This window comes from Pedobacter glucosidilyticus DSM 23534 (genome assembly GCF_000425145.1).
GTDB classification, from domain to species: Bacteria; Bacteroidota; Bacteroidia; order Sphingobacteriales; family Sphingobacteriaceae; genus Pseudopedobacter; species Pseudopedobacter glucosidilyticus.
In genome coordinates this window covers 15,405-73,075 of sequence record NZ_KE384316.1, presented here as the reverse complement: position 1 = coordinate 73,075, position 57,671 = coordinate 15,405, and the positions used below count along the sequence as shown (strand labels likewise).

Below are 57,671 nucleotides of genomic sequence, written 5' to 3'. Positions count from 1 at the left end.
TTCATTTTTTGAACCTTTTCTTCAACAATATCAACACATGTTACATTGTTTCCTGTCTCTGCAAGACAAGTTCCGGTTACTAAACCTACATACCCGGTACCTATTACGGCTATCTTCATATTATATAATGGTATTATCAATCTGTTATACTAATTAATTCTTTCGCTAACTTAGGCGCTATAACTCTTCGATCAAAAATTTTCGAACTGTTAAATGTCGCTTTTGATATCTCATTTTGCTTATTATTATCGCTTAATATATAATTCAACTTCGCTATAATTTCTTTGATATTTCTTGGAGTAACAGTTAACCCTGTTATATTGTCTATAACAAAATCTGTAGGCCCAGGAATTTTGGATGATATAGGTATACAACCGCAGACAGCTGCTTCTAAATAAATATATCCTAAGCCTTCGTGATAGGATGGTACACATAATAAATCAGAAGCTAAATAATAATCATTTACATTGGTTTGATATCCAACACATCTTATATTGGAATAATTTTCAATATTCACACTAAGATCTTGACCACTAGGCCCTACAAGTAATAAAAGATAATCATCACCTAAATCCATTTCTATCCAAGCCTCAATTAAGTCATATATACCTTTTCGCTTTACTGGCCTCCCCACATATAGTACAATTTTTTTATAGTTTGTTAACTTTAGTTTATTCTTGGCACTTATCCTCTTAACGATTAAATCATCATAACTATTAGCAACTAAATCTACCCCGCAAGCTGACCCTGGTAAAATGCATACAGAAATGACCTTTTTATTTATTTCAGATAGCGCTGCTTGCATTGATGGGCTAATAGTAAATGCTTTATCTGAAAGATTTAAGTTAATTTTTTCAATACAATTTAAAATATATTTTACAACACCTGAGTAACCTAGGGATGATACCCCATGATTAAAATAAACCCTTTTGCTTTTAGTGAAAACTCTAGCTAACAACATTGGAATTAAAGAGTCAACAGCAGTATGAAATATAATAAAATCATAGTAGTCACTTTTTAGTAGCCGATAATAAGTTCTATATGATGAATAAAGGCTCCATTCAAACTTTCTAAATCTTAGATTGAGAACTAAGAGCTTTATTATAAACCCACTTTTTTCATTCCACAATTTTTCTATATGTTGTGCACCTTTATCATTATAAAATGCAGAAGTGCTAATAACATCAACTTTATATCCTAATTTTTTTTGTTCTATGCAAATTGGCTTAACAAAATTTATCGCAAAATTTAAATCTGGTGTTATATGTAAAATATTCATTGGAAAAATTTAGCGATGATTAGACGTCTTAAGAACTTCATAAATGAAAATCCTAAAAAAAAGAAATATTTATAAAAGGGAATTTTAGAACTTGAATAAAGTTGTCTTAAAGCTCTAAGTTCTCTTAATTCATGTTTCCATAACTGACCGCTGTAGCCTCCTTTACTAAATTCCGGACGTAAAGAATATGCTAATATCAAATCCACCTTAACTGCCTTATAACCATCTGCTATAATTTGCAGCCAAAGAAGATAATCTTCTGTTACATCCTTTCCTCCGAATTTAAAATCTAAATCTTTTCTTAACATAACTGATCTAGTTGGAAATCGATTCGATATTAACATCTTATTGATATTAATTGAAGAAACAGAAAAATTTATCTCTTTAGGTATTGTTTGAAATTCTGAATAAACATCACTATTGTGACCGCAAAGATAAACGTCAGGGTGTAAACCTAAAACATTCGTTTGAATCTCAAGCTTTTGAGAATGCCATAAATCATCTGCGTCAAGAAATGCAAGCCAAGGATATTTAGCCCTTTTCCAACCTCTATTCCTAGCAATACCTGGTCCAGAATTTTCAGAAAGAGATAATATTATTAAAGGTATCTCTTCGTGTTTTTTAGCTAGATGGTTTAAAATTTCTAAGGTATTATCAGTACTCTTATCGTCAACTAAAATTACTTCTCTAGGTAACCTAGTTTGATTAAGTATCGAATTTATAGACCTTTCGATTGTACTTGAACAGTTGTAACATGGTATTATTACGCTAACATCACAATAGATTTTTTCTTTATTCTTTTCTAAAACATCCATTTTCATTTCAATAACATTCCATCACGTAAAAACAATGGATTAACATATAAATAATTAAGATTTATCATAAAGGAAACAAAAAGAATAGCAATCTTTTGATATAGAGTTATTTTTCGAAGACAAATAGAAAAATAAATAATCATAAAAGGCAATAATATATCTGCAAATCTCCCTGCTAATACTGGGAACCAATAAAAAGCAAATATGCTTAGTTGAGACATTAAAGCAGTTAAAAATAATCTCTTATAAAACACCCCTTCCAAACTATTCGAATAATCTAACCAGAATATTAATAATAATGAGGATAAAGTAGATAGCCTAAATAAGTTAATTTCTTCTTGCAACCCATTATTTAAAGCTATAAGATAAAGATCTAGTGGGGCATATCCTGTACTTTGAAAATCTCCAAAAGGAAACAACTTTAAAGCTCCAAACACAAATAATGACACAAATAAAATGTATCTATACTTGTAAAATATCGAGTTTAAAAAAATTAGAAAGGGGAGTAAAATCACGCCTTGGATATGTGAAAGACAGGAAAGAATATAATGTAAAAAGGTCTTAAAATACTTTTTTTGACTAGAAAAGTATATGACTAAAAACAAAAATGATGTGGAAAGACTTGTTCTAAGAGCTGTTAAATCTGTTAATTGGACACAAAATGCCACATAAGTTAACAACGCTGTTAACGAATATTTAGACATTTTACCGATAACCCAACACTTTATTGTAACAGTAAATAATGAAATGGATATAATAGCACCTTTGTCTCCAAACATCACACTAAATATGTGTGCTAAATAAAAATAAAGATAATCTCTTCCTGTGTTTTCTTCAGCAAGTTGATCCGATCGGAAAAAAAGTAAAAGATCTAAATAATTACGGTCATCAGGATAGGCTCCTACTGGCTTAAGAGCTATTAATAATAATAAAATTAGAGAGCATCCTGCATATATATATTTACTATTATCTCTGGTTGTCAACGCTAGAAAGGTAACAATAAAAAAATAGAGTGTATATAAATGTGGATATATATCTATCACAATTAATAATATCTTTTTATTTCAGTTAAAAATAAATTTTCCACAACTTCTTTACTATAATCTTCTCTTAATTTTGGAGATTTTGAAGGTTGTTCTATAGCATATAAAATTTTATTTGCTATATCCTCAATATTATATGGATTAAAGTAAATTGCATAATCTTCTGAAACTTCATTTAAAACAGGCAAATTAGAACATACTAGTTTAGCCCCTACAGACATTGCTTCTAAGCAAACTCTTCCGAAGCCTTCACATAAAGTTGGATATACGACTAAATCGCAATTAGCATATTCGTGGATAACCTCTTCCGATTCAATGTACCCCAGAAACTCTACAGCGTTAATCAATCTTTGTTCCACCCCTTTCAACTCTCTTTCCCAAGCTCCAAGATAGTTACCCGTAACTTTTAATTGAACATTAACACCCTTATCTTTAATGATTCCTAAAGCTAAAACTAATCGTTTAACATTCTTTCTAAAATCTGCGCCACCTGGATAAAAAATTGATACGCTATTTTTAGTTATATTAGATTTTGTTTTTATTGCAGAATGTACCGTAAATGAATTAGGAACTACATGAATTTTTTCAGGACTTAAATTATAACGCAAAGAAATAGCCTTCTTACTAGAGTTAGAAACTGTAAATACCGCAAGGCATCTTCTTAGGTTTCTTCTCAACATCAATTCATAATAATACCTAATGCTTTTAGGATATATTGTCTTTAAATCACCAATACAACTATCATGAATCATCATTACAGATGGTGTTCCTTTAGGAAGTAGCACATCATGATAAGGGGTAAAAATAAAATCAGGACTTTCAATCGTTTTAATAGCTTTTGGAAATAAAATATTGTCATAAAAGGGATGTCTTAAAGTTCTAGGCAAATACATTGGCCACCGAATTTCAACCAGTTCCACGTTTTTACATTCATGTAACCAAGATAAATCTATCTTTGGCCCTAATAACACAAAATGGATTTCTGTATTAGTTTTAATCCATTTGAGCATCAATGGTTTAAAATAAGCACTAATCCCTCCTGTAAATAATGCCAAATTTTTTATATCAACTACTATTTTCATTATTTAGGTTATAATCTTCTTTTACCTTTAGCAAAAGATATGAAGGAATTATTACTAACATTAATGCCATAGCATTAATTAGTAATTTAATAATTGAGCTTTTTAAATCCTGGGTCACTTGTTTCGTCCAAAATAGAATAATTAAACCTAATAAGGTAATAAATATAATTTTTAATATTTTTTTTAAAATTAGTTTATCTAGAATAAAAAGATTAATCTTTTTCTTAGTCAAAATAAAAGCTATTAATGCTCCAGTTGAATTACCTATTAACCAGTGACTTGATATTAATGAAATACTATTAAAAAACATTGATAAGGTAATTACTAAAATACCAGTAATTGCAATTGATATAGCTGCGAAAGCAACCGATTTTGAATACCCCTTTGTTATTAGTAACCTAGTTAATAGAGTATATATCGCAATGGGGATACAAGTGAAAATTGTTGCCTTTAGCATTTTAGATGTTGACATAATTGATTGTGCATCAAATTTCCCTCTTCCATATATTACATCTACAAGCTCATAAGCGTTGAAAAAAACAAAATTTGTTCCTAATAATAAAACAAATAATAAAATTAAGATTGTATCCTCCGTTAAACTTTTAATCGAGTCATTATCATTTTTTCCTTCAAACTCTAAAAATTTGGGCCACGCAAGATTCATCATTGGTTGTACTATAATACTTATACCTATATTAACCAATGCAGTACTATATAGAAATGAAGACACTAAACCTGACGAGAAAGAAAGCATAGAAAAACGTTCAATAACAACATATAGCTGTGCAAAGAAATAACTAATTAAAAGTGAGGTGAAAATTTTTTGGAACCCATTTATTCTAAAAATATAAAAAGGATTTGTAAGTTTTATATTGATTTTTTCTCTACGTAAACCAAATACAGATAAAACTATTATAACTATCTGATTAAACTGAACACTTATTAACATAGCGTAAATACCAATTTTGTTTGCTAAAAGAAATATGATAATTAACGTAAAAGCTGAAGATGCCAAGCGAGCTATAGATTGCAAATAAAGCTTGTTAAAGCTTATTAATAGCCCGTTTATAATTTCTGCAAAACCAAATAAAAAGAGATATGGTAAAAATATAAATATTGTATGTTCATTAATCTTTTCAGTAAAATTAACCCCTACAAACTCTCTTATATCTTCAAAAATAAATAAAACACTAGATATACCTGCTAAAAGAAATTGTAGTGTTAATGCAGATGATAAAACTTTAGAAGCTTGATTATAACCTATCTTATATTCTGTAAATATAACCTTTATTAGCGTATCTCTTATTGGATTTATATAAAAGATAAAAAAACCTGCTGCTGCAATTATAGAATAATATGCGTCTAGTTCTGGGCTTGTTCCAAAATAAAAGGAAGTCGCAATTTGGGTGAAAAAACTAAAAACATATGCAAGTAATGATAAAAAAAACAATAAACTAAAACTTTTAATACTACTACTTGCCATGAATCATAAAATTACAGTTTTTTAAATAAAAAAAGAGTGTGTTGCCATAATCGTAAATTCAGCTTAAGAAAAATTATTAAAATATATTTTAATATAGAGTTTAATCTTCTAGTTTTTAATTGCCCTAGGATAAGAATTATAGCCTCAATCCCCTCAACCAACATATCTAAACGCAAGAAAATCTCAACATAACTAAAAGGAGAAACTTTTCTATTAGTTGAACAATTAGTAACAATATCCTTTACTTTTAGTGCCCTATGAATATAAGTGTGTTCCTTTAAAATTAACTCTCTAGCATTTCCTCCAACTTCTTTTACTAAATCTTGACTCTTACTTAGATTATCAATTAATGTTATAAGATGATCGTCATTATCGTATATAAAATAATGCTTCCCCTCTTGAAACAACTCTTCTGCACCATTATTAACCGCTCTGTCGGTTAGTAATACAGCCCCTTCACCCATAGCCTCAAAATAGCGCATGTTAATATCATTATTAACACTTTTATTAAATACTAACTTAGAGCTTGCATAAATATCTCTCATCTCATCAGGCATAGCCTTTCCAAAAAAAATCTCAGAATAACGCTTTTTAATTAATTCAATCATACGATGCCTATCTGGATGCAAATGAGAGTTGTTTGATCCCACATATGATATCAAAAATTTTTTGTCTTTAGAATCGTTTCGAATAGCAGATTCATAGGCTAGTGGCAACCAAAATATATTAGATAAACCATCCTTCCTTAAGCTTTCTATGTATTGCTTTTGGGCTACCATTGTGATATCGAAAACCTTTCCTATAGCTAAATGCTTGTTGTAATCCATATGGGTATCAATACCATACCATACCGTTTTACAATTAGTATTTTCTATATTTTTCGGAAAGAGCCTCATAGACCCACCTTCGATAAACAGAATAAAATCCGGTTCTAAACCTTTTTCCTTTAAAAGTTTTGGAATATCAGGAGCACCTTTAACTAAACAATCTGCTAAAGGGTTTTTAATATCCGAAATGACAAATGTTTCATCTCCACAATTTTTAAAAGCTCTTATTAGATAGTTGGCTGTTGTATCCGGTGTGAGCGAAGCTAAAATTACAATCTTCATTCTTAGGGTAATTTATTTCCCCATTTTTTTTTGAAATATTCTTTATTCCTCAAGTGTAGTGCATCCGTACGTATGGTAGACCCTAGATAATGAATATCTACTGTTTGAGCGCTAACTCCATGATGATGATAATGCTTTATATCAACTTTAGGGTTTATAAAGCACTTTAAACCTCCATACCTTAGTTTGTAAGATAAATCTATTTCTTCATACCCTGCTGGGGTATAAGCGACATCAAATCCTCCATACTCATGAAAAGTTGATGCTCTAAGTAAAAAGCAAAATCCAGAAACTACATCAACTTCTATAAATTCTGAATTAATCTCTGCAAAACTTTTGTGTTGACAATCTCTCCAAAATGAACCAGCAGGCCCAATTTCACCAATTTCATTAGAAGATAAAAGTTGCTTTGTTAATGTTTCTAATGCATTTCGGCCAATTGAAACATCATCGTTTAAATAGCATAACACCTCTCCTTCAGCCAGTTGCGCCCCTATATTCCAAGCTCTTGCTACCCCAACATTAACACTATTTAAACAATAACGGTCAATTCTTTTATCAGTCCTAATGTAATCTTGTAATTCCTTATCAAGGCCATTACAAACTACAATAATTTCATGATCTATCAAGACATTTTTCTTAATATCACTTAATGTTTCTTCAATAGTTTGCTTTGGCATAAAAAACCTTTTAACATTCTTTGGCCTCGAAAGATGTAATACTGGTATAATTATGCTCAATTTTCCTTTTATCATATTTTTAAATTTTCTATTTCTTCCCAAAAATCTGCTTCAACATTTAAATAGTTATTTGCATCAGATAAGTTCATTGGAAAAGAAAGAGCTCCAACATTTTCATTTCCTATTATTTCACAACCGCATAATGCTGCTTCCACTACAACCCTTCCCTGAGGTTCTGGCCATCTGGGAAAAAAAACAAACCTTTTTGCTCTATTCATGAATTTCGGAATTTCGGTATAGTCAACATGACCATGATATGTTCCAAAGTCTAAATCAATACCAGGAGCTATTTTTCCAATAAAATGTATGTTCTTTTCTTTATATTTTTCTCTTATCTCGTTTAAACCCTTTGCCTCACCTATTATTCCTACAAATAAATATTCTATATCCCTATCTAAATGCATATTATAAAACTTATCTTTATCTATAATTGGCTTTAAAACAAAGCACTTATTAACGGGAAGCCCCAGAAGTGATTCAGAAACCTTTTGATGAAGTGGCGACAAATAAATATTTAAAATTGATTTTTGATATAAATCTCTCACAATTTGTCTAGTTGTGAAACATTTATTCGTATTATCCTTCATCAAGATCCTCCTTGGAAAAGATAACATTTTCTTATACTCACAAATCTCACTATTAGATCCATTGCATGGAAGATAAGGTAAATTACATAAATCAACATAAGCATTAGTCATATGAATAAATGGAGTGCTTTTAATTTGAGATTTAATAAAGGAAATATCAAAAGCCCTCCATGCTCCTAATGATTTATAACTATGTGCATTATTAAAAATATCACAAAAAAAAACTAAATCTGGTTTCTCATGAACATAAATTTTACTAGGCCTTACTGAAGAAATACGTATATCATGACCTCGCTTTTTTCCTTCAACTAATAACGCCCTGCTTATCATCTCTCCTCCTCCAAAATATATAGTAGGATCTAAGAACGAAATAAAGTTTATTTTCATATTTAACTAAATAAATTCTTGAATACTCTTTCACATACAAAATATATCAAGCACATTAATCCACATATAAAACCTCCTAAAATAATTCCTTTAGCTTTTCCTAACTTGTCTATCTTCAAAGGTAAAACAGGTTCATCAATCACTTGAATCAAAGGCTTTTCTTTCCTTAATGTTATTTTAGATAATTCTAAATTCTTAACCAATTCTTGATAAACTGCCCCAGCCGCTTGTACATCCACTTGTCTTTTTTGTGAACCCACTCTTAATTTCTGGAAAGCAGGATTTGAATTTGGGTTAGCATCTATTTCAGAAGCAACACCACCAATACTTTTATTCAGTACTCTCCTTACACTATCTGTTTGGTATTGTAAAATAGCAACATTTTCCATAGACTTTTTAGTCTTCGTTTCTACATAAAACTGGTTTACCTTGGCTACAATATTATCAGCAAAAGATTTAGCAAATAGCTCATCTTTAGATTTTACATCAACTTTAATGATAGAAAGTTTTTTATCAGGCTTGCTTACGCTTAAAACACTCTTATTGATGGTTTCCACAATTTTACCCATCACAGAATCTCTTAGTCGATTATAACCTTTTACATCAGTAGAAAATTTCAGATTCACTAATTCGGGCTTTTCCTGCCAATCCTCTCTTAACTTATTAAATTCAATATACCTATCAATTAATAATTGTTGTTTTCTCTCAAAAGTATCTTGGCTTAATAAAGTCTCTTGTATCATTTTCCGAGACTTATACAATTCAATAATATTGTCTCCTTTAAAAATACCACCACCACCACCACTTAAGTCTATACCAACCATAGAAGCTATACCTGCATAAGCACCCAAGCCGCCACCGCTTTCTCCTTCTTCTAATACAAAAGTTGTGGTAGCCGTATATACAGGCTTTTTAATAAAAGCATAAGCTAAACCTAAAGCTCCGCCTAAAATACCTGCTATTAAAATGGTTTTCCATTTTGATAATAAGTATAAGTACCATTCTTTTAATTTAAGAATAAGTTCTTTGAGGGAGATTTCGTCTTCTGCTGTATTGATTTTTTCTTCTGCCATAAGGCCGGGCGTATTTTTATGATTTTAATGCTGGTGTTTTTCTTGTTAAATGAATCTATTTTTTTGATAGCTGTTTTGTGATGGGCAAAGGTAATTATATTTTAAGTTGAAAGAAATAGTTTGGTTAATTATTAGCAAACTTATTGTTTATAGCTGCAAAATACTCGGCTAAAACCCAATCTGCTTCGGTATCTATATCAATGCTTCGCTCTGTAGGCATGAGTATTTTTTTTATCTGCATAAAAGCGCTTATCTCTTTTTCTTCTAATGCTTTTACCCTCATCAAGTACATAGCGCCATTATAAGCATATACTTTAGGACAATCTTGTCGGCGTTTAAAATGACCTTCTTTACTTTTGGTTAAGAAGCCTTCGGTATTTTCCTCAAACAAGGTAAAATATGGGTTTTCTTTAGCTTCTTTTACGCTAACGACCATATCGCAATGCTCATCAAACTGTGCTATTAATTTATTAAAATCTGCTATCTGCCTAAAAGGCGAGGTGGGTTGTAGCAATAAAACAGCATCAAAAATTTTGTTTTGCGTTTTATAATAAGCCAAAGCATGCATAATGACCTCATAGCTACTTGCGGTATCTGTAGCTAAGTGTTCAGGTCTTTTAAACGGTGGTTGAATTCCTAATTTTTCTGCTATAGGTATCACCTCATCATCATTGGTAGAAATACATATTTCATCATGGGTATTGGCTGTTGCTAAAGCAAATTCAATTGTATATTGTACCAAAGGCTTGCCTTGTAATAGTTTGGTATTTTTACCGAGTAAGCCTTTAGAGCCTGCTCTGGCTGGTATCAAATATAAAATCCTCATATTAGTTTAAATTTAAATATTTGATATCTTCTTGTGCTTTCTTAAAATCTTCGTGTTTACCAATATCTAACCAATAACCTAAAATCGGGAAACTGATTACTTTTTTATTTAACATCAATAAACGCTCTATTAAATCGGTAATGTTATAAAATTCGCCATCAGGAATTAAATTGATCAACTCCTTTTTTATTAAATAGATGCCTGCATTGGAATAGTAGGTATATCGAGGTTTTTCTTTAAGCGAGTTTACCTCAGCTTCTGCATTTACTTCTATAACGCCGTAAGGTACATCTACGTGGTAAGAGGTTGAAGCTATAGCCATATCTGCCCCTTGCTTTAAAAAGGCTTGATAAAACTCGGTAAAATTGATATTGGTCAACAAATCGGAGTTCATGATCAACAGCGTATCACTTTGATAATCTTGGGTTAATTTTACCGATGCAATGGTGCCTAAAAACTCTTTCTCTACTAAGTATTTAATATCAAGTCCTCTTTCTTTTCCATCTTTAAAATAGGCTTGTATTTGCTCGCCTAGGTAATTGATACTGATGTGGATATGTGTAACGCCGCTTTTGGCTAAACGGTCTATGTTATATTCTATAATAGGCTTATCGCCGATGCGCAATAAAGGTTTTGGAGTTGTTTTGGTTAGGGGTAATAAACGCTGTCCTTTGCCACCCGCCATGATAATAGCATGTACAGGTAGTTTGGGTTGATATTTATTAACCTCGATAATTTCTATAATTTGATGCTGTTGATTTACTATCGGAACAAAAGTGATGTTGATGTTGCGAAGTTCTTCTATATCTTTTACATCAAAATTCTGATAAAGATATTTACAGTTCTGACGCATGACCGCTGTAATCAATGTAGCTAAGGTTTCACCTCTGAGCAATGCTCTCCGAATATCTCCTTCTGTTACAGAGCCTAATAACTTACGTTCCTGACTCACTACAAATAAAACATTGGCTATAAGCCCCTGTTTATCAATAATTAACAAGGCATCCCTAATGGTGATGGTATCATTTACGGTATGTTTTTCTAGGTTATACATAGTGGAGGTTGTAAAAAGGTTTTGGCAAAAGATGCGCTAAAGAAGTTTCTGCTATAATTTTCACGATTTTCTCTGCTGTATGTCCATCCCCGTAAGGGTTTATGTTGTTGAAATTTTCTTTTGATAGTTTGATGTTGTTTATTGCAACGACTATTTCTGATGAGGAAGCATTTACATTAATTACACTGCTGGCTTGTACTCTACCTTTTTGCCTATCCCCAATATTGATACTGGGTTTATGAAAGGATGGTGCCTCTATGATACCGCTTGAGCTATTACCTATAACTGCGGTACAATATTTCATAGTTGATAAATACCTTAACTGCCCCATAGAAGTAAAAGCAATGGCTTTTTGTGGATTTTTAAATACGTAATCATCAATCATTTGGTTGATGGTACGACCATGGGTATCTGCATTAGCTTTTGTAAATATAAACAAACTATCTGCTTGTGTATCCAATGCCTTTAAAAGTTCTTGAAATTGTGCCTCTACCCCTATTTTAGCATGAGTTTCTGGATGGAAGGTGATGAGGTAATTGTACTTTAAAAATTTTACTTGAAGTTGCTCTTGTAGCGCTGTCAAGCTTAGTAAATTTAAGTTTTTGATATTATCTAAACCTATAGCTCCTACATGATGTACATGTTGAGGATTTTCTCCTAACTGTATCACCCTTTGCCTGTAAGCTTCTGTTGACGTAAAATGTAGGCTGCTCATTTTGGTGATGGCGTGTCTGATAGCATCATCATAAGCACCTTCTGTAAGCTCGCCGCCATGTAAATGTGCTATTGGAATTTTAAAGATTAATGCTGCTGATGCCACAGCCAACATCTCGTACCTATCTCCTAAAATTACCAATACATCTGGTTTTAAACGCTCCAATACATCGGCAAAACCTATTAGCGCTAAACCCATAGATTTGGTAATGCCTACTGCACTATCAGAAGACAATAGCATTTCTACTTTTTCTATCTGTTGGTAACCGTCCTGGATAATTTGTTGGTAGGTTAAACCAAATTCTGGAGAAAGATGTGCGCCTGTTACACATAGCTGTAATTGAAAGCGTTCATCCTGAGCAAAGCTATCTATGAGTGGTTTTAACAAGCCATATTCGGCCCGGGTACCTGTTACTACGCAAACTTTCATACTATTAAATCATCTTCGTTAAAATCCTGAGTAGCCATTGTCCCCATGATGCTATCCCAAAGCATAGGAGACAAGCCAGTACCAGGCCTCTTGGTGGTTATATTATCTTCTGTAAACGGAGTTCCTGCTTTTATGTGCTTTTTAGCCGTAATGCTTTTTCTGGCAATAGCTATATTTTTTAATTCTGATGCTGTTGGTTCTTTGATACCGTTTCCAGACAAAGCAAGCTCTATATTTCTAATGGCTTTTACCATAGCACCTAATTCTTCGGGGTTTAAGGATGCTTTATGGTCTGGGCCTTCCATATTTTTATCCAAGGTGAAATGTTTTTCTATAACACAAGCACCAAGTGCTACAGCTGCTATGGGGATTTCTATTCCTATGGTATGATCTGAGTAGCCTACCTGAACATCAAATTCTTGTGCTATGGTTTGCATAGCTTTAAGGTTAACTTCTTGCATAGGTGTAGGATACTCGGTAGTGCAATGTAATACGGTGATGTTTTTTAAAGAAATTCCTTCCTTTAAAAATACTGCTATCGCAGCTTTAATTTCTGCTAAAGTTGCCATCCCGGTTGATAGGATGACTTTTTTAAATAGATGGGCAGCTTTTCTTAAGTAGGGTAAATTGGTAAGCTCGCCAGAAGGAATTTTAACCAAATCTAAACCAATATCTGCTAGATACTGTAGCGACTCTAGATCAAAAGCGGTGGAGAAAAAATGAATACCTTTTTGCTTACAATATTGAATTAGGGTTTGATGATCCTGCTCAGACAGCTCTAGTTTTTTGAGCATTTCTAACTGCGTTTCATGCTCATTTTGAGTGTTTACTATTTGATAATCAGCTTTTTTAGCTTGTTTCGCTACTAAAGCCTCGGCTTTAAAAGTTTGAAATTTCACATAATCTACTCCGGCTGCTACTGCAACATCTACCAAGCTTTTGGCTAAAGTAATATTTCCATTGTGGTTTACACCAGCCTCTGCAATAATGATGGTTTTAGCCATGCGTGATTCGTTTTGATGGGTTTCCTACAAAAATACCCGGTTCATCAATGTTTTGCAATAGCACTGCACCAGCCCCAATAATGGTAGAGGAAGCTATGTGTATCCCATTGCGGATGATGGCTCCGCTACCTATAAACACTTCATCTGCTATAGTTACATCTCCATTGATAACAGCTTGGGTAGAGATATGACAATGATGACCAATGTGAACATCATGCTCTACATTACAAGCCGTATTTAAGATACAATTTTCACCTATTTGTACACCTGCATTTACTTTTACATGATGCATGAGGATGGTGCCTTGGGCGATGCTGGCATGCTTAGAAACAATAGCGTAAGGCGAAATGATGGTAGCTATGGGAGCATTTAAACTTTTTAATTTCTGATAAAGGCTTTTTCTTGCTACAACACTTTTAATTTGCCCTAGGGTGATCAAGAAATGATAACCCTGCTTGGTTAAATTTGGCAAATCATTATCTGTACCGATGATAGGATAGCCCAAAAGGGTTTCGCCAACTTTATGTTGAAGATCTAAAATACCTTTAATTTGATATTGATCTTGGGCTTCTATGACCTCTATACAAGATTTGCAATGACCGCCAGCGCCTATGAGTATAAGATTATTTTTATTCATGGTTTACCTCCCAATAACCACCCTTTGCAGAACCTTTCCTGTTCAGTTGGCGAGCCTCTTTTAACTTATTTAAATCTCTAGTAACTGTTGACCTATTAACTCCTAATTTCTCCGCAAGTTGATTTATACTTATAAATTTATTTTTCTTAATTTCTAAAATTAAACTTTTTAAGCGTTCATTTTCATGCTCATTTTCATACTCATTTTCATGCTCATTTTCATGCTCATTTATAAAAGACTTAGCAAAAATAGTAACAGAGAACTGATACTCATTTTGTTCAAACAAAACCTCTGGCAGTCCCATCTTGCTGCAAATTTCTGAAATTTTCAAGGTCCCATTCCCCCAACTTTCTATAAAGCCTGCTTTATAAAAGACATCTGCCAATAAAATATGTCTGGGATAAGACAAGTGCGGCTTTTTCAAATCAGAAATACTCATTCCCTCGGGAAGTCTACCGTCATTTACAATCTGGATATAATGATTATAAATTCTAACTTGTGTTGCCGCCGTTGAATGATAATTTCTATGAATTAAAGCATTTATCAGGGCTTCTCTCAAAGCTTCAAGGGGATAAGCAGGAATTTCTCTACGGTGAATTCCATCATAAGAAATTTGATGGATAAGATATTTCTTTTGAAGTACCTCAAAAACATCTTCTAATTGTTGAAATAAGTTACCAGTGATAATATCGCTTGAAATCATTTCCGTTGGAGAAACAAAACGTCCTATTTTGATATGAGCTTGAGGAAAATACTTTTGCAATTGTCCACTAAACAATAATATTGCTGCTCTTGATAAGTTTTTCTTATTTAATAGATTTAGTTTTTGTAGCAATATTTCTAAGTTTTCCTCCAAATAAATTGATGGTAACCTATCTGATGCATACGATTTAAACTTATCTATTGTGGTTAAGTTTAAATCATCCATTGAAACATGATCTTCATCAAGCATATCCCATGTATAGCCCGTATGCTTTAACAAAAAATCACTCAATTGGCGTCCTTGCAATTCTAATACTACACTCCCACTTCTTTTGTAGTACTTCCCATTGAAAGAAATAGGAACTGTAGATTTTTTGATCTCAATAATCAGAATTTCCAGACCATCTTTATTATCAAAACTAATATCTGTTATAATTCCTAATCTACTATTGATTTTATTAGGTAAATTTTCTAAAAGATCTTTAGCATTACTAATTCCTACAGACTTACCATCATCATTTTTACCTACGTACAAAATTCCCCCAGAAGTATTTGCAAAAGCACAAATTACTTTCAGATAATCATCCTTCCAATCAGATTTATATTCTATATAGTTAGTTTCAAGCATTTATATTCTTACACTACTAGGGATATTTACTAAACGGTCTGCAATATACTCACTATTGCTAAGGTGGGCTTTTTGAGCTGTACTAAACATAGGTAAACGGTGCATCAGTTCCCAAACAGGTCTCGACATTACCCCATTATCATTCGCATATTTTAAAAAAGCCTCTCTTTCTTCTATATCTTTCCATAAGATGGCATTTAACCAGTAATTTGATTGGGCCTCTGGTAGTTCTTGTACAAAAGGTATAGCTAAATCTTGGAAAAAGTTTTTGTATGATGATGCTAATACTCTTTTATTTTCAACAAAAGTATTCAATTGCTCTAATTGGGCACAAGCTAATGCTGCATTTAAATTAGGCATACGATAATTGTAGCCAATCTCATCATGTAAAAAAGCCCAAGGATGTGCCTGTTTAGCTTGCGTACTGAGGTGTTTAGCCCTTTTCGCTAAAGTAGCATCATTGGTAATTAATGCGCCACCACCTCCGCAGGTTACTGTTTTATTACCATTAAAACTAAAGGTACCTATTTTACCAAAAGTTCCGGTGTGTCGATTTTTATAATAACTACCAAGAGATTCGGCAGCATCCTCTATTAGACTGATATTCCACTGGTTACATATTTCTGCTATTTCATCTATGCGGCAAGGTAAACCAAAAGTGTGCATAGGTACACAAGCCTTTATACGTTTTTGGCTTTGCTTGTTGTAGGTGAAACCATCAGCTCTTTTTTCTCCGTATTGATGAAGAAAGAGTTTTAGTGAACTTGGCGACATGCCTAAGGTATCTAAATCAACATCTATAAATACAGGCTTAGCTTTAATATAGCTTATAGCATTACAAGTGGCAATAAAAGTTAAACTTTGGGATAATACTTCATCATCTTCTTGCACATCAGCCAATAACAAGGCTAAATGCAAAGCATTGGTTCCATTTACGATGGCTATAGCATGCTTGGCTCCTGTAATCTCACACATCATCTCCTCAAACTTATTTACATAGGCCCCAACAGAAGATACAAAGGTAGAGGATATGGCATCCAAAACATAAGCTTTTTCATTCCCGATAAATTTAGGCTCGTGAAGGGGAATAAAATCCTGATTAGGAAATTGTTGTTTGATAAAGTTTACAACTGTTTGAAAGGTATTTGGCATCAACTATTACATTTTAGCATCTAAATATTTACCTGTTTCTTTATGTCCAAAGTCTGGAATCATCTCATGAAAGAGTTTTACCAGATCTTCCTTAGACCAATAAGCTTGCGCTCTGAGCTTAGCTATTTCTTGAGAGAAATAGTTGAGTTGAGCATCATCAAAAGCCAAATGGTTCTTGATAATTCCGAAATTATGGAATCTTTCCATATCTAGTATTTCTTTCTCTGTATAAAACTCTTCAAAGTCTTTTTCTCCTGTAGTATCACTGCCAGAGAATAAACAAGGCCATTTCTTTTTTTCTATTAAAGCATCTATACGCATTCTTGCTTCTTCTTCTGTTTCACAAATATGAGGCTGGTAACCTAAATTTTTCAGGTATCTCATAGCAATATCAGAAAAAGTAATTAAGTGTAAATGCTCGCTTAATTTAGGAAAAAATATATCTCTATTTTGGCCCATCAAACAAGACATGAGACATAATTCTCCAGACTCTTTTGGGATAACGAAATAGCGTTTGATATCATTTGGAGCTGCTATAGGTTGTTTTTTTTGAATACGCTGGTTAAAACCATGAAGCAAAGAACCATCTGAAAAAGCTACATTAGCAAAGCGAGCTGTAGATATATTAATTTCGGAACTTCTTCGCATCAGAAACATCTCCATAATTCTTTTGGATGCTCCCATCATGTTTACAGGATTAGCTGCTTTATCTGTAGACACACAAAAATACTTTTTGACGCCTTTTTTAATACACTGCTGCACCGTTTTTTCGGTATTGAAAATATTTACCTGTATCATGCGCATTAAGGTGTATGGATCTTTCTCGCTCCTCACATGCTTTAATGCTGATAAATTCAGGACATAATCATAGTCACCATCGGCTTCAAAAAAAGCATCATATTCTAAAGAACCAATATCAAGTGCAAAAGTCTGAAAATCGCCAGAGATATAACCATAAGAACTTCTGATATCTCTTACCAATTCTACCATGTTGTTTTCACTGATATCAACCACATGCAGTTTTAGCGGGTTTCTTTTAAATATTTCTTTGGTAACGGCTTGTCCAATAGAACCCGCACCGCCAATCACCAAAAATTTGGATTGGCTAACCAATTGCATTAATTCTTGCTGATACTGGCTTATATCCTGATGAAATAATTCTTCTTTACGACCAATTAATCCTAAAATGTCCATAATTTACGAGGTGCTTATGCTGATAAAATCCTCTAACAACTTTAATAATTAAAATAACGTTTAAAGCTACTCTTTTTATTTTTTACTTTGGTGGTTTATTAGGTGGTTGGGTGGTTAGTTGGTTAGTTGGTTAGTCCCAATAGCTATAGGGAGTTAGGTGGTTAGGTATTCTAAAAAAATTAAATCTAGCGAGGTAAAAGAATTTTGGGCTGCTCTGTGCATACTGCGCCATCCTTATGGTTTATAAAAACATGTTTTATTCATAAGACGATGTAATCGCCCTACCATATTAAGAACTCGTTGCAAACGAGCTCAAGTAGGTAATCCTTTATGAAACACTATTTCTTGCGTTAATAAAAACTCTGCTTTTAATAGAAGGCGATGTAATCGCCCTAACACATTAAAAACTCGTTACAAAACGAGCTCAAGAAATCAAGTTTATTAGATAATACTAATGGATTAATCAATACCTTATTTCAACAAATTCATTACCTCTAATATAATGGCGCCGAAAGATGCTAAACCTGAGATAATACCTACCGTTTCTGCAGGGGTTAACTTACGTTTCTCTTCTGCTTTAGGTACAAAAATTTCTGCCCCTGTTTTCACTAATGGATAGTTATTAAACAACAAGAATCTTTTGGTGCTCCTCACAGAGCCATTTGCATAAATGATATAAGAACCTTTCCTTAAAGCGTTTTGAGAAAAGCCACCTGCATTATTAACATATTGTTTAAATCCTCTTGATTTGGTATAAACTACTGTATTTGGTGATAAGACCTCGCCACTTACTTTTACCGTTTGCAGTTCTTTAGGAATAGAAATGATATCACCTTCTTCTAGAAATAAATCATCTCTTCTTCCAGGTTTATCCAATATGTTTTCTAGGTTTATGCCTACAAAATTATTTCTAGCTACTTTATTTTCTAATTCTATAGCTGTACTATCTTTAGCTTCTTTTTGTACTTTTTTAAATTGCAATAGCTTTTGGTCTTCCTTCTCTTTATCTAATTGGGTATCCATTTTACCTGCTCTTTTTAAAGAGGCACCTTCTGCATAAGCTAATTCTGTTAAGCCGCCTGCTCTGGTAATCAAATCAGAAATACGTTCGTCCTTACGGGTGATACTATAAATACCAGGATACAAAACTTCGCCTTCTATTCTTACTTGCTTTTGAATCTCATAGCCAGGTAAGGAACGTACGGTAACAATATCAAAAGGTTTTAAAATAAACTTAGCCGCAACTAAACTTAGGTTTCTATTTACCTCTAATTGAAATACTTCTGCAGTTCTGGCAGATGCTGATGCTGCTGTTTCGCCACTATTGACTACTCTTCTGGAAATTTCTATCCTTTGCGGACTAGCAGATTCTTTAAAACCACCGGCTTGCATGATGAGGTCTTCTAAACTCATGTTTTCTATAAAGGTAAAAGAACCAGGTCTTCTGATTTCTCCATCAATACTTACTGCATACTCTTCTCTAAGCTCGAAAATAGATGAAATGGTAATGATGTCTTCTCTTTTAAGCGTAATATCATTGGCTTTACCACTCATTACTTTACCCAAATCAAAAGATAATAATTCGGTTTGGTTATTAGGTAATAATCTAGTAATATAAGCTCTGTTGATAAAAGCATCTTCTTTTAAACCTTCTGCTTTTTCTACCAATTGTTTCAGAGTTAAACCCGAGGTTAATTCATACTCGCCCGGTCTAAAAACTGCTCCTACAATAGAAACTCTGTTTTCAAAACGGTCTAAAATTTCATTCACAAAATATTTATCTCCGCTTTCAGGTTGGTAGGTATCAAAAGCATCAGCTACAATATCAGCTATTTTACGCTCTGTAGCTGTATTTTTTAAGACTTTTATTCTGGCTTGATAAGCTCTTTCTGTAAAGCCTCCAGCAAAGTTTAATAAGTCTTTTAAATCTTCGCCGTTCTTCATTTCGAAAATAGCTGGGCGTTTTACTTCACCCACAATTTCTACTCTTTTTTGATAAGTAGGTACTCGGATAATATCCTGATCTTGCAAACGGATATTATTTTTTAAATCTCCTCTTAACAAAAAATCATAAACATCTAATGTGCCTACTTTTCTTCCGTTTCTGATAATTTCAATATTTCTAAAAGAACCATTGTCTGTAGGTCCGCCAGATGAGTATAAAGCGTTAAAAACTGTTGCTAAAGAAGGTAAGGTGTAAGTACCAGGCTTAGTAACTTCGCCTGTTAAGATAACTTTAATACTCCTGATATTACCAATTGCAACGCTTAGTTTGGTATTGCCCGTTTGCAAACCGCTATAAATAGGAGAAAGTTTATTTCGTATTCTTGATGTAGCAGCTTCTACCGTTAAACCACCAACTTGTACTATACCAGCATAAGGGATATTAATTGTACCTTCTGGACTTACTGTTAGTTGATAGCTAACTTCAGAATAACCATAAATATCAATCAACAATTGATCGGCTGTACCAATCACATAATTTAAAGGCGTAGCCAATCTTAAGTTAGGCTCAAAAGTGGTAGCTGCATTTGAAAATAACTCTTTACCAAATATTTTAGACTTTAAAGCTTGTAAAGCAGCATCGGCCTCTGTTTCTGTCTTTTTATCGTCTGAATTAGCAATATCTTGAACTTCTCCTTCAAAACTTCTGCTTCTACTGCCATCTTTACCTTTTACAGTAGCATCAGTGGCGCCTGTTGCTGAACTTTTGCTATTTACAGCATTTACTCTTGCTCTTAGTTTTTGAATTTCTGATGGTTGCATACCACGAGCAGCAGCCATTTGTTCTAATTGCGCTTCTGATAATCCTGATGATTCTACTTGCTTGATAATTTGCTTGATTTGATCATCTGTTAACTCATCTACACGAACGTTGGAAAAATTTTGTTGTGTTATATTTTGAGCGAAAGATGGTACGACCTTAAACCATAATAAAAGAATGATGAGGTAGACGGATATATTCTTAATATTCATGTATTTATTTTCTTTAAAGCCCTGCAAAATTATCAATTTCTTTATGTTATTATTTTATTTTTTATAATTATCCTTAACTTGATTTTGTTATGCGGAGTCGAAGCATTTATTACTCTTATACACCGCTACCATTGAATTTATTTAAAATCAGGCATTCACCCTCTGGTCTTTCCGGCCTCTTGACCGGCCTTGTCAAGTTACTTTTTTCCGCAAAAAGTAACCAAAAACTCTCCGCTACGCCGCTTGCTTCTAAAGGTTCTGCTAGGGCTAGGGCTGTAGATGCCGCAACCGCCAAGGCGGAATTAGGCGTAAACGGTTGTTTGTGCTTAGGCTCGACTATCGAACTACTTAAATACGTTATTTCATATTGAATTATATGAAATATATTTGAACACAGGGGTGATATGTTATTCAACTACTCAAAGTAATTCATGGTTTGGTAACCTCCATCTTTCAAATATTGATCTTTTTTGGTTTGATGTAAATCAGATTCCATCATATCCTTAACTAAAGCAGGCAAATCATATTTTAATTTCCACCCTAATTTTTCTTTAGATTTTGTAGGGTCTCCTAATAATAATTCTACTTCGGTAGGTCTGAAATATTTTGGATCTACTTTAACCACAGTTTGACCTAATTTTAAAGCTTCTAAGTTTAAGCCTAAAGCTATAGCTTTTTCCTGGTCTACATCTATAATTACCCCTTTTTCATGTTCATCTTTACCACTAAATTCAAGCTCAATACCTAACTCCGCAAAACTCATTCTCACAAAATCTCTTACGGTAGTAGTTACACCAGTAGCAATAACGAAATCTTCTGGCTTTTCTTGTTGTAGGATTAGCCACATGGCTTCTATATAATCTTTGGCATGCCCCCAATCTCTTTGTGCAGACAGATTACCTAAATATAAACAGTTTTGCAGTCCCATCGCAATTTTAGCCGTGGCTCGGGTAATTTTTCTGGTTACAAAAGTTTCTCCTCTGATAGGACTTTCGTGGTTAAAAAGTATACCATTACAAGCATACATATCATAAGCTTCACGGTAGTTTACCGTTATCCAATAAGCATACATCTTAGCTACTGCATAAGGTGAACGAGGATAAAAAGGTGTTGTTTCTGACTGAGGAACAGCCTGTACCAATCCATAAAGTTCTGATGTTGAAGCTTGATATATACGGGTTTTCTTGGTTAAACCTAATAATCTTACGGCTTCTAAAATTCTAAGGGTACCAATTCCGTCAGCATTAGCCGTATATTCTGGTGTATCAAAGCTCACTTTTACGTGGCTCATGGCTGCCAAATTGTAGATTTCATCTGGCTGTATCTCTTGAATTAACCTGATTAAATTGGTAGAATCAGTTAAATCTCCATAGTGTAACTTTAGTTTTATCCCATCTTCATGAGGATCCTGGTATAAATGGTCTATTCTATCGGTATTAAAAAGAGAAGACCTTCTTTTTAGACCATGTACGATATAACCTTTTTTTAAGAGGAATTCGGCTAAATATGCTCCGTCTTGCCCAGTAATACCCGTAATTAAAGCTACTTTCATTTGTTTGTTATTGATGTATTTAAATGGGATATTGGAATGTTCTTTTATGGAAAATTGGAATACCAAATTTATCCTTTATAAAAAAATCATCCCAAGTTCCGTCTTTCATTTTCTTTTTTACTTTATGTTATTAGTATCCTTCGACTCCCACTTCGACTCCGCTCAGTGTGACATAGCTACCATTAACGCTATTTATAAATGTTTAAAAATCAAGCATTCGCCCACTAGCTTTCCGGCCTCTTGACCGGCCATGTCAAGGTACTTTTATTCAAAGTATTGATTTTATATTTTAGCCTTCATGAATGCTTCGCATGTTTCCGCAAAAAGTACCCAAAAACTCTCCGCTGCGCCGCTTGCTTCTAAAGGTTCTACTAAGGCTAATCCAGTAGAAGCCGCAACCGCCAAGGCGGAATTGGGCGTAAACGGTCGTTAATGCTTGGGCAGGACTATCGAACTACCTAAACACGTCATTTCATATTGATTTATATGAAATATATTAACCCTCAGGATGACATTCTTTAAATTTCAACTTTCTTCCTACCTGATAGGCAGGCGCTCAATGTGACATATATTGTGTCATGCTGAGCGGAGTCGAAGCATAGGATGACAATTCCTTAGATATAGTCCTAATTCGCTCTACAAAATCTTACCCTCAACAATATCCATTAAATAGGTACCATAACCACTTTTTACCAATGGTTTTGCCAATTGCTCCAATTGATTTTTATTGATAAAATTCATGCGGTAAGCAATTTCTTCGATACAGCCTATTTTTAATCCCTGTCTATCTTCTATCACCTGTACAAATTGCCCGGCTTGCATTAAAGACTCAAAAGTTCCTGTATCTAACCAAGCAGTCCCTCTACTAAGTACACCTACTTTTAATTTACCTTGTTCCAAATAAACTTTGTTAACATCGGTTATTTCAAGCTCTCCTCTTGGTGAAGGTTTTATGTTTTTAGCTATTTCTACTACAGAATTGTTATAAAAATACAATCCTGGTACTGCGTAATTTGATTTTGGCTGAAGTGGCTTTTCTTCTATAGATTTAGCGTTGCGATGCTCATCAAATTCTACAACGCCATAACGTTCTGGATCGTGAACAGGATAAGCGAAGACTACACCCCCATCAGGATGGGTGTTGGCTTGCATTAATTTTGCCATACCATCGCCGAAGAAAATATTATCTCCCAATACCAAGGCAACGGAATCTGTTCCAATAAATTCTTCTCCAATGATAAATGCCTGTGCCAAACCATCCGGAGAAGGCTGTACTGCATAAGAAAATTTACAACCTAAATTTGAACCGTCTCCTAATAACTTTTCAAACCCGGGTAAATCATGTGGGGTAGATATGATCAAGATTTCATTAATACCTGCTAACATTAAGGTAGAAAGCGGATAATAAATCATAGGTTTATCATAAACCGGCATCATTTGTTTACTTACCGCCAAGGTAAGAGGATGTAAACGTGTTCCAGAGCCTCCAGCTAAAATAATTCCTTTCAAGTGTGTTACTTATTTAAATAATTTCGCAAATCTATCAATTTAAGTTTGATAAGGTAGTAAAACCTGTGTTATTTTTAATATTTTATAGTTAAACTTAAAGATGTTTAAACAAACATTCTACACACCTTCTACTTTTTCCTTTAAATCTAAATACCATGCTTCGCCATATTTTCTTATCAATGGTTCTTTTAAAAACTCATATACCTTTACGTTTAAAGCATCTCCAAAATTACAAGCATCAGCGCAGATACTCCATCTGTCATAATGTAAAACATCGAAGTCTGGATAGGCAGTTATTCTTATAGGATACAAATGACAAGAGATTGGTTTTTTCCAATTCACTTTTCCTTCTTCATAAGCTTTTTCTATAGCGCATTTGGTAATTCCGTTTTCCCAAATAACATAAGCACACTCTTTATTGGTATCTACACAAGGTGTGGTATAATCGCCTTCAAAATCTTTTACTGATGTTCCAACCTGCTCTACCGTTTCTATACCTTTAGCTGTCATGTAGGGTTTAACCTGAGGATAAATCTCATCTAAAATAGCCAATTCATGCTCTTCTAAAGGTGCCCCAGCATCCCCCTCGATACAACAAGCTCCTTTACATTTATCTAAATGACACACAAAGTTTTGTTTTAAAACATCTTCATGCACTAAGGTATTTTGAACTTCTAACATATCTCCTTTATTATATCAACCCACAAAATTACTTTTTTTATTGCGATAAGCTTCTGCTCATAGCTTGTTTCCTTCGTGGTTTACCCTACCATGTTTTATTGCAGGATTACCATACCAAAGTTCAAAATCCTGAACAGCCTTGGTTAATACAGAGCCAGCACCAATAAAAGCATAAGCACCAATATTATGACCACAAATGATGGTGCTATTAGCCCCTAAAGTAGCCCCTTTCTTCACGATAGTTGGCTTAAATTCGGCTTTACGCTCTATAAAAGCTCTTGGATTAATCACATTGGTAAATACCACAGAAGGTCCTATAAATACATCATCTTCTATTTCAACACCTTCATAAACTGAAACATTGTTTTGAATTTTAACACCATTCCCAATCCTCACATTTTTGCCAATAAATACATTTTGCCCTATCACACAATTTTTACCAATTTTTACGCTTTCGCTGATATGGGAAAAGTGCCATATTTTAGTCCCTTCGCCAATTTCAACAGCAGCATCAATAATGGCTGTATGATGAACAAAAGATGCTTTTTTATCCATAAAATTCTTTGATAAGTTTAGTAACTTGCTGAGTATCTTCTTCTTTCAACTGATCATGTATAGGTAGCGATAAAACTTCTTTGGTTAATTGCTGAGCAACCGGAAAGTCTTTTTCTAGACTAGCATAAGCAGGTTGTTGCGATAATACTTTAGAATAGTAAATCATACTTTGAACACCATGCTGCGCTAAAAATTTCTTTAACTCATCTCTGTTTTGATGAACTCTAATCGTAAATTGGTTCCAGCTGTGCTGACTATGAGGTGCAACCCGAGGTAAACTTATTTCCTTAACACCTAAAAGTTGCTGTTGGTATAACCCAGCTAAACCAGCTTTAACGGCTAAAGAAGGCTTTAAATGGCGTAATTTAACTTGTAAAATGGCAGCCTGTAAAGTATCTAACCTAGAGTTTCTACCTACCATTTCGTGATGGTACTTAGCACTTTGACCATGATTAGCCATCATCATAATTTTTTGGGCCAAAGCATCGTCTTGTGTAAAAATGGCTCCTCCATCTCCATAACAAGCTAAATTTTTTGTCGGAAAAAAGGAGGTACAGCTGATATGACCAAAAGTTCCTAAATACAGGTTTTGATACATCCCACCAAAAGATTGAGCATTATCTTCAATAACATATAATTGATGAGCTTTGGCTATCTCTAATAATTCATCCATATAAGCTGCTTGCCCAAATAAATGTACAGCAATAATAGCTTTAGTTCTTGGGTTGATAAGCGACTTTATTTTTGTAACATCTATTTGAAAATAGTGTTCATCAACATCTACCAAAACTGGCTTGGCACCTACTAAGCTTACCACCTCTAAAGCAGCTACGTAACTAAATGCGGGTACTATAACTTCATCCCCCTCGCCAATATTTAAAGCTCTTAATGCAATTTCTAAGGCATCGGTACCATTAGCACAAGAAATACTATGTTTGATATTTAGAAACTGCGAAAGCTGATGTTCCAGTTCAGTTACAGCTTTGCCTTTTATAAAATCTCCTACCTGTAAAACAGCTTGTATAGCCTCATCATACTCCATTTTACGAGTAGCATATTCTAGAGGTAAATCTATCATACTTACAGGTTTCATCTTATAATCTTGCATCTACAAAAACTCGTGGAATAATAGACTTAGTATCAAAAATTACCGTTCCGTTCTTTTTAAAACCAGCATAATCCAATGCTAAAAACTGATGATGTGCTACTGCGATAATCACAGCATCATAATGCTCGTTTGCCAAAGCTGGGATTAAAGAAAATTGATATTCTGTTGCTACTTCCTGCGGATTTGCCCAAGGGTCATAAACATCCACTTCTAAACCAAACTGCTTCAATTCTTTATAGATATCAATTACTCGGGTATTTCTAATATCAGGACAATTTTCTTTAAAAGTGAAACCCAAAATAAGTGCTTTAGCTCCTTTAATGGTATTTCCTTTACTAATTAACAGTTTAATTAATTTATTGGCCACAAACATCCCCATATTGTCATTCACCCTTCTTCCAGAAAGAATAACCTGTGGATGATAACCTAAAGCCTCTGCCTTATGTGCCAAATAATAGGGGTCTACACCAATACAATGCCCACCAACCAAACCAGGTTTAAACTTCAGAAAATTCCATTTGGTGGCAGCGGCATCCAATACATCATTGGTATCAATACCTATTCTATCAAAAATAAGGGCTAGTTCGTTTACAAATGAGATATTAACATCTCTTTGTGCGTTTTCTATAGCTTTTGCAGCCTCTGCAACTTTAATTGATGGAGCCAAATGAGTACCAGCCGTAATGATGGATTGATACAATTGGTTGATAAACGTAGCTATAGTAGGGTTGGAGCCCGATGTTACCTTGATAATCTTGGTAAGCGTATTGATTTTATCGCCTGGATTGATGCGTTCTGGTGAATAGCCAACAAAAAAATCTTCATTATACTTTAATTTACTTTGCATTTCTAGAACAGGAACGCAATCATCTTCTGTACAGCCAGGATAAACCGTAGATTCATAAATTACCGTATCTCCATTTTTTAAAACACTGCCTACCATTTTACTTGCTTCTAGAAGTAAACTTAAATCTGGAGATTTAAAAGCATTTATGGGTGTAGGAACTGTGATGATAAAAACATTAGCATTGGAAATATCCTGTTGATTTGCAGAAAATTTAAGCTTTTCCGAAACTCTTAGTTCATCAGCGGTAAGCTGTAACGTTTTATCTTCTCCTTTTTGAAGTTCTTTTATGCGTTGGGTATCAATATCAAAACCTATAGTGGGATAGATTTTACCAAAAGCAGCGGCTAACGGTAAACCTACGTATCCCTGACCAATAACAGCTATTGAAATTTGTTTAGAATTTATCAAAGTTTTAGTAAAACAGTAAAATTATAAAATTCTATGAGAAATAGAATCTCTTTATTTTATAATTTGTAGTGGCTGCCTTAAGCCTCTGGCATCGCTAAGTTCCATGGTGATGCTACCTACTAAAACTTCCGCTTCTGCTTTAACTGGGATACGGTTAGCATCATCTGTTATCCATAAAAATAACTGACTATCCTTTTTGAAAATTCTTCCTGGAGAGATGGATGGTCTGAACTTTAGACATCTTAGTTTACCTTTGCTGGTTCTAACCACCTCTTTGCCTAAATACTCTATAGTAAGTGGGGTAATTTCATCACTCAAAAAATAACGTAGTGTAAGTTTATCTCCAGCTTTTATCCCAGATAAATCTAAATTTCTGGCAAAGTAATAGGCTGATACTAAATCAAAAGTTTGTGCTACAGGAGATTTAAAAGTACCTTTATTGGCCACAATCTTACGTTCATCTTGGTAAAAACGAGCTTTTTCTGTTCTTCTGTAATTTTCTTCTTGGATATTTTCTGTGTATAGGTAGGGTGCAAAATCTTTTTTGTTGATATAAGAATCGTAACGATTACGAACTTTATAAAAAATATCAAAGGTACCTGATGTTTTACCTTGTACCAATAAATGATAAGTGGGCTGGTTCTCAAACTTCACATCGGTATCTAATACTCTTAAAGAAGCTTCTGCTGCTGTGATAAAGCCATATTTTAATTTATATTTTAAAACTTCACCACTATTAAAAGATGAATTATTTAAATATGCTAGTTCCTGACCGTTTAATTGATCAAAACCTAATACTAAGATGAGAAGGATGGTGATGTATTTCATGGTTTGTTTCATGTTATCATGTAAATCTAATGAGGTAAAATATTTCTATTGATTTATTCATCATGGTTTACATCAGCATAAAATCAAAAAGCAAACCAAATTAATCTTTTCTTTTATATAAAGGAACTGTAGAACAAGGCTCGCCGTACATGATACTTTTAACTACCGGATGTAATTTGGAGGTTAAAGCCACGAAAGAAGCCGTAGGGACATAAATATCGCCACAACCTTTTACTACAATTCTTTGATCTTTATATTGTTGAACATCTAATTTTTCTATTTCATGGTTAAAAAGATAAATTTCTAAATCTTCTAAAGTACCGTATATGATAGATGACGCATAATCTGCCAATTTGGTTGCAAGCAACATGTAAGCCCATGTGGGTACAATAGCATCTGCAGAGCAAGTGATAGCGATATGTTTACCTGTGTACTGCTCCCAATTGTGGGTTTTGATAAATTCTCTAAAATCTTTCTCTTTTAAGATTAACCCATGAAAAAGATTATCCTTGATATCATAAACCACTCTTTCACCAGCTGGCTTTAAGTCTGCAAGGTCTACAGATACTAAGCCACTTTGCGCAACTTTGTTAACTATATTTTCCTGAATATCCATAGTGTAAAAATAAAAAAACCGGAGCCTATTTTTCACAGACTCCGGTCATAAAATTTATTGGCTAAGCATTAATAGAATTTTGCTCTAAAATCTTTAACCTTTGCTTTTTCTTTTAACACTTCAAATACAGCACCATCTACTTGCTGAGAAAGTGTTTGCATTACTTGTTCTTTAACTTTAGCTACATCTTTAAATGGCGGAGGATTGGTAAAGCCTTTAACTGTGAAAATATAAACCCCAGCTTCGCCTTCAATAGCTGTAGATAATTTACCTGGCTGTGCGCCAAAAATAGAACCTACAACTTTATTTTCTTGAGATAAGCCTGGTATTACTGGATTTGCGAATACAATGTTTTCTACAGGAGTAACAGCTTTAGCTAATTTTTGAGCTACCTGAGCTAAAGAAGAAGCTCCTTGTAAAGCTTTGTCTGCTTTTTCTTTTAGCATTCTTGCTTTAACCATATTTTGTACAGCTGGCTCTATTTGCTTTTTAACATCTTCCAGAGCCAATGTTCCTTCTGGCTTAATTTTAGTTAATACAGCAATTACATATTTATCACCAATATCAAAAATTTCTTTAGAAACATCGCCTTTATCTGCAGTATAAACCCAACGAACTAGGCTTCTGGCATCTTCTAAACCTGGGATGCTAGCTTGTAAAGGCCCTACATCTTCGCCCACTAATTTATTAATTTTCTTAGCCTGTGCTGCTGCTTCAAATTCTTTTAGATTGCTTACTTCGCTTAAGAAGGATTGTGCCTTTTGGTAAGCTGCTTGTTCTGTTTGAGAGCTTGGCGCTAAGGCTTTATCTACAACAGCAACTTTTACTACTTTAGAAGAACCTATTTGCTTTTGTACCTCGATAACATGAACACCAAATTGTGTTTTGATCGTCATTAACTGACCAACACTAGCTCCGAAAACGGCATCTTCAAAGGCTGGTACCATAGCACCACGACCAAAAGTACCTAAATCGCCACCAGAATCTTTAGAACCGTCTGTACCAAACTCTTTAGCTAATTTTGCAAAATCAGCGCCTTTAGCGATTAGATTTCTGATAGAATCTGCTTTTGCTTGAGCTTTATCAACGCCACCTTCTGTAGCTGGATTGATTAAAATATGACGAGCTTTCACAGAGTCTGGACCAACTCTAGTATCTATTAACTTAGCTACTTTATAAGCATTACCAGAGAAATAAGGCCCATAAATGTAACCTTTAGGAGCTGTAAACATGACAGAGTCTAATGCTGGTTCTAAAGCACCTTTCTTTTGATAAGTCAAAGGCATTTTAGTATCCGCATTGATGGCAACAAAAAGAGAATCATTAGTGCTGGTTCTTAAGCCTTCGGTAATTTTATCAATTTTTGCTTTTGCTTCTAAAGTATCTTGTTTAGATGGTGAAGCATCAAAAGAAACATACTCAAATGTTCTGGTTTCTGTTCTGTTTTTGAATTTGAATTTGTTTTTATCGTAATACTCTTGGTAATCTGCATCAGTTAACTTTACCTGATTTGCTGGTATAGAGGCGTAATCTAAAACTACATAATCAAACTTAACCAGTTTGTTTCTGTTGGTATAATCATCTTTAGCATCTAGCGAGTTTGCATAAACCCCATTTTTAATAAGGCTTAAATATTTTTGGTTGATACGCTCTTGCTCCACACTTTCTTCTAAAGCTAGCCATTGCTTTTCTAACTGACCTGTGGGATCTGTACCAGCACTTTTTCTTGAGTTGATAGCTGTATTTCTATCAAAAGCACCCGTTTCTGGATTGGTAAAAATTTGCTGCATTTGCTGAGTAGGATTATCAAACATGATGTTAAATAATTCGGTATTTCCTACAGCTATGCCTAATTTCTCGGTTTGTTTTTTCAAAATTACCGAAGACATCATTTGATTCCAAGTGTTTTCTACTACATAAGACTGCATTTGAGCATTTAAATTACCGCCCATTTGTGCTTTAAACTGTTGAGAATTTTGTTCTACACGCTCATTAAACTCGGTGTAAGAAATTTTTTCTCCGTCTATTACACCTATCTCACTTTGTGCATCAGCTATAAACCCACTTCCGCTTCTTATTGCATCACTTAAAAGAAATGCTACAATTGCTAAACCTATGGCTATAATAATAATTGCACCAGCTCGGTTACGCAAAAAACCCATGATTCCCATATGATTCTTTCTTTTTTTTAAATTTTAGAGGGCGCAAGATACAAATTTCAGTAATTAATGCGCAAATTTTATTTATTGGCTTTGTTTGGCTATTTCGGTATTATTTAAGGCTTTGTGGTTGCGGTGCTATCCAAATCGGTATTAAACTGTATGGGGCCGCTACCTTGCTTAATTTCATAATAGCTAAAGTCTTCTAATGCCCAAAAACTAGTACCAGAAATAGTTGCTTGACCGGTGTTGATATTTACGACTTGGTTTGAGTAGAATTTCTTAGTATTCTCGTCCCAAAACAGCTCTTCTGATTTAAATGTCTCGCCTTTCATATTTTTAGCGACAACATTTTTGCGTAATTCTACTGTTTTTTCATGTTCTCTTCTAATAGCATAATCAGAAGTAACGGTACTTGTAGGCTTAAGATTTTCATCAAAAAAAACAACATCAATACCTTTTGGCATTTCGTAATAAGGTTTTGCTGCTTTAAAATGCAATAAAATAGGCGCTTTTAGTTTAGCTTTTACTTTTGCAGAATCGCTATAAATAATTTCAGCTCCTTTGGTGGTTTCAACCTGAACGTTTTCATCTAAATCAATAGATTTGGCTGCGTTTAAATCACTATCACAAGCTGATAAAAAAAAGCCTAACACACCTATAAACAGAAAAGACGAAATTCTGCCTAGCATTTTTAGTCGTATTTATATTTTTGGAACCACCTATCGTTGATGGTAAAACCTAAATTAATGTTATAAAAGTTCTCTTTGATTAGGTTATTATCTAAAGTGCCTCTGCTTCCAATCTCGGCAGATACGTTTATTTTATAAAATGCAGATCTGTTAGATACCAACGGCAAACCTAAACCTACATTAATACTTTTAACATCTATTTCGGTATTATTAATTTTTACGTAAGATTTATCGTAATTAATTCCAAAACGATAGTCCATCAATTTAAGATAATTGGTTACTGCATTGATATTAGGTACTATTACCCCACCAACTGATACCCCCCAAGTATTATTAAGATTTGGGTTATTACCGTTGATACGATAATTAGACCAGTTAGACATTCTAAAATCGGCACCAATAAGCCATTTATTTTCTTTCATCAATGAAATACCAAGCGTATGTGAAGCAGGTAAGTTAATTTCTCCCTCACGGTCTAAAACAGAAGAAATGGTATCAATTTTAAACTCATCATCTGTAGCGATATTGGTAATATAAGTGAAAGTACTAGTGGTATTATTGGTATTTAAAGAAGATTTTAATGAGGTATTGTATCCTATGGTTAGGGTTGTTTTTTCATTTATGGATGCTAAATATTGTAGACCCAAATCAAGGGTTAAACCTCCTATACCATTTCTGTTTTCTGTTCTGGAGTTATAGAAAGTAGCCACATTTTGATATTCTGTAGAACGGGCATCTTTCAAACTGCCAAATAAGTAAGACAAGTTAGCTCCAAAGTTTAAGTTTTTTCCTAATCCAAAGCCATATCCTAAATAGGCTTTTGACAACCCGCCTTCTCCGTTGTATAGATAATTAATATTGATTGTGTCTATAACGCCTGGCGTGGTGTAAGTGTATCCAAAATTGCTGTAAGGGAGTAAGCCAAAACTTACCGCAGACTTTTTACTTACCGGAACTGCTATAACCAAGTGCTTTAGCATAGCATTGAAACTATTGTCTGTAGCTGAACCTTTTTTTAAGGTTTGGATATTAGAGCCTACACCAATATCAAAGGTGGTTAATCTTATTTTGGAGTAAGACGCTGGATTATTAAGGTTGATATTGCTGTATCCTCCAAAGTAACTTACTGCGGCTGATAAATTACCCATTCCTTTATTTTGAGGGAGATAAGTTCCTGTTAAGTTACCTAATCCGTATTGCGAATACGGAGAATTTATGGTGGATTGCGCAAGAGCTGTAAAAGTAAAAGCTACCATTATGGTAACTATTAATAAATATTTTTGAGTTTTAATCATGCTGATAGTTAACAACCTTATTTAAACCTATCAAAACCAAATCCGGTTCTGTTAGTATTTGGTGGGCAAAGATGCTATTTTTCAATCTAGTATCAAAAAACGATGCATCACCGCCACATAGTATAATTTTAGTTTCAGGGTTTAGATTTAAATAGTGTTGTATATATCCTGAAACTTCAAAAATCAATCCGTTTATAACGCCACTTTGTAGAGCTTCGTTTGTTGAAACCCCATAAAAAATATCGGTATTTTCACCTAAAGTTACTAAAGGTAATTTTCCTGTGAAGGCATGCATGGCTTTAAAGCGCATTTGCAAACCCGGAGAGATGCTTCCTCCTTTATATTCTTGTTGTTTATTAATAAAGTCGTAAGTAATGCAAGTGCCTGCATCAATTACTAGAATATCTGTACTTTTATATAAATGGCTTGCTCCTATTACTGCTGCTAGCCTATCCAAACCTAATGTCTCTGGTGTTTGATACCTATTTTGGATAGGAATTTTAGTTTGATGGTTAAATTTTAAAACAGGAATAGCCAATTTAAAATCAAAATCTTGTTTTACCGAAGCATAAATAAGTTTTTTGATAGCATGCTTTTGTACTATCGCTTTCAAATCTTCTTCGTTAAGCTGTGCTACTTTTGTAATAGATACTAATTTGTCATGCTCAAAAACTGCAATTTTTGTAAATGTATTACCAGTATCTATGACTAGGTTAGCCATTAAGCATTTACCATTTTTAAGATAGATTCAAATAAAGGCAAACCGTCTTGATTTCCTAAGATAGCATCAGCGGCTCTTTCTGGATGCGGCATCATGCCAAAAACGTTTCTACTAGCATTACAAACACCAGCAATGTTTTCTATAGAACCATTAGGATTGGCTTCCTCTGTGATATTCCCTGCGGCATCGCAATATCTAAATAGCACTTGGTCGTTATCATTTAACCTTTTTAGTTCATCAGCATGAGCGTAAAAATTACCTTCGCCATGTGCTATTGGAATATTTAAAACTTGGTTTGAAGCTATTGCCGACGTTACCAAAGAGTTTTGCGTTTGCGCTTTTAGGTAAACATTTTTACAGATGAACTTTCTGTTGGTATTGTGTAGTAAACCACCTGGCAATAAACCTGCTTCTGTTAAAATTTGGAAGCCGTTACAAATACCCATTACATAACCTCCTTTATTTGCAAAAGCAATAACTTCTTGCATGATAGGAGAAAAACGAGCAATGGCACCAGAGCGTAAGTAATCACCAAAAGAGAAACCGCCGGGTAAGGCTATAAAATCTACATTTTGTAAATCGTGGTCTTTATGCCATAAAGGAACTACTTCTTGTCCAAGAATTTTATCGAAAACATAAATTAAATCCTGATCACAGTTTGAACCCGGGAAAACTACTACGCCAACTTTCATTTTTCTTTTGATTATCAGGCTAAAACAGCCTACAGATTTTAAAAATTATTAAGTGAATATACTTGCTAGCAAAACTAACTAAATTTTGATTTTATTTGGCCGACTATCTGTTAAAAAAAGTTAAAGCCCTGTTACACAAACTGGAAATAAACAATAAAACCAATGATACATAAGAAAAGAGGCTCGTAAAACCATTTTTTATTTGCATGCAAAAAATAATATGCTAGTAAAGTTGAAACAGATATTACAGCCAAATGAAAATGATTGATGCGATAATCTGGTTTAAGGTAAAAAGTAAATGTAGCTATGATGAAAACAAAAAACAGGAGTTGGAAGGTTTTTCTTACCTGTACAAAACTCTTGAAAAAATTTTCTCTGAGATGATAAAAACCTAGCAACAAACCAATAGAAATGGGTAATAATACAATATAATCTTGAAGCTGAATTTTAACAAAGATAGGGAACGCTTCTGTTAAGGGTGTCCAGATGGCATAAAATGCTGCCAGTTTATCGTTCCAATAATAATAAACACCGAGTAAAAAAATAATGGTGAAATATCCTATCAAAATTGATATCCATTCTCGCCAGTTGAAAGGTCTAAAAATAAGTAGGACTATCCACAGCAATAATATCATCCCTATGAAAGGAAAATAAAAAATGGTTGCTACTGCGGTTGCCAATCCTAAATCAAACATGATGGCTACAAAAGCTGTATCTTTAACTGATGACAGTATGCGGTACAATATAAATAACAAAAAAAAATTACAAACTAGTGGCGGAGACAGGAATAAAAAAGGCGTAAAAATACTAGAAGAGACCACATAAACCAATGCTGGTAAAAATGTTGATTTTCCTATAATATTAAAGTTATTTACAATTCTGTTAAACCATAACGCCTGTACAAATACCACTAAGCCTGCAAGCGTGATATTGGTAAATGGAGTCAATAAATTGTCTTGTGATATTAATAAACGGTTGGCTAATTCTGAAAAACCGGTATTGATATTTTCTGGTAATTGAACGTACAAACCTATTCTTAGTGTAAAAACCAGAAAAAATAAAACAAACAGGTTAATAAAACTTAAGCTTTTAAATTGCCCTATCATTAGTGCAAATATAATTATTTAGCCCTAAGATTTACTGCTTATAGGTATTCACCACTTTTTCTACTATAGCAGCGGTTTGGTTAGGAAAATCTACATTAATTTTAAAGTCTTCTTTTATCCAAGTATCTAAATAAGAAATAAATTTTTTATTGATATCATGAACAACAGGTACTCCCATTAACCGAGCTGCTTCTGCATTACACTCTTGTTCAAACTGGTATTTCATGGGTACTAACAAAACTTTTTTACCTAAGTATAAAGCTTCTGCTGGACCTTCAAAACCGCCTCCGGTAAGTAAACCTTCACAATTTTCTAGACTTTTATTATACTCGTTATTGGTAATGGGCTTTACCCAAACATTAGCGTATTGATAGGGTGTTTTTTGATGCTTACTAAATACATGCCACCTTACTTTTGGAAATAGATGGAGATATTTTACTAGAATTTTATCATCTATAGCGGGAAGGTAAACCGTATAATGACCAAAATTTTTAGGGTTTAACGCTCTGATTTCGCTTCTGATAACTGGAGTATAAATGAAATCATCATAGGGTTGAAAATGAAATCCTACATGGTCTGTTGTTGGAGCGTAGTATTTTAAAATCCACTCGGCATATAAACCTTTTTTAGGCGGACGAGGAGTTTTATCAGAAATAAAAGCAGCTTGATGACTTAAAGAAACGCTACGCTTACCTTGTAGTTTACAAGCCCAAGCGGTTAGGGGCTCAAAATCGTTGATGATTAAATCATAATCATTTAAAGGAATACTACGCATATCTTTCCAAAACCTGCGCAAATTCATCACTTGATAAGATTTCCAGTGGTCTACCCCTCCTTTTTTTCCAAATACAAAACTAAAACCATGAAACTTATACTTCACCTCTTGCTGCAAAGTAATATCGGCTTGTGTACCACTAACAAGAATATCTAATGCTCCATATTGCTGCAATAAAGGTATAATTTCTTTTGCCCGGCTGATATGGCCGTTTCCGGTTCCTTGTATAGCATAGAGGATTTTCATAGATTAGTAGTTGGTATAACGTAGTGGGTAGTGCGTGTTCATAGATGATAAAAATAAAATTTAAGCTACACTTTGTGTGAATTTTTTAAATAATTCTTTAACATCCATTTTAGATTGGGTATCTTCAAACTCGTCTTCTTCCTTTTCTGTATAAGCGGTACCATCATATTTATAAATATTCCAATTACCGTTACAATATTCTAAAGATGTTAAACTTTCTACCCAATCACCAGAGTTTAAATAAACAACTTCACCTTTCTCATTTTTAATTGTTCGCATTTCGGCATGGTGTATATGTCCGCAAACTACGTATTGATAATTTTTCTCGATAGCTAAATCGGCAGCTGTCTCTTCAAACTGATTGATAAATTTTACAGCTTCTTTTACACTGGCCTTTATTTTTTGTGAGAAACTATATTTTTTTCTGCCCATTTTTACCAAGCACCAATTTACAAAGCTGTTGATGAGGATAAGTGTATCATAACCTACAGCTCCTAATTTTGCTAACCATTTAGAGTGCTGCATGGTTACATCAAAAATATCGCCATGAAAAAACCAGGCTTTTGTTCCGTCTACCTCTAAAACTAGTTTATTTAAAAGTTGAAGTCCGCCCATATTAAAATCAGTAAACTTACGCAGCATTTCATCGTGATTTCCGGTAAGGTAATAAACAGGGGTGCCATCGGTAACAAATTTTAGAATTTTTCTGATGACTTTGGTGTGTGCTTCAGGGAAATAAGATTTGCTAAACTGCCAAATATCAATAATATCTCCGTTAAGGATTAAAATTTTTGGGTTTACACTTTTTAAGTATTTTAGTAGTTCTTTGGCGTGGCAACCATAAGTACCTAAATGAACATCAGAAATAACCAGAATATCTATATCTCTTTTTGGCATATTTAGCACTTTAATCTTCTTCTTCCTCTATACGTAATTCAAAAGGACTGAAGTAGAAAACAATAATCACCAATAGCACTATCGCAATTAAGAAACCATCATAGCTATGTATCATGAACTGTTGTTTTTTCAAAGTAAGCGTATTAAGATTAACAACAAGTTAAGTGGTGATTAAGTTTAATATTGGGTACAGAGTGGGAAGGGGGAAGTATTGAGATGAAAGTATTAAGTAGAAAGTAGAAAGACCCTAAAGAGCGGATATTTAGGAACTTCCAATAATATTAAACAAACCTTTCCGAAGAACGAAAGACGGCCTATGAAGATTTGGAAGTGGAGGCAAATAAATCTTTTGCATAAACTATCATAGAGAACTAGCGGGAAACAATCCGACGGGTGTTGTAGAAACCTTCATTAAGTAAAACCATTCACACCACTTAGGATTGTGGATAAAGATTTATTTAGACGGAACGACAAATATTCATCAGCCTTGAGTTTTTGGCAACTTTTTTTTCAAGAAAAAAGTGGCTAGGGTTGGCCGCCTATGAGGCCGGAAAGACTTGTGTGAAAATGCCATTACAAGAAAAGAAAGAGGCCACTACCCGGCTAAGGTTGGAAAGTCTTGTGTGTTAAGCCTATTAGTTCAAATATCTTTAATGATAATAATTATCCGCCTCTATCGCCGGCGAGGCTCGTTCCTTTTGAGGGACCAAAAGGAACCAAAATGAAGCTTTAGCAAATTCATGAATACCTTTAAAAATCAATAAAAACTAATGAATAAAGTCCTGATCAATCCCACAGGAGCCTTTGTCGCACATCCCTTACCACACTCAAAAACAGGGAGCGCTTATTTTTGCTCGTTTATGCTTATTGAAAGTTTGTAAAAGCTCAAACACAAAACCGCATACGCTATAGGCTTGGTTGTGCAAGATTTTTAATTTCTGCTCCTGTTTTTTCGTCTTTCCGGCTCTCGGGGATTGCTCATGCGTTTCGGGTTAGACTGTTTTTTATGAATGGTTGTTCCTTTCTGGAAGTAGAAAGTATTGAGTAGAAAGTATAAAGACCCTAAAGAGTAGATATTTAGGAGCTACCTTTAATCATTAAATAACATTCTCCGAAGAACGAAAGACGGCCTATGAAGATTTGGCAGGAAAGACCCATAAATCTTTTGCATAAACTTTCATAAAGAACTATCGGAAAGCAAACGGAAGAAGTGTTGTAAATGCTTTCAAAAAAGTACAAACTTTACCACGACTCCCGTTTGCGGATAAAAGATTTATGGAGGATTTACAACAAATATTCATCAGCCTTGATTTATTCATTTTTTTTATGTTTTTTCTTAGGTATTCATGAACTCGTTCCTCATTTTTTGTTCACTTTTTTATCAAGAAAAAAGTGAATAGGGCTGGCCGCCTATGAGGCCGGAAAGCCTTGTGCGAAAATGCCATTACAAGAAAAGAAAGAAGCCACTACCCGACTAGGGCAATAAAGTCTTGTACGCAACAGCCAATTTGTATCATCAGAAATACCCTCAATCCACAATTAAAAACCAATTTACAACTGCTTAATATGATGTTTAGTATGTACCACCATAAAACGTAGCCAATCTTTAGCGTCTAGATAGCCCAATCTGGGATGTTTTATTTTATAATGAGGGTCAAAATTTTTAAAATCTGCTTCTAAGGCTGGTAGTTTTCTCTTTAGGTTAATGATTTGATTAGCCGCTTCTTCTGCACTTATACGTTCTACTTTTGAGGCAACAGCCGCAGGAGCTTTAATTTTACCTGGCGGAAAAACACCAAAAAATAGGATGAGCCTTACTCGCCAGTCGGGTTTACTGGTTTTAATATGAGCGGTTCTGTTTAAGCAATTTTCTGCGGCAATTGCAGCAGTTTTATTTACCCAAATTACATGCGAATATACTTCTGAAACCGACCAAACATGAGGTTCTGGTTTTGCAAAAAATTTATCTTCATGAATAGCCTTCAGGTGTCTTAAATACTTATCCAGTAGTTTATTTAGTGATTTAAAATCTGATTTAACACTCATAATAAAGCCTTTAGTTCTGATAAATGATGGATATGTACATCAACATCTTCTGGTTTAGGAAGATGATTTGGGTTAAAGTATATAGCATCCATACCTATATTTTTAGCTCCTCTGATATCTGCTTCTAAGCTATCACCAATCATGATACTTTCTGTGATGTTACCCCCTGCAAGATTTAAAGCATGTTGAAAAATAGCCTTATCTGGCTTATTGATACCAACAATTTCTGAAATGATGATGTTCTTAAAATAGGGTTTTAATCTGGTATTTTCTACTTTATACTCGGTAGATTCTTTAAAACCATTTGATATTAAGTGTAAGTGATATTTCTGGTGCAGGTAGGTTAAAGTTTCATGAGTATCAGGAAATAAATTGGTTTTTGTGGGGCATATACGTACATAATCATCCTCAAAAGAGCTTGGCACTTTAGTTTCATCTATACCTAAATCCAAAAAAGTTTTTTTAAATCTTGTTGCTCTAAGTTCTTGTTTAGATATTTCTCCTAAATGGTATTTTGCCCATAATTGATGATTATTTGCCGTATAAGTTTCAATTAAAATATCAGGAGAATGTATGCCTAATACTTGTAGTTGATGATGATGGTATAATTCATGTATCGTTTCTTCTGCATTTTTATCAAAATCCCAAAGGGTATGATCTAAATCAAAGAAGATATGTTGGTATGGCATGCTTAGTTTATGGGATTTAAAATATTATATCTTGGTTTTTATTACATTTTCACTAACTTATTTCCTCTTAAAATAGGGATACTTTGGGTAATATTTTCTTGAAGGCAAAACTTAATATCTTCTTCTATGCCTAGAAGTTTCAATCGCTCGCTATGAGAGGTCTTTGCCGTATACGCACCTAAATCATGCTTGGCCAATTCATATAAATCCTCAGCGGCTGTACTAGCATCATCCTGAAAATAATGTTGGTCTTTTAACCTGCTTACCACTGCGCCTGCAAATAAAGTATCCTCTAAGTTAAACTTATTCTTCCATCCAGCACAAAGTAAAAAAACATCCTTATTTTGTGTTTTTAGATAATTACAAATGGCATCAACATTTAAAAAAGAACCTATAATAACTTCGTAAGCTGTTTTTTTAGATTCATCAATAGCATGTGTGCCATTGGTAGTGGTTAAAACGATGGTTTTGCCTTTAACTTTTTCTGTGGTATAAGAAAATGGTGAGTTACCAAAATCAAAACCTTCTACTACTTTACCATCTCTTTCTGCTGCTAAAAGGCAAATATCATCTTTTAAGGATAAGCATTCTTCTACGGTTGCTACGGGTATAATGGCTTCTGCCCCATTTTCTATTCCGTAACAAATAGAAGATGTTGCTCTAAAAATATCAATAACAATAACTATAGAATTCTCAATATTATAAAGTGGAAGTAAGGCTGGGGTAAGGCAAACTTCTATCTTTCTTTGCTGCATATATATTACTTATAATCTTATTTCAGATTGGTTTATGATTTCTTGATGAAGGGGAGTTTAACCACCTTAGCTTTAATTTTATTGTCTCTTATTTTGATAAAAATCTCGGTATCTATTTTACTAAAAGCTTTATCTACATAGCCTAAACCAATAGCTTTTTGTAAAGATGGAGATTGCGTACCTGATGTTACTTTTCCGATGGTATTTCCATCAGCATCGCAAATTTCATAATCATGACGGGGAATGCCACGCTCTACCATTTCAAAACCAACCAATTTGTTAGCCACACCGTTTTGCTTTTGTAAAGCCAGGGCTTCTGAATTGGTAAAAGGTTTATTAAAACTGGTAACCCAGCCTAAACCAGCTTCCAGTGGCGATGTTTGATCATTGATATCATTACCATATAAACAAAAGCCCATCTCTAATCTTAAAGTATCTCTGGCACCTAAACCTATAGGTTTTATGCCATAAGCTGCCCCAGCTTCAAAAATAGCATCCCAAATTTTCTCAGAATGCTGATGGTCAAAATAGATTTCAAAACCACCAGCCCCGGTATATCCAGTAGCAGAAATTAAAACATTTTCTACCCCTGCAAAAACGCCTTTTGTAAAAGTATAATACTCCATTGCTGCTAAATCTATGCTGGTTAAACTTTGTAGCGCTTTAGCTGCTAAAGGACCTTGTACAGCTAATAATGAGGTACGGTCTGATATATCTTTCATATCCACACCTTGGGTATTAAAGCTTTGTATCCAATCCCAATCTTTTTGTATGTTAGAAGCGTTTACCACCAACATATAGGTTTTTTCATCTATACGATAAACCAGTAAATCATCAACAATACCACCTTCTTTATTTGGTAAATAAGCGTATTGTATTTTACCATCAAAAAGTTTGGCTGCATCGTTAGCACTTACTTGTTGTATTAAGGCTAAAGCACCTTCGCCTTTAAGAATAAACTCGCCCATGTGGCTTACATCAAAAACACCAACCGCATTTCGCACAGTTTCATGCTCTATATTAATTCCTGCATATTGTACGGGCATATTATAGCCTGCAAAAGGGACCATTTTGGCACCCAAAGCTATATGCTTATCGGTTAAGGCTGTATTTTTCATGAATTTTCTTTGTGTTATGATCAGGTGCGAAATTAACAAAAAAACATCAAGGCTTTTTGTCACAAATTGCCTCATAAACATTTAGTAAATCTTTACTCAGCATTTTATTGTTATGATATTTAGCTACTAGCTTTTTAGCCTCTTTTCCTATCCTACTGATTAAGGTTTTATCAGTAAAGCAACGCAAAATTTGTTTATAAAAATCATCTGCCTTATCAGCAATTAGGATATTCACATCATGCTGATAATGGATACCTTCTGCAGCAATGGAAGTAGCAATGATACATTTTCCTAAGGCCATTGCTTCTATAATTTTTACCCGCATGCCACTACCAGAAAGTAAAGGTACAATAAGCACATGCTGTCTGGCTATGAAGGCTGTGGCATCATCCACTTCACCTTCTAAAATGAAAGACTCGCTATTTAATCCCTCCAAATATTTAGGCATATTTTTACCTGCTAAATGGAAAGTAATGCCTGCATCCAGCTGTTTAATAGAAGGCCAAACTTTTTCTAAAAACCAATCTATACCTTCTAAATTCGGACGCCAATCCATAGAGCCTATATAACCTATACTTTTGTGTAATGATGGGTTTTGCTGGACATTATATTTTTCTAAATCTAGTGCTACCGGGAAGGTATGTACCGGACTTTGACAGCCTACACTCTTGAAAAAATGCTCATCTACCGCACTAATGGTAATAATGGCATTAAAACTATTTAAAATCTTAAACTCAAACTTTTGCAAGCGCTTACTTAGTAGGTTAAAGTACATTTTACGCAAGAAAAAGTTCTCTTGCAGGGTTAAACGTTTCCAAATTTGATGTTCTATATTGTGAGCTCTGTAGATAATTTTTGCCTTACTTACGGCTTTAACAATGTCTAAATAAGGCACTACCTGCAAGCCTTCAAATTGTATGATATCAAAATCTTGCGTTCTTAATAAATGCGCAAGTTTGCTAGCACAGTTTTTTTCGTAAAACCTGCTGAGGTTGTAAGATTCCCCTGTAAATAAGTTTAAAAATGCATCTTTTACTTTTACTCTATTATCAATTTTATACTGTACAAACTTTATTTTTTTAAACACAGGGTCTTTAATTTCTTTTGTTTTTACGAAATGTTTGGTTGTGTTTAAAGAGAAAAGTGTAACCTCACCGCCTAAATCAATAAGTTCTTTTATGGTGTTGTATACCACAATAGCATAACCACCATGAGGTGGAAAAGGGACCCTATTGGTGAGCAGTAGTACTTTCATAAGCTAGGTTGTTGAATAAAGAAAGCTGAGGATTGCTTATCCTAAAAGTTTTACGATGATAAGGGCTTAAACCATAACTAAGTACAGCCTCGCGGTGCTTTACTGTTGGGTAACCTTTATTCTGTTTCCAATCGTAATGCGGAAACTGCTGGTGCAAGTTTTCCATATATTCATCTCTATAAGTTTTAGCTAAAATAGAAGCCGCAGCTATAGAAAAATATTTACCATCGCCTTTTACGATGCATTGGTGTTTGGTATTTTGGTAAGGCTTAAACCTATTGCCATCTATAATGATAAAATCTGGCTGTTGCTTTAACTGCTCTAAAGCCCTATGCATAGCTAAGAAAGAGGCATTAAGAATATTAATTTTATCAATTTCTTGATGGTCTACTGCGGCAACTGCATAAGCCACAGCTCTTTCTTCAATCTCTTTACGTAAGGCAAAACGTTCTCTTTCTGAGAGTTGTTTAGAATCATTTAGCAGGGGGTGATTAAAATCTGGAGGTAATATAACAGCCGCTGCAAAAACTGGTCCTGCCAAACAACCTCTACCGGCTTCATCACAGCCGGCTTCTAAAAGCTCCTGTTGGTAAAATGGTAATAGCATTAGCTTAAATTTGTATGGTTTCCCATAATTTATCTGCGGCGACATCCCAAGAATAACTTTGCGCAAAAGCTATTCTTTTACACTGCTGCTCCTTATCGGGTTGCATGTTTGCTAATTTAAGCAAAGCATTTTCTAAGTCAAAAACGTTAAACGGATTAATTAAATATGCCAAATCACCAGAAATTTCTTCCATAGCTGTGTTTTTACTGGTAATTACGGGTGTACCACATGCAAAAGCCTCTATTACAGGTAAGCCAAAACCCTCAAAATAAGAAGGATAAACAGCGGCAGTTGCATAAGTTACTAAATTTACCAATTCATCATCAAGTAGTTTGCCGGTAAAAATAACATCAGCTTTGTACTGCATGTGCTGATAATAATTTTCAAGTTCTTGATTTTTCCAGGCTTTCCTCCCGGTAAGTACCAATACATGGGCTAATTGATGTTTTGCTTTAAAAGATTCAAAAGCTTTTAACAGCCTAAGAATATTTTTTCGTGGATGTATGGCTCCGGTATAAATAAAATAGGGTTTTTCAAACTTAAATGGATGTTTTTCTTGTGTTAATGAAGGTTTAAAAACATCAGAAACCCCGTTATAAATAACGGTTATTTTACTTTCTGATATTTGATATTTCTGGGCGATATCTGCTTTGCTGAAATTTGAGACAGTAACAATCGTATCAGCCTGCCGGGCAAATTTTGGAAAAAAATAGCGATAATAAACTGCAGAAAGCCAATCTATAGCTTTAGGATAATGCTCAAAAGCGATGTCATGGATAACTGCTACCTTTTTGACATCAACATTTAAAGGTAAAAAACCATCTGGCGATAAGAAAACATCCGCTTTAAGCGCTTTTAATTTTCTTTTTAAACTGTACTGAAACCAGATATAATACAAAAAAGGATGCCTTGCCTGCGGATAAACGATGTATGCCTTCACATTTGGTGCAAAAAGAAAAGAAGCGTCAAATTTTCTATCAAATAAAAAAATGAACTCTACTTCAGGATGCTTAAGGACCATTCTTTTCAAAATTTCAAAAGAAAATCTGCCTATGCCTTCTAGGTTATCTTTCTGTAAAAAACGGGTGTTAACGGCTATTCGCAAAATATCAATTAAGGTTAAAGGCTAAGATAAAGAAACATGCTTCATAATAAAATTGCGGCTTTGCATTTATTAGTTTATTTTCATCTCTCAACTGTTATGCATAAAAAGTTAGCTGGCTGGGTAATTATACTCATTCTTGTAAATGTTTCCATAAAATTAGTCTGGATTTTTGGGGTAGAGCGTGGTGTACAATTAGCCGCCGGGTTTGAAGCTTATGGCCTGTACTATAGTCTTTTTAACTTTAGTTTTGTTTTAAGCATTGTTACAGACCCTGGCATTAATAACTATTTACTACGCTCTGTTGCACAACAAGTTGCCACCAAAGAAAATATAAAACTCTTTAGCTTAAAGCTGATATTATCTGCTATTTATATTGTAATTACCTTTTTAAGTGCCATTTGCAGTGGTTACGATAGCAGTTATTTTATCCTTTTATTTTGGCTGAGTTTGTATCACGTCTTATGGTCTTTCTTAAACTTTTTAAGGTCATATTTAAAAGGTGCCGAGTTGTATAAGGCAGAAACCGTTTTTTCTGTTTTAGATAAACTCTTGCTTATTTTATTATTTATACCGCTTTTGGTATATGAGATAGCATTAAGTAGTAATCTCCTTTTTTTTGCCATAAGCCAAGTTATTGCGGTAGCCATAAGTATAATCTGCTGTGCTTTAGTACTACATCAAAACCGAATTTTTGTATTTCAAATCAGCAAGTTAAAACCCGATTTTAGCATCCTAAAAAGCTTAATGCCTTTTACCCTTTTTACCTTTTTAGTATTGGCTTACAATAAAATTGACAGTATTATGCTAGAAAAAATGTTGCCAAACGGGCAATTAGAAGCTGGTATTTATGCTGCTGCTTACCGCTTGTTAGATGCCTCAAACATCATTTATGTTTTGTTTGCATCCTTATTTTTCCCAACGGTAAGTAGGTTTATTGCTCAGGGTAAAAGTATCCGGGCTGTAGTGAAAGAAAGTTTTGAATTATTGATGGTATTGGCCATTATCATTTCTTTAAGCTGTTGGTTTTTTAAAGTAGAAATCATGCATCTTTTATACGGAGACAAAAGCAGTAGCCATTTATCTGATGTATTTGGTTTACTGATGTTTAACAGTCCTTTTATTGTGCTGTATTATATTTTCAGCAGCATTTTAACAGCTGGGAATAAACTAAAAGCGTTAAACATAATCTCTGGGATGGGTTTGCTTATTAACATCGTGTTAAACTGTTATTTTATTCCGCAATATTTAGCTTATGGTGCTGCCCTAAGCACTTTAATAGCTTTAGTAGTTGCGGGTTTGTCATATCAAGCTTTTTACCATATCTACTTTGAAGCCAAATTTCCTTTACGCATCATTTTAAAATTATTTAGTTTTGTTAGCATATTGGTTTTAGGTGGCTACCTTCTAAAATATAGTAGCCTACCTTGGTTGCTATCCTTATTCATCTTTATAAGTGGCAGTATCATCACAAGTTTTTTGATTAAACTTTTATCTCTGGAAAAAATTAAGGATATGTTAAAAATGGTATAAACAGATATTATTTATAATTTAACCGTTTAAAACCGATAAATTGGAAAAAACAATACCACAACTTAATCTTCTCTCTATCAGCAGTATGATGATAAAAAATCGGAAACATATCATGCTGATAACTTTTATAGGTTTAGTGATAGGCTTAATTACCAGCTTTATCATCACCCCAAAATATGAAGCCTATACCGTTTTTTATATTCCTGCAAATAACTCTATATCCAAATCTGTATTAGGAGAAAGTAATCTGGAAGATTTTATGGAGTTTGGTAGTGAAGAGCAAACCGACCAAGTTCTAGAAATGCTTCAGGCAGATGAGTTGAAAGATAAAGTGATTCAGAAATTTAATTTATTAGCACATTATGATATTAAAGCGGACGAGCAGTATCCCCTTACCAAAGTAAGGGCGCAACTGGCATCAAACACGAAAATTAACCGTACGGATTATTTAGCTATAAAAATTGCTGTAAAAGATGAAAACCCAAAAATAGCAGCAGAAATTGCCAATTATATGTCTTTTGCATTAGATAGCATGCGTACTTTGATGCAGCAAGAGAGAGCCAAACAAGCTTTTGATATTTTAGCTTACCAATATCAAAAAAAACAAAAGCAGGTAGATTCTATTTTAGCACAATTAAGTAGTATAAGAGCCCAAGGTGTTTTTGATTATAAAGCACAATCTGAAGTTTTAAGCGAAGCCATTATTAAAGCAGAAACTCAGTTAAAAGCAGAAGAAGCCCGTTTAAAAGTTTATGATTTAAATAGAAAAGATTTACCCGATACCACTTATATTAAAGCAAAAGGGCGTTTAGAAGCTGCAAGAGCAACATTAAAATCATTACAACCAACCGTAAACACTTTTAGTAAACTAAGTGGTAAATATTTAAATTTTGAGGCTGTTTACGAAAAAGAAAAAGAAGCTTTAACCAATTTGCAGTTACGTTATGAAAATGCCGAGGTTGATTTAAAGAAATCGGCCGCACAAAAATTCATGATTGACAAAGCAAGCGTACCAGAAAAGAGTACTTATCCCAATAAATTACTGGTGATATTAAGTATGGGTTTAAGTGCATTTTTATTGGCTTGTTTAGGCTTTTTGGTTAAGGAAAACTCTCATTAAATTGATAACATCTATTAAACAGATTTATACCATAAGCATTACCTTTTTAATGTTGATAGCTTTTGTGGTATTTAAATTCCCTGTTTATTATGGCTTGCTTCTTCCTGCTACTTTAATCGTTATAGCACTTTTTATATTTTCTTTAGATAAGCTATTAATACTGATAGCTTTTTGTACACCGCTATCGGTAGAATTAATGCTGGGTACGGCAGGTATAAACCTGCCTGATGAACCTATGATGTTTGCCTTTAGCCTACTGTTTTTTTTAAAGCTTTGGCAAGAACCACCTGCCTTTAAAACGATATTCAAAAACCCTTTAACCATTTGTGTTATAGTGTTTTATTTCTGGCTCATCATCACCAGTTTAAGCAGCAGTATTCCTTTAGTTTCCTTTAAGTTTTTACTTGCTCATTTTTGGTTTATTGGCACAGGCTTTCTGTGGGGATTTTTTATTTTCCAGAAAAGCCAAAATATCAAAAACTTTATCATTTCTTATGGTTTAGGTTTATGCCTGATTGTTTATTATACCAGTATCAGACATTGGCAACGTGGTTTCTCGCAAAAAAGCGGAACGTTTGTAATGAATCCATTTTTTGATGACCATACCGTTTACAGTGCTGTATGTGCTATGATATTTGTTTTTGCCATTGTTTTAATCATCAAAGGGAGAGCTTATTTATCATCTCTTAATTTTATTTTTTTGTTGATTATAGCCGCATCAACCACAGTTGGTATATTACTTTCTTATTCCAGAGCAGCTTGGTTAAGCATTCTCATCACCTTAGGCTTTGCTATACTTCTAAAATGGCAGATAAAATTTAAAACCATTATCATAGGTTTGATATTAGCGGCATCTATTGCGTTGTTATTTCAAAATCAAATTTACCAAAGCATTAGATTTAACAAAGTAGCATCAGGTAAAACGTTAGCAGGAGATCTAAAATCAATTTCTAACATCAGTACCGATGATTCTAATGTAGAACGCCTCAACCGATGGAAATCTGCCTGGAGGATGTTTCAGGAAAAACCATTTTGGGGATACGGACCAGGCACTTACCAGTTTCAATATTCAGGCTATCAAAGAGCTCATGAAATGACATCCATCAGTACCACCACCGGAGATATGGGTGGCATACATAGCGAATATTTGAGACCTCTGATAGAAAGTGGTGTAATAGGTTTGCTCACTTTTCTAATGCTTGTTTTTACAGTTATAAAATTGCTTTTAACTGTGATTTATCAATCTCCAGATAAACAACTCCAACTATATGCACAAGCTGTTTTACTAAGTTTAGCAACCTATCTGATGCATGGTTTTCTGAATAATTTTTTAGATCAAGACAAAGCTGCTCTTATCTTTTGGGCTTTATTAGGTATGACAGCAGCTATTTATCACCAATACACTAACCAAAAGACTCTTATTTAGAATTATTATAAATAATTTGGAATTTTATAAACACACCTCTATATTTGCCGCTGTTTATAATTAATCTAAATAAATACAATGAATAATCATTATCTAAAATCTTTTATTTTATTTCTGTCTATCATATTTAGTTGTCACTTGGTTAACGCCCAAACAGGCGCTATTAAAGGCAAGGTTAAAACTTCAGACGGATTAGCCGCACCCTTAGTTTCTATCAGCATAAAAGGAGTTAAAAGCACCTTGGTAGATGATAAAGGCCAATATTTACTTAAAGGTTTAAAACCTAGTGTATATGAAGTTACGGCAAGCTATGTGGGTTTAGCATCACAAAGTAAACAAGTTACAGTAATAGCCAACCAAATAACAGAGCTAGACTTTGTACTTTCTGAAAGTGGCCAAGAACTTAAAGAAGTTACCATTAAACAAATTAAAGCTAATAAGTTTGCTAAAAAAGAATCTCCGTATGTAGCTAGGTTACCACTTCTCAATATGGAAAATCCTCAGGTTTATAGTACCATTTCTAGCGAGTTGATTAAAGAACAAGTCATCACAAGTTTTGATGATATCGTTAGAAACGCTCCAGGTATTGATAAACTTTGGACTTCTACCGGAAGATCTGGAGACGGAGCTGCTTATTATGCTTTAAGAGGCTTTGCGGTACAACCTAACTTACTAAATGGTTTACCTGGCTTAACCAATGGTGGTTTAGATGTTTCTAATGTTGAGCGTTTAGAGGTTATCAAAGGTCCATCAGGTACCTTATTTGGAAGTAGCTTAATTTCTTATGGTGGTTTAATTAACGTGGTAACCAAAAAACCTTATGAACAATTTGGTGGCGAAATTAACTATACATCTGGTACTTATGGCTTAAACAGATTTAGTGCAGATATCAATACTCCGGTTAAAGAAAACTTATTTTTAAGAATCAATACCGCTTACCATACAGAAGGCAGTTTCCAAGATGCTGGCTTTAGAAAAGCTTTATCTTTTGCACCTTCCTTAAGCTACAAAGCAAGTGATAGATTAAGTATTGATTTAAATGCTGAGTTTTTAAATGAAGAAAAAACTAACCCAGCGATGATATTTTTAGACCGAGATGCCCCATTACTTGCTAAAAATATGGATGAGTTAGGTTATAATCCCAAACTTTCCTTCACCAATAACGAGCTAACTTTAAAAAACCCGATTAGCAGTTTCCAAGGTCAGATGAACTACAAACTTTCTGATAGCTGGACCTCACAAACCGTATACTCTAGAAGCGCAGCTAAATCTGATGGTTATTATTCTTATTTGTATGAAGTATCAAGATTTATCCCTAATTATCCAAATATTGATGGCGTATTTAGAAGATATATCAATAAACAAAATGGCAATACTTATACTACAGATATTCAGCAAAACTTTATCGGCGATTTTAAAATCGGGAAATTTAGAAATCGTTTAGTTGCTGGTTTAGATTATTATAACAAAGTCATCATTAACAATAGTAGTGGCTATGCTGTAGTTGGTGATGTTAAAATGAATGGTGAAGATACAGGTATATTAACCAGACCAGCTGTTGATGATAAATTAAGAACCTTAACTGCTCCAAAAACAAAAACATCACAAGAAGTTTACAGTGCTTATGTTTCCAACGTATTCAACTTTACACCACAGCTATCTGCCATGTTAAGCGGTAGGCTAGATTATTTTGATAATAAAGGTCTAGAAAACAACCCTAATGATGATTATGACCAAACTGCATTCTCTCCAAAATTAGGTATCGTTTATCAACCTATAAAAGATAAGATTTCCATTTTTGGTAATTACATGAATGGTTTTAGAAACATTGCTCCTATTACCCAAGGAAGCGTTGTGAATACCTTTAGACCAGAGCAAGCCAACCAAATAGAAGGTGGTGTTAAATTAAGTTTATTCAATAATCTGTTTACAGGTACATTAAGCTATTATGATATTAAAGTTTCTGATGTAGTAAGACAAGGTGGAGAAACTACACCAGGTTCTGGCGTTTTCCAGTACTCACAAGATGGCGAAAACTACAGTAGAGGTTTTGAAGCAGAAGTTATAGCCAACCCTATTAAAGGTTTAAATATTATTGCCGGCTATAGCCATAACGATAGCAAAGTTGTGGAAAGTAGCCAAGTACAATTTGTTAATAGAAGACCAGAAAGTGCTGGTCCGCAGGATATGGTAAACCTCTGGTTAAGCTATAAATTTTTAGAGGGTAATTTAAATGGCTTTGGTTTAGGTTTTGGGGGTAACTATGCGAGTGAAAATGTCATCATGAACAGGTTACTACCTGGTGCTTTTGCATTGCCAGCTTATACTGTATTAAACGCATCAGCATCTTACCAAACTAACCGAATTGGCTTAATCTTAAAGTTAGACAACCTTACCAATAAAGAGTACTACAAAGGTTGGTCTACCATAGAAGCACAAAGACCAAGAACTGTAAATGCTAGCCTTAGTTACAAGTTTTAAGCATAAAATTTAAGATGAGCTTTAAAAAAAGTATCAGAAAAATTCACCTCTGGCTCGGATTATCATCCGGGCTAGTGGTGTTTATAGTCAGCATCACTGGCTGTTTGTATGTTTTTCAAAAAGAAATATCAAGCCTATATTATCATGATGTTTTGTATGTTGATGTACCCAAAAACACATCAACTGTACCTATATCCGAGCTCATTAAAAAAGCAGAACTCGAATACGGTAAACAAATCCCTATACGTACTGCAACCAGCTTTAAACAGGCTGATAAAGCATGGGAATTTATGTTTTTCAAAGCTGGTCCAGAAGATGCCATTACCTATTTTGAAGCCATTGAATATTACGATGCCATTTATATCAACCCATATACAGGAACCATTACTGGCAAAATAGACTATAAGTATAATTCCTTTAGTCTGGTAAAATATATGCATTGGAGTTTACTGTTAAGCACTCCGTATGGCCAGCCTATTGTTGGTTATGCTACATTAATTTTTGTGGTGATGCTTATCAGTGGTATCATTTTGTGGTGGCCAAAGAACCTTAAAAAATCTAATGTTAATAAGAGTTTTAAAGTTAAATGGTCGGCAAAATTTAAACGCCTCAATTACGATTTGCATAATGTAGCTGGTTTTTATGCCTCATTTGTGTTATTACTTTTAGCCCTTACGGGGATGGTTTGGGCTTTTAAATGGTTTCAGGCCACGGTTTATGTTGTAGCTGCACAAAGTACCACAGCTCCAGAGAAAATAAAGCTAAGTTCTAACCCCGCTGATTCTACCTTAAAAACTATCCAAAACCCTATTGATTTAGCTTACCATACTGCCAAAAAAGAATTAGCAGAAGCAGATAGATTAGCTATACTAAAACCTGCTACCCCAGAAGCCACTATAAGGGTTACCGGATACCATGGTAAAGAAGTTTACTACAACCAAGACCAATTACAGTTTGACCAGTATAGCGGTAAGCGTTTACATCGCAAAAATTTTGCTGATGCCAATAACGGAGAAAAAATTATCGCCATGAATTATGATATACACGTAGGGGCCATTTTAGGCTTGCCCGGTAAAATATTAGCCTTTATAGCTAGCCTTATATCGTCTAGCTTACCCATTACCGGTTTTATGATATGGTGGGGCAGAAGAAATAAAAAACCAAAAATCATCACCACGCAAAAATTAATTACAGCTTAACAAATCATAATTATGAAAACTCTAAAATCATTACTCTTTTTAGCCTTATTAGCGCTTCCATTTAAAAATTTATTAGCCCATGCCTTATGGATAGAAACTCCGCTAAATGGTAAAATAGGACAAGCACAGCAAGTAAACATTTTTTATGGCGAATATGCAACGCAAGAAAAAGAAGCACCAGCTAAATGGTATTCTGATGTTAACCAGTTTAGCTTATGGCTGATACAACCTGGAAAAGAGAAAATTAAATTAGAAGTAGAAGAGACGGAAGATGGTTTCATAGCATCTTTTACACCTACCGTACAAGGGCAATATGCTTTATCGGTAGTACATGAAGCCAAAGAATTAGGCGGTACAACTAAATATGAATTTTCTTCTTATACTGTGGTAAATGTAGGTAATGTTAAAGCTCAGGCTGATGTACCAAATCCATTAAAAACAGTTTTTAAATCGCAAAAAATATATCAAAAAAATCAGGAAGTACAATTTCAGGTTTTGTTAAATAACAAAGCCTTTGTAAAAGGGAAAGTCATGATTTTTTCGCCTGAGGGTTGGAGTAAAGAATACATCGCTGATGAAAATGGCTATATTACTTTTACACCTATATGGAAAGGCTTTTATCTTTTAGAAGCCAGTAATTACGAAAAAGTAAATGGTACACACTACGGTAAAACTTATGATGCCAGTTGGCAAGGTGCAACTTCGGGTATTTATATTCAATAAGCTATAAGTGGTATTAATACTCCATTTCAATCAGCTATAAACAAAAATCCTCGCCTTATTATAGTAGCGAGGATTTTTTTACTTATCAACCTATTCTATTAAACCTAAACGATATAATTCCAGGCTCTGGTATCTTCTATTCTACCATGTTTGATATCATCTAATGCTGTTCTCATTTGATGAGCAAAAACACTTTCAGCAGGGTTTGGTAATTCATAAACCTTGCCTTCATGGGTTATGGCTGCTATTTGAGCAATAGTTGCTGCGGTACCAGCACCAAAAGCATCGCTACAAGTTCCGTTTTGTATGGCTTCTAAAACCTCTTTTACAGAAACTCTTCTTTCTTCTACTTCATACCCAAAGTCTTTTGCCAATGTTAAAACGCTATCTCTGGTTACACCTTTTAAAATGGTATCGCGGGTAGATGGAGTTAAAACTTTATGATTGATAACAAATGCAATATTAGCTGCTCCCATTTCTTCTATGAACTCGTGGTTTTTAGCATCAGTCCAAATCAACTGATCGTAACCCTGCTCTAAAGCTTTTTTTGCAGGATACATAGAACCACCATAATTTCCGGCTGCTTTGGCATATCCATAACCTCCTTCACAGGCTCTTGAAAACTCAGTTTCTACCTTTACATTTAAATTTTTTGAAAAATATGCTCCAACCGGACAGGTCAATATCATAAACTTATACGTTTCTGATGGTGTAACACCCAAAAACCTATCTGTTGCAAACATATAAGGTCTTATGTATAAAGAGCAACCCTCTTTTGATGGTATCCAATCTCTTTCCAAATCTACCAATGCAGCAATGCACTTTACAAAAACATCCTCTGGCAAGGTAGGCATACACATACGCTCTGCAGATTTATTAAAGCGTTCTGCATTTTTATCGGGACGGAAAACAGAAACTTTTCCATCAGCATGTTTATAGGCTTTTAATCCTTCAAAAAAAGATTGTCCGTAGTGCAGTGAAGAAATTGCCGGACTTACACTAATATCTCCGTAAGGTATAATTTCAAAATTTTGCCACTTTCCGTTTTCATAATCCGCAACTAACATGTGGTCTGTAAATACCCTACCAAAAGGTAAATTATCAAAATCAACCTGTGATAATCTAGATGTCTTAACCTTAGTTATTTTAATATCAAGTGTTTCCAAAATATGCTTCCTAAATGTATAGCTTACAAAATTACAATATTTGTTTGATTAAGAATTTTAGAAACGTCATAAATTTTATTTTTTTCTTTGTTCATCTTAACCTCAAATAGCTTTGCCATAGGATTTGAGCAAATTTATTTTATTTTTGGTCATCGGCAGGTATCATTTTGTAATTTCATATCTTATAAATATCAATATCGGCTTTCGCATCAGCTTCATTTTCATGATAAAAAAATAACATCAATGTTTACCCAAATAGAAAAGTTAAAATCATTAGCATTTTTAGATAGATTACTGATTTTTAAGTTTTTACTAAAATGGCTTTTCATTTGTAGCATTATTGGTGTGCTTAGTGGAACAGCATCTGCCTGGTTTTTGATAGCTTTAAATTGGGCAACCAACCTTCGTGAACAACAGCTTTGGATCATTGGCTTTCTTCCTTTAGCGGGTGTATTGATTGTATTTTTATACGACAAACTGAGTAAAGATGCCGCAAGAGGTAATAACCTTATTTTAGAAGAAATACATCACCCTAAAAAGAAAATACCCCTATTGATGGCCCCACTCATATTTTTTAGTACTGTTACCACGCATTTATTCGGAGGTTCGGCAGGTAGAGAGGGTTCTGCTGTACAAATGGGTGCCGCCTTAGCTGATGAGGTAAACCGTTGGTTAAAACTTCATAAAAGAGACCGCCGAATTTTGCTGATATGTGGTATAAGTGCTGGCTTTGCATCTTTATTTGGCACTCCACTAGCTGCTACTATTTTTGCTTTAGAGGTATTTTTAGTAGGTACTTTAGTTTACGAGGCTATTTTACCTAGCCTTTTTGCTGCAATTATTGCACATTGGGTTTGTAACCTTTGGGAACCAGGACATAGCCATTATGCGATATTTCACATTCCTGATATCAACGCCATAAATATTTTAATAGCCATATTAGCCGGAATAATTTTTGGCTTGGCAGGAAGATTATTTGCTAATACCAATCATTTATCTCATGCCTTGTTTAAAAAATATGTTCCTCATATTTACCTCAGACCCGTAGTAGCTGCCGCAATGGTCATTTGTTTTTTATTGATTTGGGGCGATACTGAATTTATAGGCTTAGGTTTAGATACCATTGAAAATGCGTTTCATATTCAACAACCTTATTATAGCTTTCTCATAAAAATTGTATTAACTGCAATAACTTTAGGGGCAGGTTTTAAAGGTGGAGAAGTTACTCCTTTATTTTTTATTGGTGCTACTTTAGGTAGCGCACTATCCGGTATATTGCCTTTACCTATTGATTTATTAAGTGGTATGGGCTTTGTTGCTGTATTTACTGCTGCAGCTAATACACCTATTGCTTGTATTTTGATGGGTATAGAGCTTTTTGGAGCATCATCAGCCATATATATCGCCATTAGCTGTGTGGTTGCCTACCTTTTCTCTGGACATAATGGTATTTACAGCTCGCAAAAAATTGGTCATGCCAAACATCCTTTTTGGATCAGACATACCGGAAAATATTTAAATATGTTTAATTAAAATAAAGTAACCATGAAAAAATCAGCTATTGCAAGTTTAGTAGTATTAGCATCTGTATGGATGGCTTGTAACCAAAATCAACCTTCTACGAGTCAAACAGACTCAACAGTAACCCCAAGTGAAGATGCTTTAGAGACACAATGTTTTACTGCTGTTGTTGGGAAAGACTCGGCCAGCATGAAGTTGAATAACTTAGACGGTAAAATATCAGGGCAATTGGCTTTTAATTTTTTTGAAAAGGATGACAGCGATGGAGAGATAAAAGGGGAGTTTAAAGGTGATACACTTTTTGTAGATTATATTTTTAAAGCAGAAGGCAGCATTTCTAAGAATCCTTTGGCTTTCCTAAAAAAAGATGGAAAACTATATCAAGGATATGGTGAGATAGAAACCTATTTAGGAAAAACCTATTTTAAAGAACCTGCTGCAATCAATTTTGATAAAGGCTTTGTGTTTGAACAAGATACTTGTAAATAGAAGATTTATTTATTATAAATTTCAAGTTTAGGATGTTTGTGAAGGGCATCCTAAACTTGAAATTAATAGTTATTTTCTATTAGCGGTTCATTCACTCATGGCTTTCTAACCCTAAGTGGATATTAGCTCTTTTTTTGTAATAGCGTTTTCGCACAAGTCTTTCCGGCCTCATAGGCGGCCAACCCTAGCCACTTTTTTCTTAAAAAAAAGTCCTCCAAAAACGAGGAACGAGTTCATGAATACCTAAGAAAAAACATAAACAAAAAATGAATAATTCAAGGCTGATGAAGATTTGTCGTTCCGTCTAAATCTTCATAGGCCATCCCTCGTTCTTCGGAGAGATGAGTTTTATATTTAAGTCAGTCTCTCTAAATACCCGCCTTTTAAGTTCTTTGTACTTTATACTATGTACTTTCTACTTCTAGGTTATAAGTGTAAACTATCCAATATTTAGGCATCTTTTTACTTTGTACTTTTTACTTTTTACTTTTTACTTAAATATAGCCTATAGCGAATGCGGTTTTGTGTTCGAGTTTATAAAAACTTTCATAAACCACGACCGAGCAAAAATAAGCGCTAATTGTTTTTGAGTGTGGGTAAGCCTTGTGCGACAAAGGCTCCTGCGGGATTGTTCAAGGGTTTTGATTACTTTTTCCCTCTAAAAAGTAATGGGCCCCGCCGGCTCTTGAGGCGGATAATTATTATCATTAAAGATATTTGAACTAATAGGCTTAACACACAAGACTTTCCAACCCTAGCCGGGTAGCGGCTTCTTTCTTTTCCTTGATGAAAAGAAACAAAAATCAAGGCTGATGAATATTTGTCGTTTCGTCTAAATA

Annotated in this window: 53 protein-coding genes (1 of these 53 only partly in view); 8 read left to right on the top strand and 45 right to left on the bottom strand. The window is 34.1% G+C overall.

Translation table 11 applies throughout. From position 1 onward, the window contains the following. From H510_RS0117665 to H510_RS0117450, 43 genes are all read right to left on the bottom strand, one after another. Nucleotides 1-119 carry part of the coding region annotated (locus tag H510_RS0117665) for a UDP-glucose dehydrogenase family protein (protein WP_026905529.1) on the bottom strand (this coding region is incomplete at its 3' end). 1,139 nt of the annotated region lie to the left of the window's left edge, so 119 of the 1,258 annotated nt are shown. Between the two features lie 17 nt (nt 120-136). After that, a complete protein-coding gene (locus tag H510_RS0117660; RefSeq protein ID WP_026905528.1) occupies nt 137-1,279 on the bottom strand; it encodes a glycosyltransferase in 1,143 nt (380 codons plus the stop codon). Then, on the bottom strand, nt 1,276-2,094 hold the full coding sequence (locus H510_RS0117655) for a glycosyltransferase family 2 protein (protein ID WP_162143093.1): 819 nt from the start codon (nt 2,092-2,094) through the stop codon (nt 1,276-1,278). The genes H510_RS0117660 and H510_RS0117655 overlap by 4 nt, the downstream gene beginning before the upstream one ends. Nucleotides 2,095-2,096: 2 nt before the next feature. Continuing rightward, nucleotides 2,097-3,077: an EpsG family protein gene (locus tag H510_RS0117650; protein WP_211226605.1), complete on the bottom strand. Its 981-nt coding sequence runs from the start codon at nt 3,075-3,077 to the stop codon at nt 2,097-2,099. Nucleotides 3,078-3,139: 62 nt separating this feature from the next. Continuing rightward, entirely contained in the window at nt 3,140-4,219 is a 1,080-nt protein-coding gene (locus H510_RS0117645; protein ID WP_026905525.1) for a glycosyltransferase family 4 protein, read from the bottom strand. Then, entirely contained in the window at nt 4,203-5,702 is a 1,500-nt protein-coding gene (locus H510_RS0117640; protein ID WP_026905524.1) for a lipid II flippase MurJ, read from the bottom strand. The genes H510_RS0117645 and H510_RS0117640 overlap by 17 nt, the downstream gene beginning before the upstream one ends. An 11-nt stretch (nt 5,703-5,713) precedes the next feature. Continuing rightward, nucleotides 5,714-6,811: a glycosyltransferase family protein gene (locus tag H510_RS0117635; protein WP_026905523.1), complete on the bottom strand. Its 1,098-nt coding sequence runs from the start codon at nt 6,809-6,811 to the stop codon at nt 5,714-5,716. A 2-nt stretch (nt 6,812-6,813) separates the two neighbouring features. Further along, nucleotides 6,814-7,491, bottom strand: a complete 678-nt coding sequence (locus tag H510_RS0117630) for a glycosyltransferase family 2 protein (protein WP_162143092.1) — start codon at nt 7,489-7,491, stop codon at nt 6,814-6,816. Between the two features lie 71 nt (nt 7,492-7,562). Then, on the bottom strand, nt 7,563-8,525 hold the full coding sequence (locus H510_RS0117625) for a glycosyltransferase family protein (protein ID WP_026905521.1): 963 nt from the start codon (nt 8,523-8,525) through the stop codon (nt 7,563-7,565). 2 nt (nt 8,526-8,527) lie between these two features. Then, nucleotides 8,528-9,598, bottom strand: a complete 1,071-nt coding sequence (locus H510_RS0117620; RefSeq protein ID WP_026905520.1) for a Wzz/FepE/Etk N-terminal domain-containing protein — start codon at nt 9,596-9,598, stop codon at nt 8,528-8,530. A 124-nt stretch (nt 9,599-9,722) separates the two neighbouring features. Then, the gene (locus H510_RS0117615; protein ID WP_026905519.1) at nt 9,723-10,424 is read right to left on the bottom strand and encodes an acylneuraminate cytidylyltransferase family protein; all 702 of its coding nucleotides are present in this window, start codon (nt 10,422-10,424) and stop codon (nt 9,723-9,725) included. A gap of 1 nt (nt 10,425) precedes the next feature. After that, the gene (locus H510_RS0117610) at nt 10,426-11,478 is read right to left on the bottom strand and encodes a nucleotidyltransferase family protein (protein WP_026905518.1); all 1,053 of its coding nucleotides are present in this window, start codon (nt 11,476-11,478) and stop codon (nt 10,426-10,428) included. After that, nucleotides 11,471-12,622: a UDP-N-acetylglucosamine 2-epimerase gene (neuC, locus tag H510_RS0117605; protein WP_026905517.1), complete on the bottom strand. Its 1,152-nt coding sequence runs from the start codon at nt 12,620-12,622 to the stop codon at nt 11,471-11,473. Before neuC ends, H510_RS0117610 begins: the two co-directional genes overlap by 8 nt. Continuing rightward, the gene (neuB, locus tag H510_RS0117600; RefSeq protein WP_026905516.1) at nt 12,619-13,626 is read right to left on the bottom strand and encodes an N-acetylneuraminate synthase; all 1,008 of its coding nucleotides are present in this window, start codon (nt 13,624-13,626) and stop codon (nt 12,619-12,621) included. Before neuB ends, neuC begins: the two co-directional genes overlap by 4 nt. Next, nucleotides 13,619-14,263 (bottom strand): acetyltransferase, encoded by a 645-nt coding sequence (locus H510_RS0117595; protein WP_026905515.1) that lies wholly within the window; start codon nt 14,261-14,263, stop codon nt 13,619-13,621. The genes neuB and H510_RS0117595 overlap by 8 nt, the downstream gene beginning before the upstream one ends. Beyond that, nucleotides 14,256-15,593, bottom strand: a complete 1,338-nt coding sequence (locus H510_RS0117590) for an ATP-binding protein (protein WP_026905514.1) — start codon at nt 15,591-15,593, stop codon at nt 14,256-14,258. Before H510_RS0117590 ends, H510_RS0117595 begins: the two co-directional genes overlap by 8 nt. Then, entirely contained in the window at nt 15,594-16,745 is a 1,152-nt protein-coding gene (locus H510_RS0117585) for a LegC family aminotransferase (RefSeq protein ID WP_036693409.1), read from the bottom strand. It lies immediately after the preceding gene. Nucleotides 16,746-16,751: 6 nt separating this feature from the next. Then, nucleotides 16,752-17,939, bottom strand: a complete 1,188-nt coding sequence (locus H510_RS0117580) for a UDP-N-acetylglucosamine 4,6-dehydratase (RefSeq protein WP_026905512.1) — start codon at nt 17,937-17,939, stop codon at nt 16,752-16,754. A gap of 471 nt (nt 17,940-18,410) precedes the next feature. Beyond that, nucleotides 18,411-20,915, bottom strand: a complete 2,505-nt coding sequence (locus tag H510_RS0117575; protein WP_026905511.1) for an SLBB domain-containing protein — start codon at nt 20,913-20,915, stop codon at nt 18,411-18,413. Between the two features lie 415 nt (nt 20,916-21,330). Continuing rightward, the gene (gene gmd / locus H510_RS0117565) at nt 21,331-22,467 is read right to left on the bottom strand and encodes a GDP-mannose 4,6-dehydratase (protein WP_026905509.1); all 1,137 of its coding nucleotides are present in this window, start codon (nt 22,465-22,467) and stop codon (nt 21,331-21,333) included. Nucleotides 22,468-23,103: 636 nt separating this feature from the next. After that, entirely contained in the window at nt 23,104-23,976 is an 873-nt protein-coding gene (gene rfbA, locus H510_RS0117555; protein WP_026905508.1) for a glucose-1-phosphate thymidylyltransferase RfbA, read from the bottom strand. A 117-nt stretch (nt 23,977-24,093) separates the two neighbouring features. Further along, nucleotides 24,094-24,657, bottom strand: a complete 564-nt coding sequence (locus H510_RS0117550) for a DUF3109 family protein (RefSeq protein ID WP_026905507.1) — start codon at nt 24,655-24,657, stop codon at nt 24,094-24,096. Nucleotides 24,658-24,714: 57 nt separating this feature from the next. After that, a complete protein-coding gene (locus H510_RS0117545) occupies nt 24,715-25,212 on the bottom strand; it encodes an acyltransferase (RefSeq protein WP_026905506.1) in 498 nt (165 codons plus the stop codon). Continuing rightward, nucleotides 25,205-26,305, bottom strand: a complete 1,101-nt coding sequence (locus tag H510_RS0117540) for a DegT/DnrJ/EryC1/StrS family aminotransferase (RefSeq protein ID WP_036693419.1) — start codon at nt 26,303-26,305, stop codon at nt 25,205-25,207. Before H510_RS0117540 ends, H510_RS0117545 begins: the two co-directional genes overlap by 8 nt. A 1-nt stretch (nt 26,306) precedes the next feature. Further along, nucleotides 26,307-27,572: a nucleotide sugar dehydrogenase gene (locus H510_RS0117535; RefSeq protein WP_026905504.1), complete on the bottom strand. Its 1,266-nt coding sequence runs from the start codon at nt 27,570-27,572 to the stop codon at nt 26,307-26,309. Between the two features lie 54 nt (nt 27,573-27,626). Then, nucleotides 27,627-28,415 (bottom strand): DUF3108 domain-containing protein, encoded by a 789-nt coding sequence (locus H510_RS0117530; RefSeq protein WP_245584855.1) that lies wholly within the window; start codon nt 28,413-28,415, stop codon nt 27,627-27,629. Between the two features lie 88 nt (nt 28,416-28,503). Next, nucleotides 28,504-29,019, bottom strand: a complete 516-nt coding sequence (locus tag H510_RS0117525) for a DUF2480 family protein (RefSeq protein ID WP_026905502.1) — start codon at nt 29,017-29,019, stop codon at nt 28,504-28,506. Between the two features lie 68 nt (nt 29,020-29,087). Continuing rightward, entirely contained in the window at nt 29,088-31,181 is a 2,094-nt protein-coding gene (locus H510_RS0117520) for a SurA N-terminal domain-containing protein (RefSeq protein ID WP_342662643.1), read from the bottom strand. Nucleotides 31,182-31,294: 113 nt separating this feature from the next. Beyond that, nucleotides 31,295-31,870 carry an LPS export ABC transporter periplasmic protein LptC gene (gene lptC, locus H510_RS0117515; RefSeq protein WP_036693405.1) on the bottom strand — a complete coding sequence of 192 codons (576 nt, stop codon included), beginning with the start codon at nt 31,868-31,870 and terminating at the stop codon, nt 31,295-31,297. 2 nt (nt 31,871-31,872) lie between these two features. Beyond that, the gene (bamG, locus tag H510_RS0117510) at nt 31,873-33,165 is read right to left on the bottom strand and encodes a BamG family beta-barrel-assembly machinery protein (protein ID WP_026905499.1); all 1,293 of its coding nucleotides are present in this window, start codon (nt 33,163-33,165) and stop codon (nt 31,873-31,875) included. Beyond that, nucleotides 33,158-33,886 (bottom strand): type III pantothenate kinase, encoded by a 729-nt coding sequence (locus tag H510_RS0117505; RefSeq protein WP_036693402.1) that lies wholly within the window; start codon nt 33,884-33,886, stop codon nt 33,158-33,160. Before H510_RS0117505 ends, bamG begins: the two co-directional genes overlap by 8 nt. Then, a complete protein-coding gene (gene purQ / locus H510_RS0117500) occupies nt 33,886-34,578 on the bottom strand; it encodes a phosphoribosylformylglycinamidine synthase subunit PurQ (RefSeq protein ID WP_026905497.1) in 693 nt (230 codons plus the stop codon). The genes H510_RS0117505 and purQ overlap by 1 nt, the downstream gene beginning before the upstream one ends. 131 nt (nt 34,579-34,709) lie before the next feature. Continuing rightward, complete coding sequence (locus H510_RS0117495) at nt 34,710-35,684, bottom strand: DUF6427 family protein (RefSeq protein ID WP_026905496.1); 975 nt, start codon at nt 35,682-35,684, stop codon at nt 34,710-34,712. Nucleotides 35,685-35,715: 31 nt separating this feature from the next. Continuing rightward, nucleotides 35,716-36,705: a glycosyltransferase family protein gene (locus H510_RS0117490; RefSeq protein ID WP_026905495.1), complete on the bottom strand. Its 990-nt coding sequence runs from the start codon at nt 36,703-36,705 to the stop codon at nt 35,716-35,718. 60 nt (nt 36,706-36,765) lie between these two features. Beyond that, on the bottom strand, nt 36,766-37,602 hold the full coding sequence (locus H510_RS0117485) for a UDP-2,3-diacylglucosamine diphosphatase (RefSeq protein WP_026905494.1): 837 nt from the start codon (nt 37,600-37,602) through the stop codon (nt 36,766-36,768). Between the two features lie 10 nt (nt 37,603-37,612). Continuing rightward, entirely contained in the window at nt 37,613-37,735 is a 123-nt protein-coding gene (locus H510_RS20585) for a hypothetical protein (protein WP_281168261.1), read from the bottom strand. 1,418 nt (nt 37,736-39,153) lie between these two features. Then, complete coding sequence (locus H510_RS0117480; RefSeq protein WP_026905493.1) at nt 39,154-39,648, bottom strand: DinB family protein; 495 nt, start codon at nt 39,646-39,648, stop codon at nt 39,154-39,156. Continuing rightward, on the bottom strand, nt 39,645-40,337 hold the full coding sequence (locus H510_RS0117475; RefSeq protein WP_026905492.1) for a YjjG family noncanonical pyrimidine nucleotidase: 693 nt from the start codon (nt 40,335-40,337) through the stop codon (nt 39,645-39,647). Before H510_RS0117475 ends, H510_RS0117480 begins: the two co-directional genes overlap by 4 nt. A gap of 41 nt (nt 40,338-40,378) precedes the next feature. After that, complete coding sequence (locus H510_RS0117470) at nt 40,379-41,092, bottom strand: 2-phosphosulfolactate phosphatase (protein ID WP_026905491.1); 714 nt, start codon at nt 41,090-41,092, stop codon at nt 40,379-40,381. 32 nt (nt 41,093-41,124) lie between these two features. Further along, nucleotides 41,125-42,210, bottom strand: a complete 1,086-nt coding sequence (gene gcvT, locus H510_RS0117465; RefSeq protein WP_026905490.1) for a glycine cleavage system aminomethyltransferase GcvT — start codon at nt 42,208-42,210, stop codon at nt 41,125-41,127. 46 nt (nt 42,211-42,256) lie between these two features. After that, nucleotides 42,257-43,465 carry a glycosyltransferase family 4 protein gene (locus tag H510_RS0117460; RefSeq protein ID WP_026905489.1) on the bottom strand — a complete coding sequence of 403 codons (1,209 nt, stop codon included), beginning with the start codon at nt 43,463-43,465 and terminating at the stop codon, nt 42,257-42,259. After that, nucleotides 43,440-44,072 carry a ribonuclease HII gene (locus H510_RS19350; RefSeq protein WP_036693416.1) on the bottom strand — a complete coding sequence of 211 codons (633 nt, stop codon included), beginning with the start codon at nt 44,070-44,072 and terminating at the stop codon, nt 43,440-43,442. The genes H510_RS0117460 and H510_RS19350 overlap by 26 nt, the downstream gene beginning before the upstream one ends. A 4-nt stretch (nt 44,073-44,076) precedes the next feature. Further along, nucleotides 44,077-45,177 (bottom strand): glycosyltransferase family 4 protein, encoded by a 1,101-nt coding sequence (locus tag H510_RS0117450; RefSeq protein ID WP_026905488.1) that lies wholly within the window; start codon nt 45,175-45,177, stop codon nt 44,077-44,079. Between the two features lie 36 nt (nt 45,178-45,213). Here H510_RS0117450 and H510_RS0117445 point away from each other — a divergent pair, with 36 nt between their 5' ends. From H510_RS0117445 to H510_RS0117420, 6 genes are all read left to right on the top strand, one after another. Then, nucleotides 45,214-46,707 carry an oligosaccharide flippase family protein gene (locus H510_RS0117445; protein ID WP_081659324.1) on the top strand — a complete coding sequence of 498 codons (1,494 nt, stop codon included), beginning with the start codon at nt 45,214-45,216 and terminating at the stop codon, nt 46,705-46,707. Between the two features lie 40 nt (nt 46,708-46,747). After that, the gene (locus tag H510_RS0117440) at nt 46,748-47,827 is read left to right on the top strand and encodes a Wzz/FepE/Etk N-terminal domain-containing protein (protein WP_155978036.1); all 1,080 of its coding nucleotides are present in this window, start codon (nt 46,748-46,750) and stop codon (nt 47,825-47,827) included. A 1-nt stretch (nt 47,828) separates the two neighbouring features. Then, a complete protein-coding gene (locus H510_RS0117435; RefSeq protein WP_036693396.1) occupies nt 47,829-49,253 on the top strand; it encodes an O-antigen ligase family protein in 1,425 nt (474 codons plus the stop codon). A gap of 78 nt (nt 49,254-49,331) precedes the next feature. Continuing rightward, the gene (locus H510_RS0117430; protein ID WP_026905484.1) at nt 49,332-51,734 is read left to right on the top strand and encodes a TonB-dependent receptor; all 2,403 of its coding nucleotides are present in this window, start codon (nt 49,332-49,334) and stop codon (nt 51,732-51,734) included. 14 nt (nt 51,735-51,748) lie between these two features. After that, nucleotides 51,749-52,933, top strand: coding sequence for a PepSY-associated TM helix domain-containing protein (locus H510_RS19345; RefSeq protein WP_036693393.1), 1,185 nt, complete (start codon nt 51,749-51,751; stop codon nt 52,931-52,933). Between the two features lie 12 nt (nt 52,934-52,945). Then, on the top strand, nt 52,946-53,656 hold the full coding sequence (locus H510_RS0117420) for a DUF4198 domain-containing protein (protein WP_026905483.1): 711 nt from the start codon (nt 52,946-52,948) through the stop codon (nt 53,654-53,656). A gap of 104 nt (nt 53,657-53,760) precedes the next feature. Here the strand turns inward: H510_RS0117420 and H510_RS0117415 are convergent, their stop codons facing one another. After that, nucleotides 53,761-54,822 (bottom strand): branched-chain amino acid aminotransferase, encoded by a 1,062-nt coding sequence (locus H510_RS0117415; protein ID WP_414691918.1) that lies wholly within the window; start codon nt 54,820-54,822, stop codon nt 53,761-53,763. 243 nt (nt 54,823-55,065) lie between these two features. On the opposite strand from H510_RS0117415, the gene H510_RS0117405 reads away from it, so the two are divergent. Together H510_RS0117405 and H510_RS0117400 are read left to right on the top strand one after the other, a co-directional pair. Then, nucleotides 55,066-56,355, top strand: coding sequence for a voltage-gated chloride channel family protein (locus H510_RS0117405; RefSeq protein WP_051291384.1), 1,290 nt, complete (start codon nt 55,066-55,068; stop codon nt 56,353-56,355). A gap of 12 nt (nt 56,356-56,367) precedes the next feature. Then, complete coding sequence (locus H510_RS0117400; protein WP_026905480.1) at nt 56,368-56,832, top strand: hypothetical protein; 465 nt, start codon at nt 56,368-56,370, stop codon at nt 56,830-56,832. 645 nt (nt 56,833-57,477) lie between these two features. On the opposite strand, the gene H510_RS20440 is transcribed toward H510_RS0117400, so the two are convergent. After that, nucleotides 57,478-57,671, bottom strand: a 194-nt coding sequence (locus H510_RS20440; RefSeq protein WP_211226604.1) for a hypothetical protein, incomplete at its 5' end; no start/stop codon positions are given.

Bases quoted from the DNA above. Each gene is read 5' to 3' on its own strand.
- H510_RS0117625 (WP_026905521.1), bottom strand. From the start codon at position 8,525: ATGAAAATAAACTTTATTTCGTTCTTAGATCCTACTATATATTTTGGA.
- H510_RS0117595 (WP_026905515.1), bottom strand. From the start codon at position 14,263: ATGAATAAAAATAATCTTATACTCATAGGCGCTGGCGGTCATTGCAAA.
- H510_RS0117485 (WP_026905494.1), bottom strand. From the start codon at position 37,602: ATGCCAAAAAGAGATATAGATATTCTGGTTATTTCTGATGTTCATTTA.
- H510_RS0117655 (WP_162143093.1), bottom strand. From the start codon at position 2,094: ATGGATGTTTTAGAAAAGAATAAAGAAAAAATCTATTGTGATGTTAGC.
- H510_RS0117550 (WP_026905507.1), bottom strand. From the start codon at position 24,657: ATGTTAGAAGTTCAAAATACCTTAGTGCATGAAGATGTTTTAAAACAA.
- H510_RS0117530 (WP_245584855.1), bottom strand. From the start codon at position 28,415: ATGAAACAAACCATGAAATACATCACCATCCTTCTCATCTTAGTATTA.
- H510_RS0117520 (WP_342662643.1), bottom strand. From the start codon at position 31,181: ATGGGTTTTTTGCGTAACCGAGCTGGTGCAATTATTATTATAGCCATA.
- H510_RS0117480 (WP_026905493.1), bottom strand. From the start codon at position 39,648: ATGAGTGTTAAATCAGATTTTAAATCACTAAATAAACTACTGGATAAG.
- H510_RS0117400 (WP_026905480.1), top strand. From the start codon at position 56,368: ATGAAAAAATCAGCTATTGCAAGTTTAGTAGTATTAGCATCTGTATGG.
- bamG (WP_026905499.1), bottom strand. From the start codon at position 33,165: ATGATTAAAACTCAAAAATATTTATTAATAGTTACCATAATGGTAGCT.
- H510_RS0117505 (WP_036693402.1), bottom strand. From the start codon at position 33,886: ATGGCTAACCTAGTCATAGATACTGGTAATACATTTACAAAAATTGCA.
- H510_RS0117470 (WP_026905491.1), bottom strand. From the start codon at position 41,092: ATGCAGCAAAGAAAGATAGAAGTTTGCCTTACCCCAGCCTTACTTCCA.
- H510_RS19345 (WP_036693393.1), top strand. From the start codon at position 51,749: ATGAGCTTTAAAAAAAGTATCAGAAAAATTCACCTCTGGCTCGGATTA.
- H510_RS0117460 (WP_026905489.1), bottom strand. From the start codon at position 43,465: ATGAAAGTACTACTGCTCACCAATAGGGTCCCTTTTCCACCTCATGGT.
- neuB (WP_026905516.1), bottom strand. From the start codon at position 13,626: ATGGCTAAAACCATCATTATTGCAGAGGCTGGTGTAAACCACAATGGA.
- H510_RS0117620 (WP_026905520.1), bottom strand. From the start codon at position 9,598: ATGGCAGAAGAAAAAATCAATACAGCAGAAGACGAAATCTCCCTCAAA.
- H510_RS0117525 (WP_026905502.1), bottom strand. From the start codon at position 29,019: ATGGATATTCAGGAAAATATAGTTAACAAAGTTGCGCAAAGTGGCTTA.
- H510_RS0117615 (WP_026905519.1), bottom strand. From the start codon at position 10,424: ATGAGGATTTTATATTTGATACCAGCCAGAGCAGGCTCTAAAGGCTTA.
- H510_RS0117660 (WP_026905528.1), bottom strand. From the start codon at position 1,279: ATGAATATTTTACATATAACACCAGATTTAAATTTTGCGATAAATTTT.
- lptC (WP_036693405.1), bottom strand. From the start codon at position 31,870: ATGCTAGGCAGAATTTCGTCTTTTCTGTTTATAGGTGTGTTAGGCTTT.
- H510_RS0117645 (WP_026905525.1), bottom strand. From the start codon at position 4,219: ATGAAAATAGTAGTTGATATAAAAAATTTGGCATTATTTACAGGAGGG.
- H510_RS0117445 (WP_081659324.1), top strand. From the start codon at position 45,214: ATGCTTCATAATAAAATTGCGGCTTTGCATTTATTAGTTTATTTTCAT.
- H510_RS0117635 (WP_026905523.1), bottom strand. From the start codon at position 6,811: ATGAAGATTGTAATTTTAGCTTCGCTCACACCGGATACAACAGCCAAC.
- H510_RS0117630 (WP_162143092.1), bottom strand. From the start codon at position 7,491: ATGCCAAAGCAAACTATTGAAGAAACATTAAGTGATATTAAGAAAAAT.
- H510_RS0117490 (WP_026905495.1), bottom strand. From the start codon at position 36,705: ATGAAAATCCTCTATGCTATACAAGGAACCGGAAACGGCCATATCAGC.
- H510_RS0117475 (WP_026905492.1), bottom strand. From the start codon at position 40,337: ATGCCATACCAACATATCTTCTTTGATTTAGATCATACCCTTTGGGAT.
- H510_RS0117590 (WP_026905514.1), bottom strand. From the start codon at position 15,593: ATGCTTGAAACTAACTATATAGAATATAAATCTGATTGGAAGGATGAT.
- gcvT (WP_026905490.1), bottom strand. From the start codon at position 42,210: ATGAAAAATACAGCCTTAACCGATAAGCATATAGCTTTGGGTGCCAAA.
- H510_RS0117430 (WP_026905484.1), top strand. From the start codon at position 49,332: ATGAATAATCATTATCTAAAATCTTTTATTTTATTTCTGTCTATCATA.
- H510_RS0117540 (WP_036693419.1), bottom strand. From the start codon at position 26,305: ATGAAACCTGTAAGTATGATAGATTTACCTCTAGAATATGCTACTCGT.
- neuC (WP_026905517.1), bottom strand. From the start codon at position 12,622: ATGAAAGTTTGCGTAGTAACAGGTACCCGGGCCGAATATGGCTTGTTA.
- H510_RS0117405 (WP_051291384.1), top strand. From the start codon at position 55,066: ATGTTTACCCAAATAGAAAAGTTAAAATCATTAGCATTTTTAGATAGA.
- H510_RS19350 (WP_036693416.1), bottom strand. From the start codon at position 44,072: ATGCTATTACCATTTTACCAACAGGAGCTTTTAGAAGCCGGCTGTGAT.
- H510_RS0117640 (WP_026905524.1), bottom strand. From the start codon at position 5,702: ATGGCAAGTAGTAGTATTAAAAGTTTTAGTTTATTGTTTTTTTTATCA.
- H510_RS0117610 (WP_026905518.1), bottom strand. From the start codon at position 11,478: ATGTATAACCTAGAAAAACATACCGTAAATGATACCATCACCATTAGG.
- H510_RS0117420 (WP_026905483.1), top strand. From the start codon at position 52,946: ATGAAAACTCTAAAATCATTACTCTTTTTAGCCTTATTAGCGCTTCCA.
- H510_RS0117575 (WP_026905511.1), bottom strand. From the start codon at position 20,915: ATGAATATTAAGAATATATCCGTCTACCTCATCATTCTTTTATTATGG.
- purQ (WP_026905497.1), bottom strand. From the start codon at position 34,578: ATGAAAGTTGGCGTAGTAGTTTTCCCGGGTTCAAACTGTGATCAGGAT.
- H510_RS0117585 (WP_036693409.1), bottom strand. From the start codon at position 16,745: ATGCCAAATACCTTTCAAACAGTTGTAAACTTTATCAAACAACAATTT.
- H510_RS0117495 (WP_026905496.1), bottom strand. From the start codon at position 35,684: ATGATAGGGCAATTTAAAAGCTTAAGTTTTATTAACCTGTTTGTTTTA.
- H510_RS0117580 (WP_026905512.1), bottom strand. From the start codon at position 17,939: ATGGACATTTTAGGATTAATTGGTCGTAAAGAAGAATTATTTCATCAG.
- H510_RS0117545 (WP_026905506.1), bottom strand. From the start codon at position 25,212: ATGGATAAAAAAGCATCTTTTGTTCATCATACAGCCATTATTGATGCT.
- gmd (WP_026905509.1), bottom strand. From the start codon at position 22,467: ATGAAAGTAGCTTTAATTACGGGTATTACTGGGCAAGACGGAGCATAT.